Raw genomic sequence first — 57,462 nt, 5'->3', positions numbered from 1 at the left:
CGACCCACGGATTAAGAGTCCGCTGCTCTGCCAGCTGAGCTAAGGAAGGGCAAAATAAAAATGCTGTATTGGTACCGGTTATTCATGAATTGTATTGATCCCGCACGCTAGAAGCAGGTGGGTGACGTGTTTCTGACTTAGTTGCTTCTGGGTGTACCAGCCTGCATACTGCCAAAAGATCTTTGTCTCCCTAGTAATACAAAAATAGTCGGTCAACACATAGGTATGAATTCGTATACCACAGCAGTTCTTATTTATGATTTAATATTACCACATTTTTTAAAAAAATCAAGAGAAAATCGGCAAAAAATGAAAACGTTATCAACTTTTTTTCTTGTTTTGTTTTAGTTGCTTGATTTTTTCTTGGGTCATGCCCAAGGCCCGCTCGTATTTGCCGGTGTCGTTGGCGGTGAAGTAGTCCGCAGCCAGTAACTTATCGGGCAGGTATTGCTGGTCCACCCATTTTTCAGGATAGGCATGGGGATACTGGTAGCCAATGGCATTTCCCAGCTCCTTACTGCCGGCATAGTGACCGTCCCGCAGATGATTTGGAATGGGCAGGTGACCATTTTTCCGTAAATCAGCCAGAGCTGCATCCATAGCCAGATAGGCAGAATTGGACTTGGGAGAAAGGGCCAAATCAACGACCACATTGGCAATCAAAATCCGTGCCTCTGGAAAGCCGATTTTCTGGGCAGCTTCAAGGGCGGTCACCGTATGAATTTGTGCCTCTGGATTGGCCAAGCCGATGTCTTCGTAGGCGATGACTGTCAAGCGACGGGCCAGACTAGGTAGGTCTTCCGCCTCAATCAAACGAGCGGCGTAGTGGAGGCTGGCATTGACATCGCTACCCCGAATAGATTTTTGCAGGGCGGAGAGGATGTCGTAATGGGCATCACCGTTCTTATCCATGCTGATGTAGGATTTCTGTAGGCTATTTTCCACGGCGTCCAGGTCAATGTGGCGGCTACCGTCGTCACTTTCCTTGGTCGAAAGCACAGCCAGTTCTAGCGAATTGTAAGCGGCACGCAGGTCACCGTTGGTAGCATTGGCTAGGAAGTCCAGGGCCTCAGGCTCAATGGTGACGGGGAAGTCAAAACCGCGTTCGCTGTCTGTCAGAGCCAGTTCCAAGGCTTGTCGGATGTGGCTGGTTTGCAAAGGATGCAATTCAAAAATCTGCACCCGACTACGAATGGCAGGCAGAATTGAGAAGAAGGGATTTTCCGTCGTTGCCCCAATCATGATGATATTGCCATTTTCCAAAAGAGGAAGCAGAAAGTCCTGTTTGGTCTTGTTGAGGCGGTGAATCTCATCGAGCATGAGGACCAGGCCACCAGAAAACTTGGCTTCTTCAGCGATTTCCTGCAGGCGTTTTTGGTTGTCGGTCGTGGCATTAAAAGTCCGAAAGGCATACTTGGTCGTGCCAGCAATAGCAGAGGCAATCGAGGTCTTGCCAATTCCTGGCGGACCATAGAGAATCATGGACGACAGCATATTGGCATCAATCATGCGACGGATAATCTTTCCAGGACCGACCAAGTGTTCCTGACCGATGACCTCATCAATGGATTTTGGCCGCATACGAAGGGCGAGATTGGCTGGCATAGGCTTCCTTTCAGTACATTTATGGTATAATCATTATACTACAATTTTAGGATTTGGAGAGAAACGAAGATGGCGGAGTTGACGGTGAGTGTTTTGGAAGAATACTTGCGTGACCACTATGGGACGACAGTTCCCGAGCAAAGTCTCTTTATGAAATTAATGGAAGAAATCGGTGAAGTGGCAGAGCTACTGAATCAACGTGCAGGCCGCAAGATGATGGATAGCGAAGACGACAGCTCTGCTCGTTTGGCAGAAGAATTAGCTGACGTTATTCACTATGCTGTAGCCTTAGCAGCGGTGAATCAACTAGATTTAACCAAGTCCATTTTGGAGAAAGACAAGCAGGCTTCCGTCAAATATGGTCGAGAAATAAATTTATTGGAATTTATCGTCATTTAGTTTTTCTTTTATTACGTCGTTAACTCGCTTTGCCGTACTTCAGTACAGCCTACAGCTCGTTGCCTAGTACTAAAAGTAAACTAAAAGACTATATAGAAAAGAGGAAATAGAATGGCGAAACATGGCTTTTTAGATGTGCTGGAAGCAGCACTGGACAAACATTTTACTTACGATTATGAACTCAACTGGGACAAGAAGAATCACGCTGTTGAGTTGGCTTTTATCTTGGAAGCGCAAAATGCGGCTGGGATTGAAACGGTGGACGACGAAGGCAATGCCTCTGCGGAGGATATTTTCTTGGAGGAGTATGTCCTTTTCTACAATCAGGACAAGTCTCGCTTTGATGAGGAAGACTACCTGGTCGCTCTGCCATTTGACGCCAAGAAGGGCTTTTCAGCAGAGTTTCTGACCTACTTCGCAGGTTTTCTCAAAGATACCGCCGACCAAGGCCTAGATGACCTCATGGACTTTTTGGCGGACCCAGAGGCCCAAGAATTTGCGATTGCTTGGGACGGAGAGGCTTTTGAAAAAGGCAGAGCAGACCTGGTGGAAGGGGAATTTTACCCATATCCGAGGTATTAGGAAGATATGAAATTAGAAACATTTACATTTAAAGATTTAAGAAAAAAAGAAAGTTATAAAGAAGTAGAAATTAGGTCAATAAATACTGTAGATGATTCAAATTATTACACTGTTTTTATTGGTGAAAACGGTGTTGGTAAAACTAGAATCTTTGAAGGAATAATAAAAAACATTCTTGCAGAAGGCTCATTGTTTCGATCTGAGGAATGTATTCAAAATGTTAATTACTCTGGTAAAATTGAGAAAATAATTTTTTCAACCTATACTTTATTTAACCGGGAATTATCAGTTTTTAGTGAAAAATATGATTATTATAGGACGAATTTTAACTCCAAAAGCATTGTAAAACAGGTATCACAGATCTATTTTGAACAAAAATTAAATAATGGTGAAGAACAAAAAATTCTAGAGGTTTTGAAACATGTTGGAAAGATACTTGGTTTAGAATCAGAACCAAGAATAAGTGTTAGAGGGATTACTAGCCTTAAGTATGATATTTTAATAAAAAGAGTAAGGAACTTAAAATTAGATAGACCTTCTGTGTTACGGACCAACATTCAAGAACGAAAGAAAATATTACCACTAGAGAATATTGAAATTTTTGAGAAAAAATTGACTAATTTTAATAAATCGTCTGTATATAATCAGTTTCAAAAATATAAGAATAAGTTTGATTATTTAGACTCTCTTGATAGAAAATATTGCTACTTATCGCTGTTGACAGTTAAGTCTATGCTAATGTACCATCGACAAAAGTACCAGTACTCCATGAAGAATCAAAATATATATAATCTCAGCGAATTAATTGATATTTATGAACAGTACTTTGAGGTGGGTTTCGAAACTGCTAAGGAATTGTTAAGAATCGACTATAATATAGCTAAGGAGTTGGAAATAGGATTTGTTGATGATTTGGCATTTTTTAACGGTAATGATAGTAAATTGATAACACAATTTAGTTCAGGAGAGTTTGCCTTCTTTACAAGATTGTTAGAATTAGCGGTCAATATCACCGATAATTCATTGGTTTTAATAGATGAACCAGAAACATTTTTGAATCCTAAGTGGGTTTTTGAATTTGTAAATTTATTAAAAAATCTTTTTAAAAACAAGAGTTGTCACTTTATAATTGCTTCGCAATCTCCTTTTGTGGTTGGAAGTGTAAAAAGAGAAGATATTATAAAAATAAAGAAATCAAAAGATGACAGAATTTTATTCGAGTATGAAGAAAATCAAACTTTAGGAGCAACAGTGAATTCAATTCTATCTGATGTTTTCGATATAGGGTTAGAAGATAATATTGTTTTCCAAGAATATAAAGATTTGATTGTAAAAAAAAGTCAGAATAATTTCCTAGAATCGCTAAAATTACTCTCAAATCTTGCTGATTCATCTGAAAAGTTGGAACTAATGTTGACACTTTCTACGGAAGCGAATAAAGAAATTGTACGTCAAAAAATAGAAGAGATTGAGAGAGAGCGATTTGGTTCAGAATAAAGAAGATTTATTAATGCAAGAGATCTTGAGTGTCAGCTTAGGAAATGTAAATCTTGCTGATACAGAGTTATTAAAAACAGCTTATGGAAAATCCCGTAAAATAAGAAAAATTGTTAAGGATTTGAATAAGAATGCCTATAGAAAGAAATCACCAGTAAAGTTTGCAAAGGCTCAGTTTGATATAATTTTAAATAATTATCATAGTTTCTTAGTCGAATCTTCACAAATCAACAATTTTATTGTCAATGATTCTAATTTTTTCTATAACTATTATAGAAGAAAAAGTGATTACAATGTTTTGTATGAAAGTATATATGAGTTGTATGATTGCTTTGATACTAAGTGGCTTAAAGAGTATGTAGATTTGCAGCTATTATTACAAGAGATAAATTCAACAAAAGATAAATTTAAATGTCCAATTTGTCAGGCACAATTAGATGGACATTTTGAAAAGGATCATTTTTTACCTCGGTCAATTTTTCCAGTATTATCAATTTCTAGAAAGAACTTTACACCGATTTGCAGAACTTGCAATAGTAAAACGTACAAGGGAGACTCCATTCCAGCTATTCCGATTATTATTCCAAATGAGTGTAGCAATGGTCCACTTGAAGATTATATTGAATTTGAATTTATTTCTAGTGGAGAGAACACATATAAAGAAGTTAAAGAATATCTTGAAGGTATCGGTCTAACGGTAGATCAAGATCAGATTCTATGCAATGTAAGACCACGGGAAGGTTTATCGAGCTTAGATGAAACGAGAGTTAATAATCTGATTAATCTATTTAAATTAAAAAAGAGGTTTAATGAATCAGAGATAATTCTCTTTACAGAAAGTGATATTAGTGATTTTTATAATAAAGTAAACAAAAGTGTCTGTAGTTTGCCCCAAAAAAGAAGAGCGGATATTGAAGGTATTATTCAATGTTCCTTAATAGATAAAGTTAGGGAACTTGAAAAAAAAGACAAACCGGAAGTTTATAGGAAATATAGGCGGTCGAAGCTTCAATATTTAGTTGAAAAAACGAAAGATATTAAAGTTTATGAAATTTTAAATAATCCCCAATAAAATGAAAGGAAATGTTCAGTAAATCCATTTAACTGACCACGGGACTAATTTTCTAGGAAAAAGATAAAACTGCCTAGACGCGAACATCGTCGTTAGTTTTCCTATTTTTCTACGAAAATTTTCGCAAGCGAAACGTCCCTTTGTATCTTATTTATGAACTCATGGCAAGAATTAACGATTCACGTGCATCGTGATGCAGAAGAAGCAGTTTCAAATCTCATGATTGAAACGGGCAGTCAGGGGGTGGCCATTAGCGACTCAGCTGACTATGTGGGGCAGGAGGACCGTTTCGGTGAGCTCTATCCCGAGGTAGAGCAGTCAGATATGATTGCGATTACGGCTTACTATCCTGATACTGTGGATATTGAGGAAGTTAAGGCAGACTTGGCGACTCGCTTGGCGGATTTGACAGGCTTTGGCTTCGAAACAGGTCAGATTAGCCTAGAAAGTCAGGAATTGGCAGAGGAAGACTGGGCGGACAACTGGAAGAAGTACTATGAGCCAGCCCGCATTACCCACGACTTGACCATTGTGCCGTCTTGGACGGACTACGAGGCGACAGCTGGTGAGAAAATTATCCGCTTGGATCCAGGCATGGCTTTCGGTACAGGAACTCACCCGACGACCAAGATGAGCCTCTTTGCTCTTTCTCAGGTCCTTCGTGGTGGCGAGACAGTCATCGACGTCGGCACAGGCTCAGGCGTCCTTTCCATTGCTAGCTCTCTCTTGGGTGCTAAGGAGATTTACGCTTATGACTTGGACGAGGTGGCGGTGCGTGTGGCCCAGGAAAATATCGACCTCAATGCCAATACTAGCAATATTCATGTCGCGGCAGGCGATTTACTTCGTGGCGTTGACATTGAAGCAGAAGTTATCGTTGCCAACATCTTGGCGGATATTCTCATCCATCTGACTGAGGATGCCTACCGTCTGGTTAAGGACGAAGGCTACCTGATTATGAGCGGTATCATCGCGGACAAGTGGGACATGGTGCGAGCATCTGCGGAAGCGGCTGGCTTCTTCCTCGAGACCCACATGATTCAGGGCGAGTGGAATTGCTGCGTCTTCAAGAAAACAGCTGACCGCTCAGGTGTGATTGGAGGCTAGGATGCAGCAGTATTTTGTCAATGGCAGAGCACCGCAAGGCATTTTCCAGATAAGCGATAAGGACACTGCCAAGCATATGTTTTCTGTCATGCGCTTACAGGCAGATAATCAGATTGTCCTGGTCTTTGACGATGGTATCAAACGCTTGGCGCGCGTGGTAGATAGCCAGAACCAATCTGTTGAAATCATCGAAGAACTGACAGATAATGTCGAATTACCTGTCTCCGTTACTATTGCCATGGGCTTTCCTAAGGGAGATAAGCTCGAATTTGTCGCTCAAAAGGCAACGGAGTTAGGTATGACAGCCCTCTGGGCCTTCCCAGCGGATTGGTCTGTGGTCAAATGGGACGGCAAAAAATTAGCCAAAAAAGCAGAAAAGCTAGAAAAAATCGCCCAAGGCGCAGCCGAGCAAAGCAAACGCAATCGCATTCCAGCTGTTCGCTTGTTTGAGAAAAAATCGGATTTCCTAGCTCAGTTGGCAGGCTTTGACCAGATTATTTTAGCCTACGAAGAAGCTGCCAAAGAAGGCGAACAAGCCAATCTGGTGAAAATCTTGTCTGGCTTAGAAGCTGGACAATCAGTTCTGGTCATCGTCGGTCCAGAAGGCGGCGTGTCGCCTGAGGAAGTAGCTGCTTTCGAAGGAGCAGGAGCGGTCAAGACTGGTCTGGGTCCTCGCATCCTCCGAGCAGAAACGGCTCCACTCTACGCCCTTTCTGCTATTAGCTACGCGACGGAATTGTTGAGGTAACACATGTTTGCCTTAGGAACCATTATCAATACGGTGGCCATCGCCCTAGCAGGTGTGCTAGGGTCTTGGTTTGGTCACTTGCTGGAAGAACGCCATCAATCAGGTTTAACGGTGGCGAGCGGGCTAGCTGTCTTATTTCTAGGAATCTCAGGTAGTTTAGAAGGACTGCTGACAGTAGTTGATGGTCAACTCAAAAGTCAAAATAGCATGCTTTTGGTCCTTAGTCTGTCCTTGGGGACCTTGATTGGGGAAGTACTCCATATCGAAGGCTGGTTTGAAAGGCTGGGTGTTTGGCTCCGTGAAAAATCAGGAAACAGTCAAGATGGGCGATTCTTAGATGCTTTCCTGACAGCTTCTTTGACCGTTTGTATCGGTGCTATGGCCATACTAGGAGCCATCCAAGATGGATTGACGGGTGATTATCGCTTGTTGGCCGTTAAGAGTATTTTGGACTTTATTATCATTTTGATTATGACCTCGAGTTTGGGCAAGGGAGCAGGCTTTTCAGCAGTGCCAGTCTTTCTCTTTCAAGGGTTTATTACCCTCTTGGCACGTTTGATTGAGCCGTTGATGACAGCTCAGGCGCTTGCCAACCTTTCCTTTATCGGCTCCGCCCTCATCTTCTGCGTCGGTGTCAATATCATCTGGGACAAAAAGATTCGCGTGGCCAATATGTTGCCTGCTATTCTTATCGCGGTTATTTGGAGCTACTTTGCATAAGAAAAACCAGGATTTCCTGGTTTTTGCTATTTTCGTTCAAATTCTAACAGACTGACTTGCCCCAAGCCCTTCCAGACCTCCTCGATTTGCCCACTCTGTTGAAAACCATTTTTCAGTAGCACCTTCTGAGAGGCTCGGTTTTCTGGCAGGACAAAGGCAATGATTGCTTTTATCTGACATTCTTCTATTAGGAAATGGCAGAGCAGGCTGACTGCCTGACTAGCTAGACCCTGATTCCAGAAGGCATGATGAATCCGATAGCCAATGGTTATCGATGCAGACCGTTTCTTGTAGTCGAAAACTTCCAAAACGCCAATCAATCTCCCTTGATGTTCCAAGCCCAAGAATAAGCATTTCTTCTTATTGAAATCCCTCTGGAAATGCCCGATGCGTTTTCGGAGGGTTTCTTTGTTTTGAGTGGAAGTGTTGGGTGTCATCTGAAAGTGAATGGGATTGGAATAGATTTCCCACAGGTCATCTAGGTCTGTTTCCTCGATTTTCCGAAGTTGGAAGGAGGTAGATTTTAGAGTAGGAAAGGTTTGAAACATGGTTTCCTCTTACATGCTTTTATTATTCTTTTTTCTTGCGGAAAGCACCGACAAGGCCCATCAAACTGATGCCAATCAGGCTAAACATAGAACTTGCCTCACCAGTTGCAGGGAGTGTTTTTTGCCCTGTTTGATTTGTTGAGGAGGAGGTGCTTGACTTAGCTGTAGTAGCAAGTTTGTGTTTTGGTGCGGGTGCTGTTGTTTTTTCAGCTGGAAGGGTAATAACCTGACCAGATGGCAGTGTAATTTGAACACCAGTTTGACCTGTAGCTGAGTTAGTATTGGTATCTGTTTGGTTAGTTGGAGGTGTCACGACTTTTGGCTCAGTGTAGACAAATTTGAATTCGCCAAATCCTTCGCTTGTAGTAGAAGCTTGGAGGTAAACCAGGCCTTCGTGATTAGCCACTAAGTCTTTCGCACGATCGGCAGTCAAGAAGCGGAGGTCTAAACCTTTGATGCTATCAGTGAAGGTCCAGTTATTATCTGCTGTTGGGTTGATAACCTTCTCAGAGATGATATAGTTGATGATAGCTTGGCGGTTTTCTAGGTTGAGCAAGTAGTTGACAGAGGCATCTTTGACACCTGGGAAGGTACCGCTAGCACGATAGTTGTTGGTCACAACGATGAATTCTTGCTCATCTGTGACAGCCTGTCCATTGTACTGAAGGTTGCGGACACGGCTAGCTGTTTCATTGACTACCTTACCGCTACGGTCGTACTTGTTTGGCTGGGTGATGTCGTATTGATAGGTTACGCCGTCAATGACATCGAAGTTATAAGTCCGGTAATCTGTATTGACCAGGTTTTGTGGTTCTGTAGAGCTTGGGTCTACTTGGTTGAACTGACCTGCTGACATTTCCAACCATTCTCTGAGTTGGGCACCGTTGACTTTCAAGATAGCGACAACGTTGTCATAGAGGTAAAGGTCTGCTACGTTCTTGATGGCGATTGGCCCAGCAGGAATGTCTGTATAGGCAGTTGCATCACCACGAGTACCAGCCTTGAAAGGCGCTGCTGCAGAAAGGATTGGTAGGCCAGCTTCAGGCGTTCCTGCTAGTTGCTGTTTGGCATACCAGATTTGGGCATTGTTTACAATCTGTACTGAAGGGTCATCTTGAACAAGGGCAAAGAAGCTATTGATTGGTGCCGTTGTTTCGCCGACTTGCTGACGAACATAGTTGATCGTTTCAGTGTGAGCTTCTTTGGCAAGGTCAATGATGCGACTGTCCGCCACAGGTGACTTGGTGTCAATCTTGCGGATGGCTGCCTTGCTAGAAGTTGTGGTCCATTTACCGTCTGTGTAGGTCAAGTTGAGGTCGATAACGCCGAGGTGGTCACCGTATTTTCCAGCCATGGTCACAGGGGTACCGTTGATTTTACCATTTGTGTCATCCACGCCAGCATATTTAGCGTAAGAGCTTGGTTTTTCGGCTGTTCCTGGGAATTCTGCGTGGGAGTGGCCTGTGATGACCGCATCAACTCCAGCTAGGCTGGCGATTTGGTAACCGACATTTTCCTCACCGACTTCATACTGGTCATCACCGATACCTGAGTGAGAAAGAACTAGAACGATGTCAGCTCCATTTTCACGAATAACAGGAACGATATCGCGAACTGCTTCAACCGCATCGCGAACGATGACCTTACCTTCCAAGTAGGCCTTGTCCCAGTTGAGGATTTGTGGTGGAACAATTCCTGTGATACCGACTTTCAGGCTGACAGCCTTGCCAGTCGTATCTGTAAAAGTCTTGTCAATGATGGTATAAGGTTGGTAGAGGAAGTCTTTGGTTGTAGGATGTAAAACGTTGGCATTAAGAAGAGGCATGCCAGCAGTTGAAATCACCTTGCGGAGATAGTCTAAACCGTAGTTGAATTCATGGTTGCCAAGGGTACCAGCATCGAAGCCTAGCGTGTCCAAGGCAGCGTACATAGGATGTTGCTCACCTTCTTCGATTGGATCGATGATGGATTTGTAGTTTCCAAGCGGTGTTCCTTGGATGGTATCACCATTATCTACAAGTACAATGTTTGAATTCTCAGCTTTTGCCTCTTCGATTAGGACAGCAGTTTTTGCCAAACCGAGGGTTTCTACAGGCTTGTCTTGGTAGTAGTCGTAGTTGACTAAGTTAGTATGGAGGTCCGTTGTTGCTAGGATACGGACATCGACAGACTGGCCTTCAACTGGAGTGGTAGTTTCAGTAGACACTGCGCGTGTTGCTGTAACAAGGCTAGCTGTTGTGTCGTTAACTGGAGTATTGCTGGTTTCTACAATAGGAGCAGTTTCTTCTGTCACTGGTGTAACAGATTGGTCAGTTGTTTCTGTAGTTGGCGTGACAGCCTCACCGGCTGTAGTTTCGGTAGTTGTCGGTGTGGCAACCTCACCAGTCGTTGCTTCGGCTTGGCTGGTTGCTACAGAGCTACTGGTTTCTGTTTCAGTCTTCAAAACAGGAGTATCTGTGCTAGCTTCTTGGGCAGACACAAGGGCGGTGTTGGTACTAGCCAATAAAGCTAGGCTGAGGGCTAAAGTACACTTACTAAAACGAAATTTCATGAGAACCTCCATTTGATATAATCTCAAGAATATTATACCGATTGAAAGCGAAAACAGCAAGGCTTTTTGCGAAAAATAAAAGAAAAATAGAGAAAAAATTTCAGAAAATGCAACGAAAAGCGAACGATGGCTGAGAGGGTGTTTGGCTGATGTTTCTTTGTTTATCGTCATTTGGAATGGTATAGTATGGACGAATTACCGCTTTCCTTTTTCTTTTCCAGTGAAAATGGTAAAATAATAGGAAATAGTTAGGGAGAGAAGTAAATGAAGGAAATCAATTTTACAGGAGAAGAGGTTGTTGGGCTGACAGCTACCTACCTTCCGGCCGAAGATGTTGCTTTTGTTCAGAAGGCCTTGGATTTTGCGACAGAGGCCCATAAGCCCCAATTTCGCAAATCAGGTGAACCCTATATTGTCCACCCTATCCAAGTAGCAGGGATTTTGGCAGGGCTCAAGCTAGATGCGGTAACCGTAGCTTGCGGTTTCTTGCATGACGTAGTAGAAGACACTGAGGTAACTCTGGATGAAATGGAAGCGGAATTTGGACCAGAGGTTCGGCATATTGTCGGCGGTGTGACCAAACTGGGTAAGGTCGAGTACAAGTCACATGAGGAGCAACTAGCTGAAAACCACCGTAATATGCTGATTGCCATGTCCCAAGACATGCGGGTCATTCTGGTTAAACTGGCAGACCGCCTTCACAATATGCGGACCCTTAAACACTTGCGCAAGGACAAGCAGGAACGGATTTCACGTGAAACGATGGAAATCTATGCACCCCTTGCCCACCGTCTGGGTATTTCTTCTATCAAGTGGGAATTGGAAGACATGTCCTTCCGTTATCTCAATGAAGTTGAGTTCTACAAGATTACTCGCATGATGAGTGAGAAGCGTCGTGAACGGGAAGATTTGGTCAATGAAGTCGTCGATAAGTTGAGAGAATACACAGAGGAGCGCAATCTGATTGGACAGATTTATGGTCGTCCCAAGCATATCTATTCTATCTATCGGAAGATGCACGATAAGAAAAAACGCTTCGACCAGCTCTATGATCTGACAGCAATCCGTTGCTTGATGGATACACCAAGTGATGTCTATGCCATGCTTGGCTACATCCATGAACTATGGAAACCTATGCCAGGTCGGTTCAAGGACTACATTGCCAGCCCAAAGGCCAATGGCTACCAGTCCATCCATACGACTGTTTATGGGCCAAAGGGACCGATTGAATTCCAAATTCGGACGGTGGAAATGCATCAGGTTGCAGAATACGGGGTGGCGGCTCACTGGGCCTACAAGCGTGGTGGTAAGGCAACTGCTTCTGAAAAAGAGCTGCGTTGGATCAACAATCTGATTGAACTTCAAGAAGGAGCAGGGGACGCCCAATCCTTCGTTGATTCGGTCAAAGAGGACATCTTCACCGAGCGTATTTACGTTTTCACGCCAGATGGCGCGGTGCGTGAATTGCCTAAGGACTCCGTACCCATTGACTTCGCCTATGAAATTCATACCAAGGTCGGCGAGCGGGCGACAGGTGCCAAGGTCAACGGCCGTATGGTGCCTCTGACGACCAAGCTCAAGACAGGTGACCAGGTGGAAATCATCACCTCTGCCAACTCTTTCGGTCCCAGTCGTGACTGGGTCAACCTGGTTAAAACTCACAAGGCCCGCAACAAAATCAAGCAGTTCTTCAAGAATCAGGACAAGGAATTGTCTGTTTCTAAGGGGCGTGAAATGCTCCAGAACCTGCTCCAAGAGAACGGCTACGTTCCCAACCAATATCTCGACCGCCGCCACATGGACGAGGTCCTACAAAAGACCAGTTATAAAACCGATGAGGCTCTCTATGCAGCGGTTGGTTTTGGGGAAATATCTGCCGTGTCCGTCTTTAACCGTCTGACAGAGAAAGAACGTCGAGAAGCCGAGCGAGCTAAGGCCAAGGCTGTCGCGGATGAATTGGTCAACGGTGGCGAAGTCAAACATGACAACAAAGATAGTTTGAAAATCCGTCACGAAGGTGGCGTGGTCATTGAAGGGGCGTCAGGCTTGCTGATACGGATTGCCAAATGTTGTAATCCAGTCCCTGGCGATGAGATTGTCGGCTACATCACCAAGGGTCGCGGGGTTGCGGTTCACCGTGTGGACTGTATGAATCTCAAGAGCCAGGAAAACTACGATGTTCGCCTGATTGATGTCGGTTGGGAGGATGAAAATTCGACCAAGGAATACATGGCAAATATTGATATTTACGGACTTAACCGCTCAGGACTGCTCAACGATGTCCTCAAGGTCTTGACAAATGCCAGCAAGAACATTTCTTCAGTCAATGCCCAGCCAACCAAGGATATGAAGTTTGCGACTATCCATGTTTCCTTTGGTATTTCCAACCTGGCAACCTTGACCAGTCTGGTGGATAAGATCAAGTCGGTGCCAGAAGTTTACTCAGTGAAAAGGACCAACGGATAAGATGAAAATTGTATTACAACGTGTATCACAGGCCAGTGTGACCATCGAAGGAAGCATCCATGGGCAAATTGATCAGGGACTTTTGCTCCTAGTCGGTGTGGGGCCAGATGACAGTCAGGACGATCTAGATTATGCTGTTCGTAAAATTGTCAATATGCGGATTTTTTCAGATGAGGCAGGCAAAATGAACAAGTCTGTTCAAGATGTGGCGGGCAAGATTTTATCCATTTCCCAATTTACCCTCTTTGCGGATACCAAAAAAGGCAACCGCCCTGCCTTTACAGGAGCGGCAGCTCCTGCCCTAGCCAGCCAACTCTATGATGCCTTTAACCAAGCCCTGTCAGCCTTTGTACCGGTTGAAGTGGGCGTTTTTGGGGCGGACATGGCGGTCAGTCTAGTCAATGATGGTCCGGTGACCATTGTGTTAGATACCAAAAATCGCTAGACTACTATACATTTTTAAGGAAATTTGATATACTAATATCAAGAAAATGTGGAGGTGTCGGATGAAAAAGTTATTAACCAATCATTTCTTTTATTTAATCCTTGCTTTTGTACTAATCTTAGCGATTTATTTCAGTGATTTGGATAAACGTTGGATTATCTTAGCAAGTTTTCTCTATTTCATTCCTTCGCAGATTTTATACCGTCGTCGCCTTAAAGAGCGACTACAAGAAGACCAGTCCAAGTAGGCTGGTTTTTTGATGTGTAAATTGGACTACACTTCTTTATTAAATATGCTATAATAGTTTTTGCAGAAAAGTAAAGACGGTGGCTCTAATTTCTGAAAGGTAGGTGGTGCCTATGGGCAAATCATCAAAATCTAACAGAAAGGAGAAGCTATCTTTGTCAACCTTTGAGGTGCTGACACTCATGTTTGTAGCTGGTAACTTTGTTATCGGTCTCGTGATGTTAGTGCTTGAATTGGTAAAAACGACAAAAAAATAACCGTCTATAACTTTGGTAGGTTAACGGTTATTTAATACGAATAATCTGCCACCGTCTTAAACGGTTCTGCAAGGGGTAGTTGTTTCTGGCAACTACCTTTTTCTATGTTTATTATACATCGGCAGGTCTATCAAGTCAAGTTGGATATTTATCTTTTGTCTAAATATGCTATAATAGTTTTTGCAGAAAAGTAAAGACGGTGGCTCTAATTTCTGAAAGGTAGGTGGGAGCGGTACAGAACTCAACTTGTAGAAAATGAGTTCGTCTTACCGCCCCCGCACAGTTGATTAGGTCAGATTTGGAGTGCGAAGCACGAACAAATCTGCCAATCAACCACTGCGCTGAGATGTTGACGCGAATTAAGAGAAGTGGAATGGAACTTTTTGTTCTACTATGCAAATCATCAAAATCTAACAGAAGGGAGAAGCTATCTTTGTCAACCTTTGAGGTCTTAACACTCATGTTTGTAGCTGGTAACTTTGTTATCGCTCTCGTGATGTTAGTGCTTGAATTGGTAAAAACGACAAAAAAATAACCGTCTATAACTTTGGCGAGTTAACGGTTATTTTTAAAATAATTTGTAAACAGCCACCGTCTTAAACGGTTCTGCAAGGGGTAGTTGTTTCTGGCAACTACCTTTTTCTATGTTTATTATACATCGGCAGGTCTATCAAGTCAAGTTGGACATTTATCTTTTGCCTAAATATGCTATAATAATGATTATTACTTACAAAAAATGTAGGAGATTTCTATGCTTAATATTTTTGTATTAGAAGATGATTTTTTTCAGCAGAGTAGGCTAGAAAATGCTATTAGGCGGTGTGTTGAAGAAACGTCAGTAAGGTATAAATTCCTAGAAGTTTTTGGTAAACCAAATCAGTTATTGGAATCAATTGAGGAAGCAGGCAATCACCAATTTTTCTTTTTAGATATTGAAATTAAAGGCGAAGAAAAGAAAGGAATGGAAATCGCTAAAGAAATCCGTGCTCGAGATCCTTATGCTGTTATTGTCTTTGTAACAACTCACTCAGAATTTATGCCGGTAACGTATCGTTATCGGGTTTCTGCTTTAGATTTTATAGATAAAGGCCTGGAGGATAGTGACTTTCAAAAGGCAGTATCAGATGTGTTAGTGCATGCTTTTGAAAATATTGATCATACTATAGCTGAAAATTCTTTTATATACAAAACTGAAACTGCTCATATTCAAGTCCCTTTTAGTGACATCCTTTATTTTGAAACATCATCAACGATTCATAAAGTCATTTTAAAAACGAAAACAGGTCAGACTGAGTTTTACGGGAAAGTATCCGATATAGCGAAAGCTGACGAACGACTTTACCAGGCACATCGTTCTTGTGTAGTGAATCCATTAAATATAACGAAGTTGGACAGAGTAAACCATATTGCCTATTTTGATAATGGAGATTCTTGTTTTGTTTCTCGTTTGAAGCAGAAGAAACTTGCAGATTTGTTGGAGATTAATTGATGAATATTTTTATATCTCCATTTTACGACACTGTATTCTTTATTGACATGCTGATTCGTTTGATGATTCTTCAACAAATTAGCGGTTTATTTTTAAGTAAGAAGAAAAAATGTTTTATAGCTTCTTGCTTAACAGTCTGTCAAATAATTCTTTATGATATTTACTTATTATTAGAACCATTTTCTTTTCTGATTGTTATACCATTTTTTAAAACAAATTGGAATAGAACTCAAAAAATATTTTATGGATTATTACCATTTGTGATAGGGGATATGTTTCAACGTATCATCAGCCTTTATTTACGTTTTATTTTTGATGTAGATATTGTATATGCAAATGCTAGTGCTATGTTCGAAATCTTATTGTCTATTTTATTAATTCCTTTTTATTATGGATTTTTCAAGGGATTACGAATAGAATCAAAATATCTTCAAGTTGATACTTTGGACAAAAAATTTAGAGGTATATTTTTGGGATTAAATATTCTATTTATTACTTATTTTCTTTTAATAAGAGGTAATTTATTTTTGGAAGTATTGATGGATAAAGGAATAGTGGATATTAAGATAGATACATATTTTATCAGAACTAATATACTACTATTATACTTTATTCTATTTACAGTTAGTATGTTGTATTTAAACTATCAGAAGAAAGAAAAGCAAGAAAAAGAAATCCAGGAGTTGAAGGACAAACAATTAACTGACTTAGGTCGTTATAGCCGTCATGTTGAATCACTTTATAAAGAAATTCGAAGTTTCCGACATGACTACACTAATATTCTTATTAGTCTGAATGAAGCAATTAAGGAAGAGGATATTGTTGCGATTCGAACGATTTATAGTGAGGTTATTGCAGATTCTGATAGAAAATTCTATGATGGAAAGTACGATATAGCTAGATTATCCAATATACAAAATCCTGCCGTGAAGAGTCTGCTGTCATCTAAGATGTTGGAGGCACAAAAAAAGGGGATTACAATTTCTGTGGAAGTAGATGTTGAAATTGAACAACCTGCTTTAGAGTTGATTGAATTTATAACGATTCTGTCTATCTTATTAGATAATGCTATAGATGCGGCAGAGCAGTGTGTAAATGGAAATATTGTATTTGCCTATTTCCAGGAAGATGACAGAAAAATTATCGTTGTAGAAAATACTACGGTTGAAGATAAAGTATCTACAAGTCATATTTTTGAATATGGTCATTCTACAAAAGGAGATAATCGAGGAATTGGCTTGGCCAATGTAAAAGCTATTTTAGATAACTATCCTAAATTTTCTATATCAACGAACAGTAGCAATCATCGATTCGTTCAGGAGTTGGTGTTTTTGGAATAAGATTTATAGATGTAAGTCCAGTCGAAAGGCTGGATTTTTTTTGCATTTTCTCGAAAAAATGGTCGTTCATTACAAAATAACGACAGTTCATGACATGGATGAAAAAATGGTGATGTATTGGTCTATACTAAGAGTGTAAAGAAAACAAAAGGAGATACGAATATGAATACTTAAAAAACAATTGTTAAACACCGGCATTTCCACTCCCTACTTGTAGGACTCGGAGCAGGAGCTATCATTGGTCTATGGGGAGTGTATTATGGAATGATTTACCTACTCAGTTACCTTGTCATTAGAGGGTTGAGTTCTGTGGTTAAAAAATAAGGAGGAAAATAAAATGAAAATGATGAAAACTATTTTAGCCGTACTATTCTATTTTTGTTTAGACTATGTAATGAGAGAGTGGCTTGGCTTTGGTAGCCTTGGTTACTGGGCTCTATCCGTTCCAAACTTTTTGCTTCTAGTGATGTTGCTCAAACGTAACTATCAGGAACACAAGCAAGTACACTGAAGTTGACTGGCTGGCTTGAAAGGAAACTGGTTATGGATAATCTAAAAATAATCAAAATCGGAAATTATGCCAGTATTGCAATTGACCTATTCGTTTTTTTGATGTGGTTGGTTTCAGTTAGAACTGACGGAAAGGATTTATTGCCAATCATGCTGATATTAACATTGCTTCACGCTTTGGTGATAGGGACAAGCTACTATTTTTTAAAGAAACGTGGCATGTCGTACAGGATGCCTGTACATCAAAGATACCTCATTTTAGGGGTAGCTCTTGCATCTGCTATACTATTTATGGAGTCTATGATAATGGGAGAAGTGAGCAGATTATTTCTTTTGCTAATCAATGGATGCCTGGTATTGGTTTGTCCTATTGCGAGATTGGTCAACAATACTACTGTTAATTAGGTTCATAGGATGACACCTCGAATAGTCATTTGGGGTGTTTTCGTTTGCTAGAAGAAATTCAAAATATTGGAGGCTGATGTTGACTAAATCGCATCAAGTCAATGCTTCTAGTCAGTTTGTACGAGATACAAAGGAGGTCATTTTTTGCAAGAAGATATTAGGGACTTATGAATCGAAACCTGAGAGATTTAGAGTGGAATTCTCGGAGATTATTGATTGCAAGCATTGTAAATGCCTTTGTGGATAGCTGATGTTTTATGTTTATGAATAAATAGTTTGAAATTTGTCTAAAATCTGCTATACTAAGTTAGAAAGATGTAGTGCAAAGCACACCAAAGCCCTCAGAAATTGCAGTTTCTGAGGGCTTTTTTACGTTCTCTAGTTTGAGAGATTAACGGGTGTGGTTTGGGCTAGCTGTGGTCGTTGTACTTGCTATCTAGCCACTTGCAAATGCAGTATGCAGCTACATTTGCCATAACAGCAAGTAAGAGCTCTAAGATGTAATGCAAAGCTATTCACCCCCTTTCACGAACTCCTATTGAAGAACGCAATCGGTTTCCGACAGCAATATTATTTTATCATAATTTTTTGTTTTTTTATGTAGAAATCATAATTCAAACTATTTTAGTTGATTTTACAATCTGTCACTTTCAACTCCAGTCAAAAGGCTGGAGTTTATGAATTTTCTCGAAAAAATGGTCGTTCATTACAAAATAACGACCGTTCATGACATGGATGAAAAGATGGTGGTGTGTTGGTCTATACTAAGAGTGAAAAAAATAAGAACAAGGAGAAACGAGATGGCAGTGAAAAAGAAAATTGCTATGACAGAAGAACAATTGCTACATGTCGCTATGATAGTCTATACCTTGTATGTGCTGTACTTACTTGTCACCAAGAATTTTGTACCACGCTTCATAACTCCCTATGGACTGTATCTATTTGTTCTCGTTGAAGAAAAATTAGAGAAATTTTGCAAAAAACTATATCACAACTTAATGAATCGATAAAAAAATGGTCATTCATTACAAAATAACGACCGTTCATGACATGGATGAAAAATTTGGGCTGAGTTAGCTTATACTAAGAGTGTAAAGAAAACAAGAACAGGAGAAACAAAGATGGAACATAAATATTCTAAGGAAGAAAGAAAATTTGATATTAAAACGGTAGCTATTCTCATACTATCTCTAGTAGTATTTGCTTGGCTCGTTCCACCTGTTTATACAGTTTTTAAAGATTTTGAATTTGAAATCAGTGTTTTATTAGAAATTGTTTTATAAAAAACAAGAACAAGGAGAATTGAAGATGAAAAATAAAAAATTTTATGCAGTTTTGATTGCTATTGCACTATGTTTGGTGTTTAAGATTAGTGCGAACTTGTCAGGCGATAGCCTTAAAGATTTTTTCAATGTTTTGGCAGTTAGTATCCCAGGTTCAATCATTACTTTTACTGCTTTAGCGAATAAGGAACAAAACAAGGTAAAGTAGGCATTAATCTCGGCGGAGACATTATTAAAGTTGCCGAAAAAGTATTTGCAGGTGTATGCTCATTTCTTGATGGATGGAATAAGAAAAAATATACTGGTGGATGTTAAAGTGGGGTTGATAGAATGGTTAATATTTTAAAAAAGTGTGGCTATGTTTTGATATCTATTTTGGGGTTTATGTTTTTATCTATATTTACTCAAACCCCGGTTGTATCAACTTTTAGCGATGATCGTATCCATGTTAGTAATAATCTTACAGGAGATACTATTCGAATTATAGTGTGTATTGCTTTTGTATTATTATCGCTTTGGTTTCTATCATCTTTTGCTAAACGACTGGATATTACGTTTAATCTACTACAGTTTAAACAAGGAAAAATAAATAAAAAAAGTCTAGTTATCTACTCATCAGTGACACTTTTTTTGACATTAGTATATGTGACGATTCTATATGTTGGAAATGGCTATAATGTAGGATCAGTTCCGACACAAATACTGGAAATGAAGGAAAGACCGATAGTCTTTATATTGTATCTTTTAACCACAATCGTTACTCAGCCTATTTTGGAAGAAATTTTATATAGAGGAATTCTTCAAGAGAAACTATCACGTTATATAGGTTGGGGTTCTATTGTTGTTACTTCTCTCATATTTTCGTATAGTCATGATTATCAAATTGCATTTAATAGTCAGTTAATAAGTTCTCTAATTTATGGACTAGCTTATTATTCAACTGATGATATTAGAGTATCTAGTATTGCACATTGTTTACACAATTTCGCAGTAGTTATGGTAGTTATTTTGCTGGGATAATCCGACAGAATAACATTATTAATGAAAAGGAGAAATGAAAATGGCAAACAAACATCAAATGATGGCTATCAAAGAAAGAATAAAATTATGCAGTTCTTGCAAGGGCTTGTTGTAGGAATTTTGGTCACTGCCGTTCTTATTCACCTAGTGGCTTGGCTTGTTCTTGGAAAAACAGTAGATGTTTTCTCATCTGACTTCTATCCCACTGTATTTATTGCATTGTATTTTCTAATGAAAGTGAATAAGACTAAAAAGGAGGACTAGCTTATGAAACGTGTTAAAAATATATTAAAATTTATTGGTTTGATTCTTGTCATCGTTGCGATTAACATAACTCCGATGCGATTTATTGCCATACAGGATTCGATGTCAGGTGTCATGCAGTGGGTTTCTGGCATTGGCTATCTGGTCATTGCGACAGCTATTGTGGTGTGGACTTGGAAACGGTATAAGAAAGGTCTACCTGACCAGCAAAAACGGTTCACATTTACTTGGAAAGATTTTGGGTTTGCTCTGCTATTTTTCTTAGCCGGACGAGTTATCGGTATTGGCGGAACGTTATTGACACAGTTGGTTACTGGCAATGCTACCACGGCCAACGATGCAGCACTTTTGGCTACAAATGAGCAATTGGCGAAGATGTTTCCGCTATACTTTGTTGCCTTTCATATTGCAATAGGCGTCTTTGCTCCTTTTATGGAAGAGCTTGTTTTCAGAGGTTTGTTTAGCAGTTATTTCTTCAAAGAAAATCAAAAATGGCTAAAATTGATAATCAGTTCAGCTGTCTTTGCTCTTCTTCATGCGATTCATCCAATTGAGTTGCCACTTTACTTCTTGCTTGGGGCAGTCTTCTATTTGGCTTACGCTCGCCGTGGCAATATTGTGGATGCGATTATTGTTCATATCTTGAACAATAGCTTGATGGTTATCTTCTCAATTATTGGTTATTTATTGGTACTGTTTGGTTAGTGGTGTTAAAGGAGTTCAGTGATGACAATGATGGAAAAATTAGATAAAAAATACCAAGAAGTTGAAACAGCTTATGAGTCTTCCCCGTTTGCAATGAAATTCTTGGTCTGGGTAGGAGTAGCTCTGACCTTGATGACACTTGGATCTGTTCTTGTACCAGTGATTTATTCAGCAGGGCAAGATTTCGGGGAATTTCTATATTCTGTTTTTGGATGAGGGAGTGGGAAAGACGGGCATCAATAATCGGAAATAATAGAGATGGACCCAAGGAATATGGAGGTTGCAGATGGATTTCAATAGTAGTGTGTTCATGCTAGTCACTCTCTATGTTTTATCGTCATTTAGTTTTCCTTTTATTACTTCGTTAACTCGCCTTGCCTAACTCCAGTTATGCCTGCGGCTCGTTGCCTAGTACTAAAAGTAAACTAAAAGACTATACTAGCGATTGCGGCATATTTACTATATGTTAAGACAGGAAAAGCAATGTTTAAGACAGGTATTCGATTAATTATTGTTTTTCTTATATGGTATCTTCTCTCTAGGTGCTTGCTTGGGTAAATATTCAAAGTATAAATAAAAAGCTGAGCAATCAGCTTTTTGTTTACACTCGTTTCGATAGACTTGTTGAAGGTGGGAAAGTATCTCGTTATTTGAGGGTTTGCTTGAATAGATTGTCTAGGTTGTTTAGGTAGTCTGTCCTTGCTCCTCTAATGCGAAGGATATCTACACGAGAGCCACGAATCAAATAGAAGATGAGGTGCTGTTTTCCAGGAATCATCCTTGTTTTTCCTTCTGGGAATAATGCTCGTCCCAGACGAGCGTCGAGGTCAATATATCCCTCTGGAAATATTTCTAAGGTCAAGATAGCTGTGCTCAGAGATGCAAGCACCTTTCGAGCACTTGATTCTGAAAATTCACGGACATAATACTGGTAGATTTCCTCTAAATCTTGTTCGGCTTTAGCAGATAAATGTACTTCATAGACCATATTTGGCGAATACCTCACGAGCAGGTGTCGTGTGTCCTGATAAAACTTCTTGGTAGCCTTCATCAAGCTCTGCAATCAACTCATCTAGAAAAGCCTCTGCACGCACCTCTTCTACCGTTTTTATTGGCAAATCTTGCTCTTCAACCACTCTTTCTACAAATAAATTAAGAGCATCAGAAAGGGTCATATCTTTTTCTGATAAGATTATTTTTGCTTGTTCCAATAATTGTGCATTTACTCTAAAATTATATTGTCTATCCCTAACCAATCCTGCCATTGTCTTCAACTCCAAATTCTAATATGTATAACAATAGTGTAGCTATTTGTTTTACATCTGTCAAGCGATAATCTGGCACTGAATATCTTGGATAAGATTCGGTGACTTTGAAAAAATGGTCATTCATTACAAAATAACGACCGTTCGTGACAGGGATGAGAATAGTGTGTTGATTTGCTATATACTAAGTTCATAAAAAGATTCTATTAGAACGGGAGAGTAGCAATGGTTCGTTGGATAAAAAGTATCGTACAGGTTTTATTGTTAACCTTAGTCATACAAGTCCCCTTCATTGCTGAGATGAGTTGGGGGAATATAGATGAACACCTACTTGGTTATATCCTACATGTGTTTTGTTGGATTCTTCTCACTCTTTTCGTTTTTGGGTTATTGGAAACTCTTCGGAAAAACTATCGTGACGATAGTTTAGAGGCAAAAGGCTATAGCTATGGTAAATTGTTTGGATTGGTTATTTTGGTAATCATTATTAAAATTGTACTATTAAATGTTTCCTTGCGATTATCTGGATCGACGGTTGATAATAGTAGTATGCTGGAGCTATTTCAGTCCAAATATGGCTGGATGGCCTTGCTCAGTACAAATATTCTCTCTCCTATCCGAGAAGAGTATCTCTATAGGGGAATCTTTCAGGAGAGAATAAGGAGTAAGCACTATCCAATCATTAGCGTGTTAATTACAGCCAGTTTATTTGCTTTTGTACATAGTTATGAAATTTCTTTTAGTTTCTGGTCGGCACTTTTTCCAGGATTTTTGTTTTCTTGGATTTACTATAAAACGGACCATCTCAAATATCCGATAGTGGCACATATCTTGTCGAACAGTATTGTGACCATTTTAAATGTTATAAGTGTATAAATGTGTGAACATTGTGAAAAACAATTGTGTAACAGTAATATGCACAGGAGGTGTTACGTATGAAGGAAAATAATTCAAGGAAAAAACAATTGATATTCTTTCGATTTTGGGCTGGTCAACTTCCCTTAATTGTTTTATTTGTTCTCTATATGATGAGAGAGGTCATATCTCTTCAAATCTTATGGTATGTGACAATTGGAATGTGTATGTCTACTTCTTTCGTCGTCAATCATTATTTCATGAAAGAAGTAAGAAAGCAGGGAGAACATACAGTGTGGGAGCCTACTTTGTACTTGCAACAGCTAGGTTTCATAGTCTTATTTTCAATCATAGGACTAGTAAGTTTGTATAGAGGTTTGACTGCAGAATATTTCTACCAGAAAATAATCGGTTTTATCGGATTCATCATAGCAATTACCTTTTTAATCTTGCTATGTTGGGGAATTCGTGCTATGAAAGATTGGAAAAAGAATAAGTAATACTTGCAATAACATCTAGTAAAAACAGTTTAATAACAGTGGTAGGAGGGATAAATGGTTGATTTTTCAGCTTCCATTTTGCAGTGAATTTATGAATAGAAAGCTATTATTTTTTACTTTATTTTTCATGAATATTTCCATAGTTGTCTATTATTACCTTGAAAGTAAGGTGCTTTCTGTAAAAGACTGGATTATTATTGGCACTTGGTTGATTATTTTGAGTCAAATCAATAAAAATGCTAAATAAATGGAGTGTCGTTTGACAATACATTAGAAACAAGAAAAATTAGGATTGAAATATCTGAAGAAAGTGTGGGATAAGAATATGAAAATAATAAAATCCATCGGTTTAGCTGTGGGTACCTTGTTGCTCACTTTGCTCATTCAATTTCCAGTTTATGTGGGAATAACAGCCTTTCAAGATTAAAACTTGCAGTCATGATAGGGCTTGGTCTTGCAATATTGGCACTACTTTCTGTTATCAGACGAGGAATGGGGAAGAATCAAGTCTTTTCAAGAGAGAAGCTGAATATTTTTAAAATAGTCGGTATGACAGCGTTGGTATTTACTGGACAAACTTGCCTGAACCTCCTTTGGCAATATTTAGGGCTTAGCACTAGTGATTCTAACGCCTTAGATATAGTCAATCAGTTAAATTCGGAAAATTTTTGGGTGATGGCTCTCTCAGTTGTCTTGTTTGCACCCGTTTTAGAAGAATTTCTTTACAGAGGGATTTTGTTAGAAAAAACAGCCCAGTATTTTCCTAAGCATCCTCAAATGGTCATCTTATTTTCTGCTATTTTATTTGCTTTTTTTCATACTTGGAGCTTTTCAGTGGCATTTTTAGGTCACTTTATCACAGGGGCTTATCTGGGCTATCTGTATATGTGCAATAGACGAATGACGGATACTATCCTTGCACATAGCTTCTATAATGCCTCCATTTTATTCCTCCAAATTTTATTTGGTATGGTGCAGATTGGTGGATAAACATTAACAGTAGATATTTGGGGGAAATGCCTATATACTAAGAGGAGGTTGGCAATTTTATAATTGCTAACTATCAAGTGCAGAGGTGGGCAGAAATATGAGAAAATTTTTTCAAGACCTCAATCAAGAATATCTGGAAACCAGAAGTTCAGTTGGAGAAGATAGGCTGGAATGGTTGATTCAGAGAAAGATGACCTGGGGCATGCGGTGGGGCTTGGTGCTCGTGTTCATGTTTATCATCCAGCCCTTGACCTATAACCCTTTCTTTCTCTTGGGCTGTTTTTATCTAGGTTCTTTTTTGGGTTTGGTATATATCCTAGGGCAAGTGTTTTTTGCAACCAGATCCATTTTCCGCAATTGGAAGAAAAAATAATCGCTCAGCTTATTAGGCTGGGCGATTGGTTTTGAAAGAGAATAGAGGAGATTTGATACTCAATGAACAGCAAAAATAGCCCTCTATACCTGATTTTAACTGCATGCTTATTCATTAAACTGTTTGTAGTATTTGTCGTTAAATAGTTTTTGAAGGTTGATTTTAGGTTTAGGTTGCGCTTCTAAGATAGGGGGCAGGATTTTATTGAGAAGTTTTTCGGCTTCTAGCTCCTTGGGTTTACTATTATCCTTTTCTTGAAAATTAAGATTTTTGACATGATAGAGAAATGATCCATTTTTGACATCTAATATATAATTTTCAGTACCTTCTGTTGGATATAAATTAAACATATCTGTCCTGTAAGAAAGAATTAATTGATTATCTACAATAATTGCACCATTCCCATCAAGGTCGTAGGATAAGTTATTGGTCGAAGGTCTTTCAATACTGTCCAAATGAGTTAAAATGATGACCAACTCAGGATTGGTCCCCTCTTTCCGGGGCATGTGTTGGACATAGTACCCTGCATAGTGTGAGAGATTATATGCGATATACAGCTTTCCGATCCCCCAAAGCAGGAGGCTTATGAAGGTTAGGATAAGGGCAACAAGTAATTTCTTTTTCATAGATAGCTTATTCATTAAACTGTTTGTAGTATTTGTCGTTAAATAGTTTTTGAAGGTTTATTTTTGGTTTGGGTTGTGCTTTTAAGATAGGGGGCAGGATTTTATTGAGGAGTAATTCCGCCTCTTTTTGATATTGTGAATCATATTTTTTTTGGTCTATATCATCAGTGTAATAATAAGAATAACTACCGAAATTATGGAAAATATATTTTTTATTTTCTGTATAATTCCAAATACGAATGTAGGGACCATTACTTAATATTATAGAATTATTTAGTAAAATTGTACTATTCCCATCAAGGTCATAGGATAATTTATTAGTTGTCGGTCTTTCAATACTGTCCAAATGAGTTAAAATGATGACCAACTCAGGATTGGTCCCCTCTTTCCGAGGCATGTGCTGGACATAGTACCCTGCGTAGTGAGATAGATTATATGCGATATACAGCTTTCCAATCCCCCAAAGCAGGAGGCTTATGAAGGTTAGGATAAGGGCAACAAGTAATTTCTTTTTCATAGATAGCTTATTCATTAAACTGTTTGTAGTATTTGTCGTTAAATAGATTTTGAAGGTTTATTTTTGGTTTGGGTTGCGCTTCTAGGATAGGGGCAAGATTTTATCGAGAAGTAATTCCGCCTCTTTTTGATATTGCGTGTCAGAATTTGTATTGTCGATATCATCAGTGTAATAATACAAAAATTCACCGTTATCATGGTTAAAGAAGTAGTCTCCATCTTCATCTGATATAGTCAGTTGAAATTCATCCGACACATCAAAAAGGTAAAAACTATCATCTTTTATGATACCACCATTTCCCCTTAAGTTATAAGTAAGTCCGTTTACTTCTGGTCTTTCAATACTGTCCAGATGAGTTAAAATGATGACTAATTCTGGATTCATCCCCTCTTTCCGAGGCATGTGCTGGACATAGTACCCTGCGTAGTGAGATAGATTATATGCGATATACAGCTTTCCAATCCCCCAAAGCAGGAGGCTTATGAAGGTTAGGATTAGTGCAACAAGTATTTTCTTTTTCATCTTCTTTTTCCTTTTCCTTTAGATTTTGATTCGGCATTCCTCTCTTTTTTTACTAAACAAAACTAATCGCTCAGCTTATTAGGCTGGGCGATTGGCTTTTTCTACGAATAATTCTTGGGCGATGGTTACAGGTATGGCCAGTTCTTTGTCCTTGTACTGGATGGTGATGGTCTGGGCAAACTGGTCGAAGGCTGTCACAAGTAGTTGATCGCCGACAGTTAACTCATGTTGTTCCAGGTATTGGAGGAGCTGGTAGAAATCATGGATACGAACCAGTTGGTAGTTGCCGGTTTCGGTCAGTTGGGACAGCCGGGTCTGGTAGCGTTCTACAAGCAACTGGTTTTCTTTAGGAATGCTGCCACCGTGTGGGCAGGTTTGGGGATAGCCCAGCAGTTTGTCCAGTTGGTTGATAAAATGGTCTGAAACGGTGTGTTCTAAAATTTCAGCTTCTTCATGGACTTGTTCAGGGGAATAGCCCAGCTGTTCAACTAAAAAGACTTCTATCAGGCGGTGCTTGCGGTAGAGGTTGGCTACCATTTCCAAGGCGACTTGGCTGAGGATGTAACCTGCTGCTTTATCTTTTTCAATCAGCTCTTCCGTGACCATTTTTTTCAGCATTTCGGAAACGGCTGGGGCGGAAAAATTCATCTTTTCAGCAATCTGCTTATTGGTGATTTTCTGTTCTGTCTGCCCTAGTTCGTAAATGACTTTCAGGTAATCTTCTTTGTTTGGTGTCATATTCTCTCACTTTCTAGTAAGAATAGTATACCAAAATTTTATAAAAATCATTGACAGAAAGATTTTTTTAATATATATTAAAACTAAAGTTAAGTATACCTAACAAAATATAAAGGAGAACCTATCATGAAAAAACTAATTCTTAGTTTGGCTCTGCTATTGTCCCTTATCGGACTAGGAGCCTGTCGTTCAACGCAAAGCCCAGAGGCTTCCAGCAAGCCACGAGTGGCAGTCACGACCTCTTTCCTCAGTGATATGGTCTATCAGCTGGCAGGAGATGAGGTGGAGCGGGATCTATTGATTCCAGCGGGGGAAGACCCTCATTTGTACGTAGCCAAATCTAGTGATTTATCAAAATTACAAAAGGCTGACCTTGTTCTCTACCATGGTTTGCATTTTGAAGGCAAGATGGTGGAAGCCTTGGAAAAGACGGGAGTGGCAGTGTCTAAGAACTTTGACCAGTCGGATTTGACTACCATGGATGAAGACGGGGAGCAGATTGTGGACCCTCACTTCTGGTTTTCTATTCCTCTCTATAAATCAGCGGTAGCGGTAGCTTCTGAGGAGTTGCAAAAGCTTCTTCCGGAAAAAGCAGAGCTGATTCAGAAAAATACGGAAAATTACCTAGCTCAGTTGGATGACTTGCATGCTTGGATTGAAAAAGAACTGAGTGTCCTGCCTGCTGAGAGCCGTTACCTAGTCACCCCACATGATGCCTTTAACTACTTCGCAGCCAGCTATGACTTCACTCTCTATGCACCGCAGGGCATTAGTACCGAGTCTGAAGTTGCCAATAGCGATATGATTGAAACGGTCAATATGATTTTAGAACATGGTATCAAGGCCATCTTCACCGAGTCAACAACCAGTCCAGAACGCATGGAAAAATTGCAGGAAGCTGTCAAGGCCAAGGGTGGTCAGGTAGCGATTGTAAGCGGTGAAGGCAAGGAGCTATTCTCAGATTCCCTAGCACCAGAAGGGGAAGAGGGAGCAACATTTATCGATATGTATAAGCACAATGTCCAGTTAATTGTGGAGCATTTGCAGTAAGAAAGGTTGGAAGAATGGAAGAAATACTGAGAGTTGAGGACTTGTCCTTGCACTATGGTGCAGGACAGGTCAAGGCTCTAGATCGGGTCAGTTTTCAGCTGCCCAAGGGTTGTCGTGCAGCCTTGGTCGGACCAAATGGTGCAGGGAAATCTAGCTTGTTTAAGGCGATTTTGGGATTGGAGAAGGGGGTAAGTGGCAAGGTTTCACTACTGGGTCAGTCAGAGAAACTGGACCAAGTTATTCAAAAAAATGTTGCCTATATTCCCCAAGCCAGTCAGGTCAACTGGCAGTTTCCTGCAAGGGTTCTGGATATTGTCCTGATGGGGCGGTTTGCCCATACCAGTGGTTTCTTCCGTCGACCAAGTTCCTTGGATAAGGAAAAGGCAGAGCAGGCTCTGGAAGAGATGAAGATCAGTGAGTTACGTAATCGGCAGATTGATCAGTTATCGGGAGGTCAGCGGCAACGGGTCTTTCTAGCTAGAGCCTTGGCTCAGGAAGCCGAACTCTATATGATGGATGAACCCTTGGCAGGAATTGATCAGGTGACAGAGCAAGTCATCATGGACTGTTTGAAGAAGTTCCAGCAAGAAGGCAAGACCTCTCTGGTTATCCACCATGACCTTTTGACCTTGGAAAAGTATTTTGACTATGTCCTCTGGCTCAATGGTCGCTTGGTGGCAGAGGGGGCTATGGATCAGGTGGATTTGCTGCAAGCCTATCAGGCTGCCTATGGTCAGGAACCTGCCTTGTTTCTAAAGGAGGGTCTCGGTCATGCTTGATCTCTTGCAGGACTATTCTTTTTGGACGGTAGCTCTGGGAACCCTTGTTTTAGCCTTGGCGGCTAGTCAAATCGGGACCATTAGCGTCTTGACTAGGCAGAGTTTAATCGGAGATAGCTTGGGGCATGCGGCCTATCCAGGGATCATCCTGTCCTATATGGTCTTTCAATCACGCCAGCCCCTGCTTCTCTTGATTGGAGCGGTGGCTTCGGGTTACCTGTCCTATGGTCTGGTCAGCTGGCTCTGTCGAGGAGGGCGGACCAGTCGGGTCAATGCCTTGGCACTGGTTTCGGCAGCTTTTTTTGGACTGGGCTTGGTTCTCAAGCAGTATGTTCAGGGCAATGCGGCCTTTCAAGGAGTCGCCCAGGCAGGCTTGGAAAACTATGTCTTTGGTCAGGCTGCCTTTATGCAGCTGGACGATGTGCTATTGATTTGCCTAGTAGCCTTGCTAGCCTTGTTCTTATTTGGCTGGCACTACCAGTCGATCAAGCTCTATCTGTTTGACAGACAATTTGCCAAGCTAGTGGGGATTCCTGTGGAAAAGATTGACCGCCTGACCCTGTTTCTGATGATGAGTTTGATTGCGGTTGGCTTGAAGGTGGTTGGGGCTATCCTGATGAGTAGTTTCTTGATAGCTCCAGCCGTCTTTGGCTTGCTTTTAGGAAAGTCCTATGGCCAGACCTTGGTATTAGCAGCAGGAATTGCTGGATTTTCAGCCCTACTTGGAAGTTATGTGAGTTCGGTGGTGACAGGTTTATCGACTGGGCCGGCTATTATTGTTTGCTTGAGTTTGTCCTCTTTAGTGGCTTTTGCTTATGTGACCTATATCAGAAAGGAGAATGCAGGTGCTTGAGGTCTTATTGATTTTACTGGCTGTTGGTTCTTCTTGTGGCTTGATTGGGTCTGTCCTGGTGGTACGCAATCAGGCCATGCTGGCAGATGCCTTGTCCCACTCGGTCCTCTTGGGCATTGTACTGGGCTTCTTTGTCAGTCACAGCCTAGATTCCCCCTTGCTCTTGTTTGGGGCGGCGGTTTTTGGTCTACTGACAGTTCTAGCGATTGAGGGACTACATACTCGTAAGTTGGCTCAGGATGCAGCGACGGGCTTGCTCTTTACCTTTTTCTTTGCCCTAGCGGTTATTCTCATCTCCCTCTTTGCCCGTAATGTCCATCTGGACTTGGATATGGTCCTGATGGGCGAGGTGCTCTTTGCCCCTCTTAACAGGCTTGATTTTTTAGGGTTATCGCTACCCTTGGCTTTGGTCAAGTCCGTCGGGCTCTTACTGGTCTTGCTGGTCTTCTTTTTCTTGAATTTTCAAGCTCTGACCCTCTATCTCTTGGACAAGGAGCAGGCTAAACTCCAAGGGATTGCCACCAAAAGACTGGAGCTGGGATTGATTTTTCTGGTTTCCTTGACAACGGTCTCGTCCTTTGAAGCGGTCGGCTCTATGGCGGTCATTGTTTTCTTAGTGGCCCCCAGCATGGCGGCCTTACCTTGGTCGAAGCATTTCTGTCAGTTTTTAGTTTTGGGGCAATGCTGCGCCATTCTGATGATTGTTCTAGGCTTTGGGCTTGCCAGTTGGCTTGACCTGACCATGTCTGGCACCTGTTCGGTCATGGGTCTTCTGACAGTCTGCGTCAGCTTTTTCCTAAAAAATGCCCTAAAAATTTAGTTTGACAAATGAAATTGTCAGACTTTTTTGTTATTATAGTAAGTAATCACACAAGCAAAGGAGAAAATAATGACACGTTTACAAGATGATTTTTACGAATACGTCAATGGTGAATGGGCAAAAACAGCCGTCATTCCAGATGATAAGCCGAGAACTGGTGGTTTTTCAGACCTAGCGGACGAGATTGAAAAACTCATGATTGACACGACAAACGCATGGTTGGCTGGTGAAAATGTCCCAGAAGATAGCGTTTTGCAAAACTTTGTAGCCTTCCACAAGCAAGTGGCTGACTATGAAACCCGTGACCGTTTGGGTGCAGAGCCTGCCCAGGCCTTGATTGCAGAGTACAAGGCTCTCAACTCTTTCGAAGAATTTACCAGCAAGCTGGCAGAATATGAGTTGGCAGGCAAGCCCAACCTCATGCCTTTCGGCGTAGCACCTGACTTTATGGATGCGACCACCAATGTTCTCTGGGCAGATTCTCTAGGGATTATCTTGCCAGATACGACCTACTATGAAGAAGGTCATGAAAAAGGAACAGAATTGCTCAAAATCTGGCGTGAAAGCCAAGAAGCGATTTTACCTAAGTTTGGTTTTAGCGATGAGGAAATCAAGGACCTCTTGGACAAGCGTTTGGAACTGGATGCCACGATTGCCAAGTATGTTCTGTCAAATGAAGAAGGTTCTGAGTACGCCAAACTCTACCACCCGTACGAGTGGGCAGATTTTACTGCCTTGGCACCAGAGTTGCCTTTGGATGATTTCTTCACAGCGATTTTAGGTCAAACGCCAGACAAGATTATCGTGCCTGAGGAGCGTTTCTGGCAGGCTGCCAAGGACATTTACAGTGCGGATAATTGGGAGCTTTTGAAGGCGACCTTGATTTTGAAAGCGGCAGGAGCTTATACAGCCTTTCTGTCGGATGAAATTCGTATTCTAGCAGGAGCCTATAGCCGTGCGCTTTCAGGTACACCGCAGGCTCAAAACCAAGAAAAAGCAGCCTACAACTTGGCTCAAGGCTACTTTAACCAAGCCCTCGGTCTTTGGTATGCTGGAGAAAAATTCTCACCAGAAGCAAAAGCTGATGTGGAAGCAAAAGTTGCCAAGATGATTGAGGTCTACAAATCTCGTTTGGAAACGGCAGACTGGTTGGCTCAGGAAACGCGTGACAAGGCCATTGTCAAACTCAATGTTATCAAGCCTTACATAGGCTACCCAGAAGCCTTACCAGAGCGTTATTATAAGAAGATTATTGACCCAAGCAAGTCCTTGGTGGAAAATGCTATCGAACTAAACAAGATTGACATTGCTCATGGTTGGAGCAAGTGGAACAAGCCTGTGGACATTAAGGAATGGGGCATGCCAGCTCACATGGTCAATGCCTACTATAACCCACAGAAAAACTTGATTGTCTTTCCAGCAGCCATTTTGCAGGCACCATTCTACTCTCTGGAGCAGTCTTCATCAGCTAACTACGGTGGTATCGGTGCCGTTATTGCCCACGAGATTTCTCATGCCTTCGACTCAAATGGTGCTTCCTTTGATGAGCATGGTAGCTTGAATAACTGGTGGACAGAAGAAGACTATGCAGCCTTTGAGGCCCGTACCCAGCAGGTCATCGACCAGTTTGAAGGTCAAGATTCTTACGGTGCCAAAATCAATGGTAAATTGACCGTGTCAGAAAACATTGCCGACCTTGGTGGGATTGCAGCAGCCTTAGAAGCAGCCAAGTCAGAAGAAGACTTCTCCGCAGAGGAATTCTTCACCAACTTTGCTCGTATCTGGCGAATGAAGGCCCGTCCTGAGTTCATGCAGATGTTGGCGAGTGTGGATGTCCACGCACCAGGTCACCTACGCACCAACATCCAGCTGCCAAACTTCGATGAATTCCATGAAACCTTTGGCGTTCAAGAAGGCGACGGCATGTGGCGAGCAAAAGAAGACCGCGTGATTATTTGGTAAAACAGATAAAGGTTGGGATTTCCCAGCCTTTTTTCTTGTGGGAATAGCCCTCTCTAGTCAACATTGTTCCAGAATATTAATTATGGTACAATAACAAAAAAACTTTTCGGAGGAGATATGAAAACAGGAAAGAAAGTTTCAACCAGCTGGGCCTTTCGTGGTCGGATTGTCTGGCTCTTTACCAAATACCAACTGCTTAGTAAGGGGCTACTGGCTCTAGTTATTTATCCCTTGTATTCCTTTGCCATTGATACTTTTTTAGCCTTATCAGGGCGGACAGGGATTTCCAGTGGGGACTATGTGTCCTTTCTCTTGAGTTTCCAAGGGATTGGCTTTCTTTTGGCGACCGTGGTCATGATGGTGATTTTGATTGGTCTAGATATCAACACCTTTATCTTGACCAGTGCTCTTATAAAGGAAGAAAAGATTGAAATGACCGCCCGGCACATGCTCTGGCTGGGCTTGACCTCCCTCAAGTCCCTCTTTAGTCCAGCTGGACTCTTGCTCATGGTCTATGTGTCCTTGATTTTCCCGCTTTTGGGCTTGGGTGTCACCATTGGCCCTATGCGCCAGTTCCAGATTCCCAACTTTATCACTTCGGTGATTTATGCCAACCCTCTTTATCTATCGCTTTATATAGGAGTTCTCCTGATATTGACCTATCTGAGCTATCGACTGATATTCACCTTCCACTATGTTCTCATTGGTGGGAAAACGATTGGTTCAGCTATTCGCTCCTCTCTTGACCTGACAAAGAAATACGATCGAGCGCTCATCAAGCGACTTGTCGGGATTTTTGTGAAAAATGGCCTTGTCTACTTTTTACCTCTCTTTGTTGCCTTGATAGCCCTGCTTGTCTTTGTTTTGGTCAGTCAGGCAGAGCAGACAAATCAAAGTCGTTTGTATCTCTTGTTTATCCTCCTTGTAGTCGTGGATATTGTCAGCTTTCTGACCTTCCTCTTTCCGCCGATGATGATTTATCGAGTGACGGATGCCTTTTATGACTACGAAGAGGCTGAGGGACGGACGCCTGCGGTCACACTTTCGACCAAGGCCAGTAAGTGGCGGGAGGACATCTTGCCGACCATTCGCCTGCGTACCAAGTTTTTGGTGACCAGCTTGATTCTGCTCATCTTGGCAGGAAATTTTGGCTTTGCTTACTTGTTGGTGCAGCATTTTGACACGATTTTCCGTGTGAATCGTGAGATTGCCTTAGTCGCTCACCGTGGTGGTGGTGACTTGGGTGCTGAAAATACGATTGCAGGTATTTTAGCGGCAGCGGAGGAAGGGGTGGCTTGGTCTGAGATTGATATTCAACGGACCAAAGACGGTCACTATGTCCTCAACCATGACGGTGATTTCAAGCGTGTTGCTGGTGACAGCCGTAGTTCTAGTGAGATGACTCTGGCTGAAATCCAGGACTTGCAAGTTGCGGATGCTTTTGACAGTAGTCGTCCAGCCCAGCCAGTTCCTACGATTGAGGAAGTGATCGAAGCCAGCAAGGGTAAGATTGGCCTCTTTATCGAACTGAAAGGTAAAACAGCCGACAAGCAAATGGTGGATGACATTGTTGCCATGGTCAAGGCCTATGGTGTTGAAAAGGAAGTGGCTCTGCTGTCTTTGGACTACAAGCTGATTACCTATATCGAAGAAACCTATCCTGAGATGGTGTCTGGCTACCTCTATTATTTCTCAATTGGTCAGACAGAAGACCTGCAGGGCGATTATCTGATTATGGAAGAGGCAGAGGCTAGTCCAGAAAAGGTAGCAGACCTGAAAGCCCAAGGCAAGAAAGTCATCGTTTGGACAGTCAATACAGAAGAATCCATTCAGCGTTTTGTCAACTCAGAAGTTGACGGCATCATCACGGACTATGTTCTTGATGTCAAGGCTGGCATCAAGGCGCGTGATGAACGGACAGATTTTGAAGTTATTGTGGATTCAATTTTGGGGGAATAATACTCAATAAACATGAAAAAGCTATTTTTAGCAGGGTTTACAATCCTGCTTTTTTCTTTCCTGATTTCGTGATATAATAAGAAAATAATCAATTTTATTGGAGAAAAGATATGAGCTTCTACAATCACAAGGAAATCGAGCCCAAATGGCAGGAATTTTGGGCAAAAAATCATACTTTTAAGACGGGAACAGATGCAGAAAAGCCAAACTTTTATGCCCTAGATATGTTCCCTTATCCGTCTGGTGCGGGCTTGCACGTTGGTCACCCTGAGGGCTATACAGCGACGGACATTCTCAGCCGTTACAAGCGTGCCCAAGGCTACAACGTTCTTCACCCAATGGGGTGGGATGCCTTTGGTCTGCCAGCAGAGCAATACGCTATGGATACGGGCAATGACCCAGCTGACTTTACAGCAGAAAACATTGCCAACTTCAAACGTCAGATTAACGCCCTTGGCTTTTCTTACGACTGGGACCGTGAGGTCAATACGACCGACCCGAATTACTACAAGTGGACCCAGTGGATTTTCACCAAGTTGTATGAAAAAGGCCTAGCCTATGAGGCAGAAGTGCCTGTTAACTGGGTAGAGGAATTGGGAACAGCTATCGCCAACGAAGAGGTCCTTCCTGACGGAACGTCTGAACGTGGTGGCTACCCAGTTGTCCGCAAGCCAATGCGTCAATGGATGCTGAAAATCACGGCCTATGCAGAGCGTTTGCTTAATGACCTAGAAGAAGTTGATTGGCCAGAGTCTATCAAAGACATGCAACGCAACTGGATTGGCAAGTCAACCGGTGCCAATGTGACTTTCAAAATCAAGGACACAGACAAGGACTTCACAGTATTTACTACCCGTCCAGATACTCTTTTTGGTGCGACCTACGCAGTCCTTGCTCCTGAGCATGACTTGGTAGATAGCATTACATCGCCTGAGCAAGCGGGAGCTGTGGCAGAATACAAACGCCAAGCCTCTCTCAAATCAGACCTAGCCCGTACAGATCTGGCAAAAGACAAGACAGGTGTTTGGACGGGTGCTTATGCCATCAACCCTGTCAACGGTAAAGAAATTCCAATTTGGATTGCGGACTATGTGTTGGCAAGCTATGGAACAGGTGCTATCATGGCCGTTCCTGCCCACGATGAGCGTGACTGGGAATTTGCCAAACAGTTTGGTTTGGACATCATTCCAGTTCTGGAAGGTGGCAATGTAGAAGAAGCTCCTTACACAGAAGATGGAGCACATATCAACTCAGATTTCCTAGATGGTCTTAACAAGGAAGATGCCATTGCCAAAATGGTGGCTTGGTTGGAAGAAAATGGTGTCGGTCAGGAGAAAATTTCTTACCGCCTCCGCGACTGGCTCTTCAGCCGCCAGCGTTATTGGGGGGAGCCAATTCCAATCATCCACTGGGAAGACGGCACTTCCACAGCAGTCCCAGAAAATGAGTTACCTCTGGTATTGCCAAAAACCTCAGACATCAAGCCTTCAGGTACAGGGGAATCGCCGCTTGCTAACCTGGCAGACTGGTTGGAAGTGGTGCGTGAAGACGGTGTCAAAGGTCGCCGTGAGACCAACACCATGCCACAATGGGCGGGCTCTAGCTGGTACTACCTCCGCTACATCGACCCACACAACGATGAGAAATTGGCAGATGAGGAGCTTCTCAAAGCTTGGTTGCCGGTGGATATCTACATCGGTGGTGCCGAGCACGCAGTCCTTCACCTGCTCTACGCACGCTTCTGGCACAAGTTCCTCTATGACCTTGGCGTTGTGCCGACCAAAGAGCCATTCCAAAAACTCTTTAACCAGGGTATGATTTTGGGGACTAGCTACCGCGACAGCCGTGGTGCCCTTGTAGCGACAGATAAAGTTGAAAAACGTGACGGTTCCTTCTTCCACATCGAAACTGGTGAGGAGTTGGAGCAGGCACCTGCTAAGATGTCTAAGTCTCTTAAAAACGTGGTTAACCCAGATGATGTGGTCGAGCAATTCGGTGCGGACACCCTCCGTGTTTACGAGATGTTCATGGGCCCACTTGATGCATCAATCGCTTGGTCAGAAGAAGGCCTCGAAGGTAGCCGTAAGTTCCTTGACCGCGTTTACCGCCTAATTACAACGAAGGAAATTTCTTCGGAGAATAGCGGAGCGCTTGATAAAGTTTACAATGAAACTGTGAAGACGGTGACTGAGCATATTGAAGACTTGAAATTCAACACGGCTATCGCCCAGCTCATGATTTTTGTCAACGCAGCCAACAAAGAAGATAAGCTTTACGTCGAATACGCCAAAGGCTTTGTTCAATTGATTGCCCCATTTGCGCCACACTTGGCAGAAGAACTTTGGCAGGGTCTGGTAGCAACAGGCCAGTCAATCAGCTATGTCGCATGGCCAGTCTATGATGAAAGCAAGCTAGTAGAAAGCGAAGTGGAAATCGTTGTCCAAATCAAGGGTAAAGTAAAAGCCCGCTTGACCGTAGCCAAAGACCTAGCACCAGCAGAGCTTGAAAAAGTTGCCCTTGCAGACGAAAAAGTCCAAGCTGAAATCGCTGGGCAAACAGTGGTGAAGGTGATTAGTGTTCCGAACAAATTAGTTAATATTGTTGTGAAATAACCAATTTATTTGCTCATTTCCTACCTTCAACAGTCTATTCTCAGACTGTTGAAGCCAACCAAACTTGTCAATATCGTTACCAAATAACGATTGCCTCGTTTGTTTGTCTATTTCCAACCTCCAACAGTTCACTGAACTGTTGGAGCCAACTAAATTGGTTAATATTGTAGTGAAATAAATGTAAATAATAAGAAAACGACTTCCGTCTTGGAGGTCGTTTTTGGCTGTCTATAGATAATCTTTCTCGCTCAACCAAGCGTGAATAACAGATAGGGTTTTGTCTTGGAACTTGCCAGATTCGTACATATGGTCTGCCCCTGTTAGAGAAACCAGAACGGAGTCCTTGTAGTTTTTAGCTGTTTTTCTAGCAATGGCAGAAACGGTCATCTTGTCTTCACTTCCTGTGACGACCAGGATAGGTCCTGTAATCTTGCTGAAATCGACATAACCTGCTCTGCTTTTATCAAAGAAAGGAAAGGCCATCTGGGTATAGACCTTGCCAGACTCAGGTACCAAGGTCTTGAAAATATCTTCTTTGAGGGCAGGGTCTTGAACATTTAAGCAGTAGCGGAAGAACTCATCCTTGTAAGGTGGCATTGGCTTTTTCCAAAATCCCCAGCGTAAGAAATGGCGGATGAAGCAACGAATCATGGTAGGGTAGAAAGCGAAGATATCTGCTGTCGGAGCAGGGCCCATGAGAATCATGCCAGCCACCTGTGTGCGTTCAGCAACCATTTGAGCGAGTAAACAGCCCAGAGAATGTCCCAAGAGTAAAGGTGGCTCTTCCAAACTTTCAACCAAGGTCACCAAGTCATCGGCATAGTCTGTCAGGCTAACCGCACCAACTTTTTCCATGACCTCATCATAGGGCAAGTCGTGGAAGCGTAGGCTAGGAGTGTGAACCCGCAAGCCCATTTTTTCTAATTTGCGAGCGAAATCTCCCCAGACGGAGCCATCACACCAGGTTCCGTGAATTAACACAATATCTTTCATAAACAAACTCCTGACATTTATTTCTATTATAGCATGCTGAAAGTCAAATGTTAACTACCTGCAAAACAGCTGTCATACTTGTTACATTTCTTTAAGTCTTGTGCAAGATAAGTTGGTTAGGATATATACAGAAGTAATTTGAAAGGATTTGAATAGGTATGAATAAACACAAACTTCACAAAACAATGAAAGTTGCCCTTGCTACTGCTATCTTGGGAGGAATGCTAGCTTTGGGACAAGAAGCTGTTAAGGCGGACACAGAATTGACAGATAGTCCTAGTCTATCAGTCCTAACGGTTCAGGTTGAGCAGGAAGAGCAGTTGAAAAAAGAAGCAGAGGCTAAAGCTGCAGCTGAAAAGGCTGCGGCAGAAAAAGCAGCTGCGGAAGCCGCAGCCCAAGCAGCCCTTGCTACGAATATGGTATCAGAGGTTGCTGTAGAATACACAGCCAATACCTATCCTGCTGGTCAATGTACATGGGGTGCCAAAGAAATGGCGCCTTGGGTTGGCAACTATTGGGGAAATGGTGGTGACTGGGCAGCCAGTGCCGCAGCTCTTGGTTATGAAGTAGGAACCACTCCTAAGGTTGGCGCAATCGCTGTCTGGACAGACGGTGGCTATGGTCACGTTGCCTATGTTACCGATGTAGCGGCCGATGGCACTATTCAAGTAATGGAATCAAACTATGGCGGAGCCTACTACCCAAGCAATGTACGTGGCTTCTTTGATCCAACAACCACTAGCGAAGGAACTGTAAGCTATATTTACCCTCCAGCTGGGGTCTAGGGATAGGCCTTATTTCGCTCCGAGGAATGCTTGGACGAATAAGTTGGCAGGACAAACTGAAAAATGCAAAGGTCTAGAAATAGGCCTTTTCTAAGTGCAGAGGCTCCATTTAAAATATTTATACCCCTGATAGAAATTATATATTGGCTCATAAGATTCTTTCGTGATATGATAGTACAATCTGAAAAAGAAAGAGTGTACAATTCATGAAAAAATTAGCTTTATTTGCAACAACAGCCCTAGCAGCTTTTACTTTAGCAGCCTGCAGTTCTTCAACATCAACTAGCTCATCCAGCAGCACAGACCAAACTCTCTTGGCACAAATCAAAGAAGAAGGTGTCATTCAAATCGGTACGGAAGGTGCCTATGCTCCTTACTCTTACCACGATGAGAGTGGAAAATTGGTCGGTTACGATGTAGAAGTGGCTGAAGCAGTTGCTGAGAAATTGGGCGTTAAGGTTGAGTTTGTTGAAACCAAGTGGGATTCCATGATTGCTGGTTTGGACGCAGCACGTTTTGATACTATTGCCAACCAGGTTGGTGTGACAGACGAGCGAAAAGAGAAATACGATTTCTCAACACCATATACCTACATTTATGGAGCTTTAGTAACCCAGAAAGATAATACGGAGATTACAGGTTTTGCTGACTTGGCAGGCAAAAAATCAGCCAACAGCTTAACAAGTAACTGGGCAGATTTGGCTCGTGAAAACGGTGCGGAAGTTGTCGGTGTAGATGGATTTTCACAAGCGGTTGAATTGTTGAATACAAACCGTGTGGATGTGACCATCAATGACAACTTGGTATATTTGGATTACCTCAAGCAACACGCAGATGCACCGATTAAACTGGTGGCTTTGACAGACGATGTTTCTACAACAGCCTTCCCAGTGGTTAAAGGAAATGAAGACCTAGTAAAAGAAATTGATGCGGCCTTGGCTGAATTGGCAAGCGAAGGTAAACTAGCTGAAATTTCAAATAAATACTTTGGCGAAGACGTATCGAAAGCCAAGTAAGCAGGAGAAACTATGACAGATAGAGTATGGCAATTAGTGATTGACTCATTTTCGCAGATACTTGTTCCAGGATTGTTGGTGACCATTCCACTGACAATCCTGTCTTTTGCCTTTGGCTTGCTCTTGGCTATTGGAACGGCCTTGGTACAGGTAGCCAACCTTCCCGTTCTCAAGCAACTGGCTCGTTTTTACATCTGGATTATCCGTGGAACACCTCTCTTGGTTCAGCTCTATGTGATTTTTTATGGCTTACCAAGTTTGGGTCTGGTTATCGATGCCTTTCCATCGGCAGTCTTAGTCTTTTCCATTAACACAGGTGCTTACGCTGCAGAAACCATTCGGGCATCGATTGAGTCAGTGCCTAAAGGGCAGTTGGAGGCTGGTTATTCTGTTGGGATGAGTTTTGCCCAGACCATGCGCCGTATTATTCTTCCCCAAGCTTTTCGAGTTGCCTTCCCACCTTTGTCTAATACTTTGATTGGTTTGGTTAAGGACACGTCCTTAGCAGCCAACATTACGGTTTTAGAGATGTTTATGGCAACTCAGCAGATTGCGGCTAGAACCTACGAGCCTTTTATTCTTTACTGTGAAGTTGCCCTTATCTACCTACTCTTTTCAACTATTTTGACCAAACTGCAAGCCTTTGGTGAGAAGAAGCTGGCAGTGTATTAGGAGGTTCAGATGATTCAAGCAAGTGGAATAGAGCTGGCCTTCCATGGTCAGCAGGTTTTAAAGGGGATTGATGTTCAGGTCAATCCTGGAGAGGTGGTTGTCATCTTGGGTCCATCTGGATCAGGTAAAACGACCCTACTTCGTTCCTTGAACTTTTTGGAAAAAGCTGACGCGGGTCACTTGGTTTTCGGTGAGGACAGCTATGACTTGGCTAAGATTAGCCACAAAGAAATTGCTGCCATTCGCAAACGAACAGCCTTTGTTTTTCAAAACTACAATCTCTTTGCCAACAAGACTGCCCTACAAAATGTGACGGAAGGTCTAATTGTGGCTCGAAAAGTCCCAAAACAAGAGGCTGAAACAATTGGTAAGGCAGCCTTGGACAAGGTTGGTTTGTCGGACAAATATGATTTTTACCCAAGCCAGCTTTCAGGAGGTCAACAGCAACGGGTTGGCATTGCTAGGGCCATTGCGACCAACCCAGAAGTGATTTACTTTGATGAACCAACCTCTGCTCTCGATCCCGAGTTAATCGGTGAGGTTCTGACTGTCATGATGCAACTGGCTAAGGAAGGCATGACCATGGTAGTAGTAACGCATGAAATGGGCTTTGCGCGTGCAGTGGCTGATCGGGTCATTTTTATGGATGGGGGGCAGATTATTGAAGAAGGCCGACCAGAAGATATTTTTGACCATCCAAAAGAAGAACGAACCAAGCAATTCTTGGCTCGCATTCAGAAAGAAGATATATAGAATGAAAACACTGGCTTTGCTGGTGTTTTTAAGTTCCTAAGGAAATATATGTTATAACTATCAAAACGTTTTTGATTTTTTTAGATAAATTCGATATAATAGAACAAGGAAAACGTTTGCACAAAATAAGGAGGGCTTATGGCAACTTTAGCGGATGTGGCTAGGCTAGCCAATGTATCGAAAATGACAGTTTCGCGTGTACTCAACCATCCTGAACAAGTTACGTCGGAGTTACGCACTTTGGTCACAGCTGCGATGGAGGAGCTACATTATAAGCCAAATGTTGTAGCCAAGGCCTTGGCTCAGCAACGAACCTTGATTGTGCAGGTAGTTATCCTTGAAAAAATGGATGTTGTTGAACCATATTATATCGATTTATTAAAGGGCATAGCAGCAGAATTAAATCAACGAAATTATACCTTACAGCTAGTAACAGATTCGAAGATGGTGACGGATCAGTGTGATGGCTACATCGTGACAGGTGCCAGAAAGTCAGATTATTCATGGTTGAAAAGTTTAGGAAAACCGCTTATATTATTCGGAGAGAATAGCGAAGGGTTACCATTTGTTGATTCAGATAACATGGAAGCCACTCAGGTAGCAACGGAATTCGCCCTTTCTAAAGGGTATGAACAGGTTTTCTTTGTGGGCATTGATTTGGAAGAGCCTTTTGAAGAAAGGCGAGAAGAAGGCTATAGAAAGGCTATGGAAGGTCGAGAGAGCCGACTTTATCGATTAGCAAATCATTCTCATGTCGCAGAAGAATTTATCAGAAATTTAAACGATTTACCAGAAAAGACCTGTTTTGTCTGTGCTTCGGATCGCCTAGCACTGGGAATTACAAGAGGGCTGCAAGCTATTGGAAAATCCATTCCACAGGAAGTTGGCGTGATTGGATTTGATGGATTTTTTATTGACAGGATTTCAAATCCGAGGCTGACGACCATGAAGCAACCGATTCAAAAGATGGGGGCGATCAGTGTAAAACGGTTGATGGATATACTTGATGGAAAACCATTAACCCACTTGGCTTATTTTTACCGGGCCGAATTAATTGAACGAGAAACTACACCCTAGTAGTTTCTTTTTTTTGATTATTTTGTTACCGATAACATTTGGGAAAACGTTTGCAAAGACCGTGTGAAATTGTATATACTTATACTATAAAAAATCAATTTATCGTCATTTAGTTTTTCTTTTATTACTTTGTTAACTCGCCTTGCCTAACTCCAGTTATGCCTGAGGCTCGTTGTCTAGTACTAAAAGATTATACATGGAGGTACCTATGAATAAGAAATCTATTCGTGAGATGAAATCAAGTGGCATGTTTGAGAAAAAACAATTTTTTAGCATTCGTAAATTTAATATCGGAGTTGCATCCGTCGGTATTGCGACAGCCTTTTTGATGTCTGGGGCAGGTCAGATAGTTCATGCTGAAGAGGTGGTGGCGACTACTGTTACAAGTGTTTCAGAGCAACCGGTTGAAACAGCCAGGACTGGTGCTACTACACATCCTACTGGAGTATCTGAAACAGTTGAGGCTCCAGCAGTCACTGAGCTTGTTGAATCAACAACAGATACTGTAACAGCGAATCCACTGGTAACTACTAAAATACCCGTGGCAGAAAGAGCGGCAACGACAGCAGAAACGACTACTGCTTCAGAGGAAGCTCCCATCGAAGAAGGCAGTATTCGTCTGCACTTTGAAAATGTAGATGAAACAGCTCCAGAAAGCCAAGGACTTTGGACTTGGGGTGGAGTGGCAGAGCCGTCCGATGGTAATCAATGGCCAACGGATACAGCGAACTTTTCAAGCAGTCAGGTAGATGACTACGGCCATTACGTTGATATTAAAAAATCTGAGACACCAGGAACGATTGGCTATCTAGTTCTCAAGAATGGGGAAAAAATAACAGAATCGGACCAGAAAGTGGAGCTTCTTGTTCCGGAACAAAATGAGGCTTGGATTGCTAGCGATTATACTGTTTCTAGCTATGAGCCACTCAAGGATGACAATGTTCTCCGCATCAACTACACCCGTGAAGACAATAATTATGAAGGTTGGGGCGTTTGGACTTGGGGCGATACGACTGAAGCGAGTGATGGCTGGCCAACAGGTGCCGTTGATTTTAAACTTGGCAAATACGGTGCCTATGTTGACATTCCCCTCTCGAATGGTTTAGATTCTAAGCTTGGATTTCTACTAATCAATCAGAATAATCCGGATTTGGCTGGCAATAAATCGATAGACTTATCCTTTGCCGACCGCAAACGTCATAGCCAAATATTCCTTCGAAACGATGATGACAAAGTTTACACAAATCCATATTTTATCGAAGAGAAAGTAGAATTAGATACAAGTAAAGCTACTCCGGGTACAAAAAATGTGACTGTTGAGGCTAGTAGCAAAGCACCATTCAACTACAATGAAAGCGGCTTGGTATCTGTAACTATCACCAACCCTGAAAATGCTGAAATAGTTAAAATGGAAGTCGATACAAGTGCCATCGGCGGAGGTCTTGTGCCAATCTCTACAGAGCTCAATCGTGTGACCATTAAAGCGACGTCTAGCACAGCGCCAGGTACATATAGTCTTCCTGTAAAAGTCTATGATAAAGACAATGGTTACTACGAAACAAAATTGGATGTGACCATTACGGAGCGCATTAAGGCAGAAGGTGAAAAAGACTGGGACGAGCAAGTCATCTACTTCATGATGACCGACCGTTTCTACAATGGTGACGTTAGCAATGATCAGGTGGTTGACGGAGATGTGACCAATCCTCGCGGTCTTTACCAAGGTGGTGACTTCAAAGGAGTGACAGCCAAGCTGGATTACTTGAAAGAATTGGGTGTGGATTCTATCTGGTTGACACCAATTGTTGAAAATATTCCACAGAATGTTGGTAGCGCTACAGACGGAGATTACTATGCTTACCATGGTTATTGGGCATCCAATTTTGAGAAACTTAATCCGCATTTGGGAAGTTTAGCTGATTTCCACGAATTGATTGATGCCGCAGCCGAAAAAGGCATCAATATCATTGTTGACGTGGTGCTGAATCATGCTGGCTATGGTACAGAAGAAACCTTTGAAGGTATGGTACGGACCAAGGAAGAAGATAAGCAGGGAGATGACCAATTAGGTTCATTATCTGGATTACCAGACTTCAAGACAGAAGAAGCTACCGTTCGCAATCAGTTGGTTGCTTGGCAGGCATCTTGGTTGGAACGCTCAACAACTGCTAAAGGTAATTCAATCTATGGTTTCCGTGTCGATACAGTCAAACACGTTGATGATACCACATGGCAACATTTCAAAAATGAATTGGTGGATAGAGACCCTGACTTCCACTTGATTGGAGAATCTTGGGGAGCTAACTATAAAGATACCAAGGGTGACTTGGGAATCGGTACTATGGACAGCTTGTTGGACTTTGGCTTCAAGGATATCGCCAAGTATTTAGTCAATGGTCAACTGAAAGCAGCTGGAAAAGAGCTAGAAGAGCGTAGCAAGGTTCTTACTAGCGCAGCTTCTCTGGGTCAATTCTTGGGTAGTCATGACGAAGATGGTTTCCTTTACAGTCTCGGTGGCGCAGAAAAAGAAGGAAATCTGGATAAACTGAAATTGGCTGCTAGTCTCTTGATTACTGCTAAAGGTCAGCCAGTCATCTACTACGGTGAAGAATTAGGTCAATCTGGACAAAACAACTGGCCAGTTTATGACAACCGGTACGATTTCGATTGGAGTAAGGTAGAGACAAGTGACATAGAGGACCATTACCAAAAATTGTTGGCTTTCCGTAATGCCAATTCAACATTGCTCTCACGTGGTGATACAAGCACCCTTGCTGGAAATGATAGCCAAGGTTGGCTTATCAGCAAACGCAGTTACCAAGATCAAGCTGCCTATCTTGTCTTCTCAACCAATACCGAGAGCAAGGAAATAGCGCTTGAAGTATCTGGTAAAGATGTGGTTGTAACAGATGCCTACACAGGAAAATCTTATCAAGCTATCGAGAAAGACGGTAAATGGGTTGTTCAAGTCGAACTTCCAACAATCGGTCAAGGTGGCACCATGCTCCTTCAGACTCAAGCAGGTGACATCGTCAATGCAAGTGTACAAGGAGCAACTGAAGAACCAATTGAAGCAGGCTACTTCCGTGTTCACTTTAAAACTCTACCATCTGATAATCTATCTAGCTTAGGTTTATGGACATGGGATGATGTCGAAAAACCATCGTCAGATGTTGGTGCTTGGCCTACAGGTGCAACCAATTTCAGTACCGCTAAACAGGATGACTATGGCTATTATCTGGACATCAAGATGAAAGACGAAACAGCTAGCAAGATTAGTCTTTTGATTAATAACACTTCTGGTGATAACATCACAGGTGACAAGACCATTGAACGGATTAGCACTAAGATGAATGAAGCTTGGTTTGATGAAAACTATCAACTCAGCCTCTATCAACCGCTCAAAGAAGGCTACATCCGTATCAATTACTTCCGTACCGATGGCAATTATGATCAAAAAGGTCTCTGGATTTGGGGTGATGTGACTGACCTTACCTTGGGTGACTGGCCAAATGGTATTGATTTTGAAAACCAAGGCAAGTACGGTGCCTATATTGATGTCAAATTGACAGATTTACCAAGTTCCATTGGCTTCTTGCTATTGGATGAAAGCAAGTCAGGAGACGATGTGAAGATTCAGCAGAAAGATTATAGCTTTACAGATTTGAAAAATCAGACACAAATCTTCCTCAAGGATGATGATGCGACTATTTACACCAACCCTTATTTTGTCAATAATGTCCGTGTGACAGGTGTTTCTCATGTTAGCCTAACAGCCTTAGAAGCAGCCTTTACAACATTGGAAGGTGCTGATAAGGATAGCATCTTGGAGAAATTGTCTGTAACAGATAAGAATGGTCAGACAGTTGCTGTGACGGACCTTGTCTTGGACCTTACCAGCAACAAGGTGCGAGTCCTCGGGGATTTCAACCAAGAAAATGCGGGCTATACCCTCAAATATGGCAATGATAGCTTCACAACAACTATGAGTTGGCAGTTGAAGGATGAGCTCTATGCTTATGATGGAGAGCTTGGTGCGCGTGTGCGTCAGGCTGGTAGTGTCGTTGATATGACTCTCTGGTCTCCAAGTGCAGACAGTGTGGCAGTCGTTCTTTATGATAAGGATGACCAATCTAAGGTGGTCGGTAAATTAGCCATGACCAAGGGCGATAAGGGACAATGGGACCTCGAATTGAACAGTCAATCAGGTCTTGGTATCGCGGACTATCGTGGTTACTACTACCATTATGAAATCACTCGCGGGGGTCAATCTGTTCTTGTTTTAGACCCATATGCTAAATCTTTAGCGGAGTGGAATAGTGATTTGGCTGATACAGATCCATCTTATCGGATTGCCAAAGCTGCGATTGTGGATTCAGCAGAAGTTGGTCCAAGCGATTTGGATTATGCCACAATTCCTAACTTCAATCAGCGTGAAGATGCTATTATCTATGAGGCTCATGTCCGTGACTTTACATCCGATCCTGCTATTTCTGATGAATTGACAGCTCAGTTCGGTACCTTCACAGCCTTTGCAGAGCGTCTCAGCTACCTCAAAGACTTGGGTGTGACCCACATTCAGTTGCTACCAGTTATGAGCTACTATTACGTCAATGAATTGAAAAATGCAGAGCGGATGAGCGAGTACGCATCAAGCAACAGTAACTACAACTGGGGTTATGATCCACAGAGCTACTTTGCCTTTACAGGTATGTATTCTATAGATCCGACAGATCCAATGAAACGCATCGAGGAATTCAAAAACCTGGTCAATGAAATCCACAAACAAGACATGGGTGTGATTTTGGATGTGGTCTATAACCACACTTCTAAGACCTTCTTATTTGAAGACTTAGAGCCAAACTATTATCACTTCATGGAGGCAGATGGTACGGCTAAATCAAGCTTTGGTGGTGGTCGTCTGGGAACAACTCATTATATGAGTCGCCGTGTCCTCGTTGATTCTATCAAGTATCTTGTGGATGAATTTAAGGTAGATGGTTTCCGTTTCGATATGATGGGGGACCATGATGCCGAAGCGATTGAGCTGGCCTTTACCGAGGCACAAAAACTCAATCCAAACATCATTATGCTTGGTGAAGGTTGGAGAACCTTTACAGGCGATGCCAATCAGCCTGTTCAGCCAGCGGACCAAGACTGGATGAGTTCAACAGATACGGTTGCAGTATTCTCAGATGACATTCGCAACACACTTAAATCTGGTTATCCAAACGAAGGCCAGCCAGCCTTTATCACAGGCGGTGCTAAGAGTGTTGAGACTGTCTTCAATAACCTCAAGGCACAACCAGGAAACTTCTTGGCAGATGATCCAGGTGATGTGATCCAGTATATTGCAGCTCACGATAACTTGACCCTCTTTGATATTATCGCTCAGTCCATCAAGAAGGATCCGTCAGTTGCTGAAAACTATACTGAAATTCACCAACGTCAACGCTTGGGTAATTTGCTAGTTTTGACTGCTCAAGGTACACCGTTTATCCATTCTGGTCAGGAGTATGGACGGACCAAACAGTTCCGCCATCCTGATTACAAGGAGCCAGTTTCAGAGGACAAGGTACCGAACAAAGCTCATTTGTTGACAAATGCAGATGGCACGCCATTTGACTATCCATACTACATTCATGATTCGTACGATTCATCGGATGCGGTCAACAAGTTTGACTGGACCAAAGCGACAGATGAGGCGCTCTATCCAGAGAATACCCGTACTCAGGCCTTTACAAAAGGATTGATTGCCTTGCGCAAATCTACAGATGCCTTCCGTTTGGGAACAAAAGAAGAAGTTGAACAGAAGGTTAGCTTGATTTCAATTCCAGGTCAAAATGGCATTGCCAAAAATGATGTGATTATTGCCTATCAAACCATTGCAAGCAATGGGGATCGCTATGCTGTCTTTGTCAATGCTGACAGTAAGGAACGTAGCTTTGTTCTTTCTGATAGTTACAAAGAATTGCTTAAAGGTCAAGTGCTGGTCGATGGTGAACGGGCAGGAATAGAAGCTCTGACTGATTTAGTGGGTGTTGAATTGACTGATAGCGCAGTTGCTCTTGCACCTTTGACAGCAACAGTAATTCGTTTGCCTTACATCACTACGGCAGTTCCAGATACAGCTCCTACTGCTGAAGAAAAAACAAGTCTAGACTTTACTACCAAGGAACGTACAGAGGAAAAAATTTTTCCTATCGTAGAGGAAGTTCGCTATGATGAAACTCTTGCAAAAGGTCAATCTTATGTGCTTCAAGAAGGCAAAACTGGTAAGAAAGTCTTGGCTTATCAAGATGTCTTGGTTGACGGCAAGGTGATTGCTACTAACTTGTTATCAGAAACTCTTGTAGATGGTGAAGCACGGATTGTTGTTGAGGGTAGCTTAGTTACAGAAGTTCCGGCTACAGCACCTACTGCTGAAGAAAAACCAAGTCTAGACTTTACTACCAAGGAACGTACAGAAGAAATAATCCTTCCAATTGCAGAGGAAGTTCGCTATGATACAACTCTTGCAAAAGGTCAATCCTATGTCCTACAAGAAGGTAAGGCAGGCAAGAAAGTCTTGGTTTATCAAGATGTCTTGGTTGATGGCAAGGTAGTAGCAACAAACTTGTTATCAGAAACTCTTGTAGATGGTGAAGCACGTATCCTTGTACAAGGTAGCAAGGTAATTACCAAAGCGGTAGCTAAGGCAGATACAGTTGTTAATCAGGAAGTTGTGAAACCAAGTCTATCTACTCCAACAGCCAAAGAGTCTGAACAAACTACCAGCATATCAACCAAAGAAAGTCTGCCAGCTACTGGAGACCGTCAAAGCGATTTGGCACTTCTAGGTATCGGACTTGCTGGACTTGGTTTGACAGTTGCTGCACAAGGAAGAAATAAAAAATCAGAAGAATAGTATGCTTTCCTCCCAAGAGGTTAGGAACCCTATGGTTCTTGACCTCTTTTTTATTTTGTGGGCAGAAACCAAATCGTCTTTTAAATTTTACGGTTTATAAGTAATTATTAGAAAAATTGACAAATAGTCCAAGAGTGAACACAAGCCTGTGTTTTATTTGGTCTTTTTGTTTGCGCTTTCAAGATTTATAATAAAACCATAAAAATCATTTCAAAAGGAGAATGAAAAATGGATTTTCTTCAAACCCCATTAAACTGGTTCTCGCAAAACATCTTGCAGAATCCAGCCTTCTTCGTAGGTCTTTTGGTATTGGTGGGTTATGCCCTCTTAAAGAAAAAGCCTCATGATGTCTTTGCAGGGTTTATCAAAGCAACTGTCGGCTACATGATTTTAAACGTAGCAGCTGGTGGCTTGGTAACAACCTTCCGTCCAATCTTGGCAGCCTTGAACCACAAGTTCCAAATTGATGCGGCGGTTATTGACCCTTACTTCGGTCTTGCAGCAGCAAACGGAAAAATCGCTGAAGAGTTTCCTGATTTCGTATCAGCAGCAACAACAGCCCTCTTGATCGGTTTCGGTGTCAACATCCTCTTGGTTGCGCTTCGTAAGGTTACAAAAGTTCGTACTCTGTTCATCACTGGACACATCATGGTACAACAAGCGGCAACAATCTCATTGATGGTGCTCTTCCTTATCCCAGGACTCCGTAACCAATTCGGTACAGCAGCTATCGGTATCATCTGTGGTATCTACTGGGCAGTCAGCTCAAACATGACTGTTGAAGCAACGCAACGCTTGACAGGTGGTGGTGGATTTGCCATCGGTCACCAACAACAATTCGCAATCTGGTTTGTAGATAAGATTGCTCCAAAACTTGGTAAAAAAGAAGAAAACTTGGACAACTTGAAGTTGCCTAGCTTCCTCAACATCTTCCACGATACAGTTGTTGCATCTGCAACCTTGATGTTGGTCTTCTTCGGTGTCATCTTGTTCATCTTGGGTCCAGAAATCATGGCAAACCCAGAAGTTATCACTTCTGGCACACCATACAACCCAGCTAAACAAGCATTCTTCATGTACGTTGTACAAACAGCCTTCACTTTCTCAGTATATCTCTTCATCTTGATGCAGGGTGTACGCATGTTCGTAGCAGAATTGACAAATGCCTTCCAAGGTATCTCAAGCAAACTACTTCCAGGTTCATTCCCAGCGGTGGACGTTGCGGCTTCTTATGGCTTCGGTTCATCTAACGCAGTTCTTTCAGGCTTTGCCTTCGGTTTGGTTGGTCAATTAATCACTATCGTTCTCTTGATTGTCTTCAAGAGCCCAATCCTTATCATCACTGGTTTCGTACCTGTATTCTTCGATAACGCAGCTATCGCAGTTTACGCTGACAAACGTGGTGGTTGGAAAGCAGCAGCAATCCTTTCCTTCCTCTCAGGTGTCCTTCAAGTAGCCCTTGGTGCAGTCTGCGTCGGCTTGCTTGAATTGAGCGGTGGTTACCACGGAAACATCGACTTTGAAATCCCATGGTTGCCATTCGGTTATGCCTTCAAATACCTCGGCGTTGCTGGTTATGTTCTTGTCTGCCTCTTCTTGTTGGCTATCCCACAACTTCAATTTGCAAAAGCAAAAGATAAGGAAGCTTACTACCGCGGTGAGGCGCAAGCGGACTAACATCGTCATCCAGTTTATCTTTTATTACTTCGTTAACTCGCTTTGCCGTACTCGGCAGGGGTGACTTGCTCCGCAAGTGTTATTTCCAACCTTATACAGCCATTAGACTGTATAAGCAGCCTGCATCTCGTTGCCTCGTACTAAAAGCAAACTGAAAGACGATAACTCTTCGAAAATCAACAGAACAAAACTTCGTTTATTACTTGGTTCATTAACAAAAACAACAAAATATATTTTATAAAAAACAAGGAGAAAATAAGATGGTTAAAGTATTAACTGCTTGTGGTAATGGCATGGGTTCATCCATGGTTATCAAGATGAAGGTTGAAAATGCCCTTCGTCAACTTGGTGTAACAGATTTCCAATCTGCTTCTTGCTCAGTAGGTGAAGCAAAAGGTTTGGCAGCAGGCTATGACATTGTTGTTGCTTCAAATCACTTAATCGCTGAATTGGAAGGTCGTACAAATGGTCATTTGGTTGGTCTTGACAACCTCATGGACGATAACGAAATCAAGACAAAACTTAGTCAAGTATTGTAATGGAAAAAGGGGGCGGGATTTCTTCCCATCCCCTTTCATATAGAGAGGAGAACATCATGAATTTACAGAAAGCATTTATTGAAAACAATTCTATCCGTTTGGGCTTGACAGCTGAAACTTGGCAGGAAGCTGTTCATTTGGCAGTTGAACCTTTGATTGAAAGCGGTGCTGCAACAGAAGAATACTACGATGCCATCATCGCTTCAACAGAAGAATATGGCCCTTACTATGTGCTCATGCCAGGTATGGCTATGCCTCATGCCCAGGCTGGTGTCGGTGTTTTGAAAGATTCCTTTGCTTTGATTACCCTGACAAAACCAGTAGCCTTCTCAGATGGTAAGGAGGTTTCTGTCCTATTGACCTTGGCTGCGACAGATCCAAAAATCCATACTTCAGTAGCCATTCCGCAAATCATCGCCCTCTTCGAATTGGAAAATTCAATCGAGCGTTTGATTGCCTGCAAAACTCCAGAAGAAGTATTGGCAATGGTTGAAGAGTCTAAAAACAGCCCTTACTTAGAAGGTTTAGACTTGGAAAGCTAATTTGGCGGTTAGAAATTGATATAGACAAAAATGAAAGGAATTGAAGGGGAATAGGAAGCTTTATCGGCCGTCTATTCACTCTTGGTAATAGTATTATGACAAAACATATCCCAAATTTACAGGTTGCATTGGATCACTCAGATTTGCAAGGAGCGATTAAGGCTGCTGTGTCTGTTGGTCATGAAGTTGACGTGATTGAAGCAGGTACGGTTTGCTTGCTCCAAGTTGGTAGCGAATTGGTGGAAGTTCTTCGCAGCCTTTTCCCAGACAAAATCATTGTTGCAGATACCAAGTGTGCAGATGCGGGAGGTACTGTGGCTAAAAACAATGCCGTTCGTGGTGCGGACTGGATGACTTGTATCTGTTCTGCGACCATTCCAACCATGGAAGCTGCTTTGAAGGCTATCAAGGAAGTACGTGGCGACAAGGGTGAAATCCAAATCGAACTTTACGGTGATTGGACGTTTGAACAAGCTCAGCTTTGGTTGGACGCAGGCATTTCCCAAGCGATTTACCACCAATCTCGTGACGCCCTCCTTGCTGGCGAAACTTGGGGCGAAAAAGACCTCAATAAAGTGAAAAAATTGGTTGAAATGGGCTTCCGTGTTTCTGTAACAGGTGGTCTTGATGTGGATACCCTCAAACTCTTCGAGGGTGTAGATGTCTTCACCTTTATCGCAGGTCGCGGTATTACAGAAGCAGCAGATCCAGCAGCTGCGGCGCGTGAATTCAAAGACGAAATCCGTCGTATCTGGGGGTAAGGCCTATGGCACGACCAATCGGAATATATGAAAAGGCAACGCCTAAGCATTTCACATGGAAAGAGCGTTTGGAGTTTGCCAAAGAATTAGGTTTCGACTTTGTGGAAATGTCGGTGGATGAGAGCGATGCTCGTTTGGCACGATTGGAATGGACCAAGGAAGAGCGTTTGGATTTGGTCAAGGCCATCTATGAAACAGGTGTCCGTATTCCGACCATTTGCTTCTCTGGTCACCGTCGTTATCCGCTTGGTTCCAATGATCCTGCTCTTGAAGCTAAGTCTTTAGAAACCATGAAACAGTGTATCGAACTGGCTCAGGACTTGGGTGTCCGTGTCATCCAGTTGGCTGGTTACGATGTTTACTATGAGGAAAAATCACCTGAAACTAGAGAACGTTTCATCAAGAATCTCCGCAAGGCTTGCGACTGGGCAGAACAGGCTCAGGTCATGTTGGCTATTGAGATTATGGATGATCCATTTATCAACTCCATTGAAAAATATCTAGCAGTTGAGAAGGAAATCGACTCACCATATCTCTTTGTTTATCCAGATACTGGAAACGTGTCTGCTTGGCACAATGATATTTATAGCGAATTTTACCTAGGTCATCGCTCTATCGCAGCCCTTCACCTGAAAGATACCTATGCGGTAACTGAAAGCTCCAAGGGTCAATTCCGCGATGTACCATTCGGTCAGGGCTGTGTGGACTGGGACAATATGTTTGCAGTCTTGAAAAAGACCAACTACCAAGGTCCATTCTTGATTGAAATGTGGTCAGAGAACTGCGAAACGGTTGAGGAAACACGAGCAGCTATCAAAGAAGCGCAGGATTTCCTCTATCCATTGATTGAGAAAGCGGGGTTGAACTAATGCCAAAAGATTTACAGGAAATGCGCCAACGGGTCTATGAAGCCAATATCGCCCTACCTGCTCATGGGCTTGTCAAGTTTACCTGGGGCAACGTATCAGAAGTCTGCCGTGAACTTGGTCGCATTGTCATCAAGCCTTCAGGTGTTGATTACGAAAAATTGTCACCAGAAAACATGGTGGTGACTGACTTGGATGGAAATGTGGTAGAAGGTGATCTCAACCCGTCGTCTGATTTGGCGACCCACGTTGCCCTCTACAAGGCTTGGCCAAATGTCCATGCTGTTGTCCATACACATTCGACAGAGGCAGTTGGTTGGGCTCAGGCTGGTCGTGACATTCCATTTTATGGAACAACGCACGCAGACTATTTCTACGGTCCAGTACCGTGTGCCCGTTCTTTGACGGCCGAAGAAGTGAATACTGCCTATGAAAAGGAAACAGGCTCAGTCATTATTGAGGAATTTGAGCGCCGTGGCATCGACCCAGTTGCAGTACCAGGAATTGTTGTCCGTAATCACGGTCCATTCACTTGGGGCAAGGATCCTGCCCAGGCAGTTTACCACAGTGTTGTCCTAGAAGAAGTGGCTCGGATGAACCGCTACACAGAGCAAATCAATCCACGGGTGGAACCAGCACCAAGCTATATCATGGACAAGCACTATCTCCGTAAGCACGGTCCAAATGCCTACTACGGACAAAAAGGTGATGAACACTAAGCTTTGTTTCTAGCCAAAAATGATTAGAAGAATGAGAAAAGAGCTCTCCTCATTCTTCTTTTTTTGAAAGGAGAGGACATGAGAAAGTTTTTACAAGATAGTCTGACAGAGGTTGCCTACTATCTGGAGTTGATTTTATCAGCCATTTTAGGATTAGCCCTACTAGCACTGTCAGGTTTGTTGTTGGCGGATTTAGTTGGTTCACTGACGGGTGGTATTCAAGCGGATAACTTTATCCAGAGTTTTTTAAGCAAGGCTATGACCTTGGCAGTCGGGGTCGAATTCATCAAAATGCTCTGCAAACAATCCCCTAGTACTGTCATCGAGGTGCTCTTGGTTGCTATTGCCCGCCAATTGATTGTGGAACATGGGTCAAGCATGGATTACCTGATTGGTATTGTGTCGGTTGCCATCTTATTTGCTGTGAGAAAATACCTCTTTACCCAGTTTGATGACTCTAATAATATCATCATGCGGGCCAGCCAGAAGGTCAGGGTTGCCAATATCATTGCCAGGGTTAAAATTCCTAGCGAGGGCAGTGAAACACTACGTGAATTTGTGACCCGCAAACTCAATGAAGAGGAGAAAACCATTGCTATTGGTGCCTGTGTCTATCTGAAGAATGTGGCTCTACGGATTGACAATATGCATGGGGATTTGATTACACGGGTGGAGATTATCAAGAGTATCTACTAAGCTATTTAGGTGGGTCGGCAATTTTGAATGAAGATGCACGAATACGTTCAGTTTTTATAATTATTAGAAATTGGTGCATAAATGTGTTAAGATAGAGAAAGAGAGGAGGGAAAAACGGTGTTACTAGATAAAAGCAGTTGTGCCTTATTGCGTCATTTGATTGGTATCCAAGAGCCAGAAACCATTATGGCTATTTCCAAGGAATTGCAACAATCGCGTAGAAAAATCTACTACCATTTGGAAAAAATCAATGCTTCTTTGCCAAAAGGTATTGAAGCTCTGGAAAGTCTGCCTCGGATAGGCATTCGCTTGTCCGAAGAGCAAAAGCAAGCCTGTCGCCAACTCTTAGATTCCATTGATTCCTATAGCTACATTATGAATATGGATGAACGTATTCAATTGATGATGGTCTACATTTGTATCACACCCGAACGGGTAACCATTGAAAAGCTTATGGAACTGACAGAGGTTTCTCGTAACACAGTCTTGAATGACCTCAATGAAATTCGATCGCAACTGACACAGGAGCAATATAAGATGACCCTCTATGTGTCCAAGAGCCAAGGCTATAGCTTAGTTTGCCATCCCCTGAACAAAATCCAGTATGTTCATTCTCTACTTTATAGCATTTTTTCAGATGCCAACAAGGGCTTTCTTCAAGTCCTTGAAGAGAAATTATCGGATTTAGTTGGTTATCAAATTCTCTTCTCAGAAGAAATGGCTCGTTTTTGGCAGAAACAGGTACCTGGTTTAGAGAAGAAATTAGGGAAGAAAATCAACCGTTATGAGATTGAGTTTATGCTTAAGGTTCTCCCCTTTCTCTTACTCAGCTATCGCAATATGGAGTTGGATGAGTTGGAAGAACGAGCCATTCTCAAGGAATTTGAACAGGTTCGAGAACGGATTGAGTATCTGGTGGCGCAAGATTTTAAGGAGGCACTGTGGTCTAGTTTTGATTTGGAGCTAGATGATATTGAGGTTTCCTTGATTGCCATCTTGTTGCTATCCTATCGCAAGGATAGCGATGCTCATGTCACCAGCCAGGATTTTGATGAATTAAAACGGGTGGTTAATCGTTTTATTCACCACTTTGAAGTCCATTCTTCCTTTGAGTTGGAAAATCCAGAGGAGCTAGCTAGACATCTCTTAGCCCACTGTAAGGCCCTACTATTCAGAAAGACCTATGGGATTTTATCCAAAAATCCAATGGTCAAGCAAATCCAGGAGAAGTACAGCACTTTATTTGCCGTTACCCAAGTTTCCAGTAAGATATTAGAGGAGGAATGGGAGATTGAGCTGACAGATGAGGACATTGCCTATCTGACCATTCATCTAGGAGGGGCTATTCGCCGAAGTGGAACCCGAAAGGTACAGAGCCAAAACATCTATCTAATCTGTGATGAGGGAGTTTCTGTTCAACGCCTGCTCTATAGACAATGCCAGCATCATTTGCCTGATAAGAAAATTGGAGCAGTCTTTACTACGGAGCAATTTAAAAGTGTTGAAGATTTGTTGGAAGTAGATTTCTTAATTACAACTAGTGAGGGTTTGGAAACGGATTTCCCACTGGTACGGGTCCATCCAATCTTGGATTTCGATGACGTACTCAATCTCACCCACTTTGCCAAATACCGTAGCCTGTCTGATGAGAAGCAGGGATTTGCAGTAGAGTTAGATAAGCTCTTGGCTGGCTATTTATCAGATGGAAAGACAGCCCAAGAACTCAAAGGTAGACTGCAAAAGCTCATCAGTAATGAACTGCTGTCAAATGTATCTAGT

General features: G+C 42.2%; 57 protein-coding genes, 1 tRNA gene and 1 other RNA gene (2 of these 59 running past the window's edge). 47 read left to right on the top strand and 12 right to left on the bottom strand.

Features of this window, described 5'->3' with window-relative positions:
• The 3 genes from PW252_RS10775 to PW252_RS10765 all read right to left on the bottom strand — a co-directional run.
• A tRNA-Lys gene (locus PW252_RS10775) sits at positions 1 to 49 on the bottom strand (it extends 24 nt beyond the left edge of the window).
• A 7-nt stretch (positions 50 to 56) separates the two neighbouring features.
• Positions 57 to 250, bottom strand: a non-coding RNA gene (gene ssrS, locus PW252_RS10770) — 6S RNA.
• Positions 251 to 321: 71 nt separating this feature from the next.
• Complete coding sequence (locus PW252_RS10765; protein ID WP_248049216.1) at positions 322 to 1,605, bottom strand: replication-associated recombination protein A; 1,284 nt, start codon at positions 1,603 to 1,605, stop codon at positions 322 to 324.
• A 69-nt stretch (positions 1,606 to 1,674) separates the two neighbouring features.
• On the opposite strand from PW252_RS10765, the gene PW252_RS10760 reads away from it, so the two are divergent.
• The 7 genes from PW252_RS10760 (at position 1,675) to PW252_RS10730 (ending at position 7,730) form a co-directional block, all read left to right on the top strand.
• Positions 1,675 to 2,004 (top strand): MazG nucleotide pyrophosphohydrolase domain-containing protein, encoded by a 330-nt coding sequence (locus PW252_RS10760; protein WP_248049217.1) that lies wholly within the window; start codon positions 1,675 to 1,677, stop codon positions 2,002 to 2,004.
• Between the two features lie 111 nt (positions 2,005 to 2,115).
• A complete protein-coding gene (locus PW252_RS10755; protein ID WP_024387820.1) occupies positions 2,116 to 2,586 on the top strand; it encodes a DUF3013 family protein in 471 nt (156 codons plus the stop codon).
• Positions 2,587 to 2,592: 6 nt separating this feature from the next.
• Positions 2,593 to 4,083 carry an AAA family ATPase gene (locus PW252_RS10750; RefSeq protein WP_248049218.1) on the top strand — a complete coding sequence of 497 codons (1,491 nt, stop codon included), beginning with the start codon at positions 2,593 to 2,595 and terminating at the stop codon, positions 4,081 to 4,083.
• Positions 4,070 to 5,155 (top strand): hypothetical protein, encoded by a 1,086-nt coding sequence (locus PW252_RS10745; protein WP_248049219.1) that lies wholly within the window; start codon positions 4,070 to 4,072, stop codon positions 5,153 to 5,155. Before PW252_RS10750 ends, PW252_RS10745 begins: the two co-directional genes overlap by 14 nt.
• A 153-nt stretch (positions 5,156 to 5,308) precedes the next feature.
• Positions 5,309 to 6,262, top strand: coding sequence for a 50S ribosomal protein L11 methyltransferase (gene prmA, locus PW252_RS10740; protein WP_248049220.1), 954 nt, complete (start codon positions 5,309 to 5,311; stop codon positions 6,260 to 6,262).
• Position 6,263: 1 nt separating this feature from the next.
• On the top strand, positions 6,264 to 7,010 hold the full coding sequence (locus tag PW252_RS10735) for a 16S rRNA (uracil(1498)-N(3))-methyltransferase (protein WP_248049221.1): 747 nt from the start codon (positions 6,264 to 6,266) through the stop codon (positions 7,008 to 7,010).
• A 3-nt stretch (positions 7,011 to 7,013) separates the two neighbouring features.
• On the top strand, positions 7,014 to 7,730 hold the full coding sequence (locus tag PW252_RS10730) for a DUF554 domain-containing protein (RefSeq protein ID WP_248049222.1): 717 nt from the start codon (positions 7,014 to 7,016) through the stop codon (positions 7,728 to 7,730).
• 26 nt (positions 7,731 to 7,756) lie between these two features.
• On the opposite strand, the gene PW252_RS10725 is transcribed toward PW252_RS10730, so the two are convergent.
• On the bottom strand, positions 7,757 to 8,278 hold the full coding sequence (locus tag PW252_RS10725) for a GNAT family N-acetyltransferase (protein WP_248049223.1): 522 nt from the start codon (positions 8,276 to 8,278) through the stop codon (positions 7,757 to 7,759).
• 22 nt (positions 8,279 to 8,300) lie between these two features.
• Positions 8,301 to 10,829 (bottom strand): bifunctional 2',3'-cyclic-nucleotide 2'-phosphodiesterase/3'-nucleotidase, encoded by a 2,529-nt coding sequence (locus PW252_RS10720; RefSeq protein WP_248049224.1) that lies wholly within the window; start codon positions 10,827 to 10,829, stop codon positions 8,301 to 8,303.
• A gap of 264 nt (positions 10,830 to 11,093) precedes the next feature.
• On the opposite strand from PW252_RS10720, the gene PW252_RS10715 reads away from it, so the two are divergent.
• From PW252_RS10715 to PW252_RS10645, 15 genes are all read left to right on the top strand, one after another.
• Positions 11,094 to 13,295, top strand: coding sequence for a RelA/SpoT family protein (locus PW252_RS10715; RefSeq protein WP_105125048.1), 2,202 nt, complete (start codon positions 11,094 to 11,096; stop codon positions 13,293 to 13,295).
• A gap of 1 nt (position 13,296) precedes the next feature.
• Positions 13,297 to 13,740: a D-aminoacyl-tRNA deacylase gene (dtd, locus tag PW252_RS10710; RefSeq protein ID WP_105118646.1), complete on the top strand. Its 444-nt coding sequence runs from the start codon at positions 13,297 to 13,299 to the stop codon at positions 13,738 to 13,740.
• Between the two features lie 61 nt (positions 13,741 to 13,801).
• Entirely contained in the window at positions 13,802 to 13,987 is a 186-nt protein-coding gene (locus tag PW252_RS10705; protein WP_248049225.1) for a hypothetical protein, read from the top strand.
• A 112-nt stretch (positions 13,988 to 14,099) separates the two neighbouring features.
• A complete protein-coding gene (locus PW252_RS10700) occupies positions 14,100 to 14,243 on the top strand; it encodes a putative holin-like toxin (RefSeq protein WP_248049226.1) in 144 nt (47 codons plus the stop codon).
• A gap of 433 nt (positions 14,244 to 14,676) precedes the next feature.
• Positions 14,677 to 14,778 (top strand): putative holin-like toxin, encoded by a 102-nt coding sequence (locus PW252_RS10695; protein ID WP_153052760.1) that lies wholly within the window; start codon positions 14,677 to 14,679, stop codon positions 14,776 to 14,778.
• 216 nt (positions 14,779 to 14,994) lie between these two features.
• Complete coding sequence (locus PW252_RS10690; protein ID WP_248049227.1) at positions 14,995 to 15,732, top strand: response regulator transcription factor; 738 nt, start codon at positions 14,995 to 14,997, stop codon at positions 15,730 to 15,732.
• Entirely contained in the window at positions 15,732 to 17,072 is a 1,341-nt protein-coding gene (locus PW252_RS10685; protein ID WP_248049228.1) for a sensor histidine kinase, read from the top strand. Before PW252_RS10690 ends, PW252_RS10685 begins: the two co-directional genes overlap by 1 nt.
• A gap of 337 nt (positions 17,073 to 17,409) precedes the next feature.
• A complete protein-coding gene (locus PW252_RS10680; RefSeq protein WP_153603712.1) occupies positions 17,410 to 17,583 on the top strand; it encodes a hypothetical protein in 174 nt (57 codons plus the stop codon).
• 32 nt (positions 17,584 to 17,615) lie between these two features.
• The gene (locus PW252_RS10675) at positions 17,616 to 17,987 is read left to right on the top strand and encodes a hypothetical protein (RefSeq protein ID WP_248049229.1); all 372 of its coding nucleotides are present in this window, start codon (positions 17,616 to 17,618) and stop codon (positions 17,985 to 17,987) included.
• A 1,121-nt stretch (positions 17,988 to 19,108) separates the two neighbouring features.
• Positions 19,109 to 19,270: a hypothetical protein gene (locus tag PW252_RS10670; protein ID WP_172085984.1), complete on the top strand. Its 162-nt coding sequence runs from the start codon at positions 19,109 to 19,111 to the stop codon at positions 19,268 to 19,270.
• Between the two features lie 25 nt (positions 19,271 to 19,295).
• The gene (locus PW252_RS10665) at positions 19,296 to 19,478 is read left to right on the top strand and encodes a hypothetical protein (protein WP_248049230.1); all 183 of its coding nucleotides are present in this window, start codon (positions 19,296 to 19,298) and stop codon (positions 19,476 to 19,478) included.
• Positions 19,479 to 19,600: 122 nt separating this feature from the next.
• Positions 19,601 to 20,290, top strand: a complete 690-nt coding sequence (locus PW252_RS10660) for a CPBP family intramembrane glutamic endopeptidase (RefSeq protein ID WP_248049231.1) — start codon at positions 19,601 to 19,603, stop codon at positions 20,288 to 20,290.
• Positions 20,291 to 20,311: 21 nt separating this feature from the next.
• Entirely contained in the window at positions 20,312 to 20,554 is a 243-nt protein-coding gene (locus PW252_RS10655) for a hypothetical protein (protein WP_248049232.1), read from the top strand.
• 3 nt (positions 20,555 to 20,557) lie between these two features.
• A complete protein-coding gene (locus PW252_RS10650) occupies positions 20,558 to 21,259 on the top strand; it encodes a CPBP family intramembrane glutamic endopeptidase (RefSeq protein ID WP_248049233.1) in 702 nt (233 codons plus the stop codon).
• Between the two features lie 21 nt (positions 21,260 to 21,280).
• Entirely contained in the window at positions 21,281 to 21,475 is a 195-nt protein-coding gene (locus tag PW252_RS10645) for a hypothetical protein (RefSeq protein WP_172021762.1), read from the top strand.
• A 430-nt stretch (positions 21,476 to 21,905) separates the two neighbouring features.
• Here the strand turns inward: PW252_RS10645 and PW252_RS10640 are convergent, their stop codons facing one another.
• Positions 21,906 to 22,247 (bottom strand): type II toxin-antitoxin system RelE/ParE family toxin, encoded by a 342-nt coding sequence (locus PW252_RS10640; protein ID WP_024398777.1) that lies wholly within the window; start codon positions 22,245 to 22,247, stop codon positions 21,906 to 21,908.
• The gene (gene relB, locus PW252_RS10635; RefSeq protein WP_029185759.1) at positions 22,237 to 22,524 is read right to left on the bottom strand and encodes a type II toxin-antitoxin system RelB/ParD family antitoxin; all 288 of its coding nucleotides are present in this window, start codon (positions 22,522 to 22,524) and stop codon (positions 22,237 to 22,239) included. Before relB ends, PW252_RS10640 begins: the two co-directional genes overlap by 11 nt.
• 225 nt (positions 22,525 to 22,749) lie before the next feature.
• Here relB and PW252_RS10630 point away from each other — a divergent pair, with 225 nt between their 5' ends.
• The 4 genes from PW252_RS10630 (at position 22,750) to PW252_RS10615 (ending at position 25,242) form a co-directional block, all read left to right on the top strand.
• Positions 22,750 to 23,400: a CPBP family intramembrane glutamic endopeptidase gene (locus PW252_RS10630; protein WP_248049235.1), complete on the top strand. Its 651-nt coding sequence runs from the start codon at positions 22,750 to 22,752 to the stop codon at positions 23,398 to 23,400.
• Between the two features lie 59 nt (positions 23,401 to 23,459).
• Entirely contained in the window at positions 23,460 to 23,879 is a 420-nt protein-coding gene (locus PW252_RS10625) for a hypothetical protein (RefSeq protein WP_136647942.1), read from the top strand.
• A 492-nt stretch (positions 23,880 to 24,371) separates the two neighbouring features.
• Entirely contained in the window at positions 24,372 to 24,869 is a 498-nt protein-coding gene (locus PW252_RS10620) for a CPBP family intramembrane glutamic endopeptidase (RefSeq protein ID WP_248049239.1), read from the top strand.
• Between the two features lie 97 nt (positions 24,870 to 24,966).
• The gene (locus tag PW252_RS10615; RefSeq protein WP_248049240.1) at positions 24,967 to 25,242 is read left to right on the top strand and encodes a hypothetical protein; all 276 of its coding nucleotides are present in this window, start codon (positions 24,967 to 24,969) and stop codon (positions 25,240 to 25,242) included.
• A gap of 107 nt (positions 25,243 to 25,349) precedes the next feature.
• Here PW252_RS10615 and PW252_RS10610 read toward each other — a convergent pair whose 3' ends face one another.
• The 4 genes from PW252_RS10610 to PW252_RS10595 form a co-directional block, all read right to left on the bottom strand.
• Complete coding sequence (locus PW252_RS10610; RefSeq protein WP_248032986.1) at positions 25,350 to 25,868, bottom strand: hypothetical protein; 519 nt, start codon at positions 25,866 to 25,868, stop codon at positions 25,350 to 25,352.
• Positions 25,869 to 25,875: 7 nt separating this feature from the next.
• On the bottom strand, positions 25,876 to 26,385 hold the full coding sequence (locus PW252_RS10605) for a hypothetical protein (protein WP_248049242.1): 510 nt from the start codon (positions 26,383 to 26,385) through the stop codon (positions 25,876 to 25,878).
• Between the two features lie 81 nt (positions 26,386 to 26,466).
• Positions 26,467 to 26,907 (bottom strand): hypothetical protein, encoded by a 441-nt coding sequence (locus PW252_RS10600; RefSeq protein WP_248049244.1) that lies wholly within the window; start codon positions 26,905 to 26,907, stop codon positions 26,467 to 26,469.
• Between the two features lie 78 nt (positions 26,908 to 26,985).
• A complete protein-coding gene (locus tag PW252_RS10595; RefSeq protein WP_248049246.1) occupies positions 26,986 to 27,645 on the bottom strand; it encodes a metal-dependent transcriptional regulator in 660 nt (219 codons plus the stop codon).
• 126 nt (positions 27,646 to 27,771) lie between these two features.
• Here PW252_RS10595 and PW252_RS10590 point away from each other — a divergent pair, with 126 nt between their 5' ends.
• The 7 genes from PW252_RS10590 to leuS all read left to right on the top strand — a co-directional run bounded on the left by PW252_RS10590 (position 27,772) and on the right by leuS (position 37,680).
• Positions 27,772 to 28,695 carry a metal ABC transporter solute-binding protein, Zn/Mn family gene (locus PW252_RS10590; RefSeq protein ID WP_248049248.1) on the top strand — a complete coding sequence of 308 codons (924 nt, stop codon included), beginning with the start codon at positions 27,772 to 27,774 and terminating at the stop codon, positions 28,693 to 28,695.
• Between the two features lie 14 nt (positions 28,696 to 28,709).
• Entirely contained in the window at positions 28,710 to 29,474 is a 765-nt protein-coding gene (locus PW252_RS10585; protein WP_248049250.1) for a metal ABC transporter ATP-binding protein, read from the top strand.
• Positions 29,467 to 30,327, top strand: a complete 861-nt coding sequence (locus PW252_RS10580; protein WP_248049252.1) for a metal ABC transporter permease — start codon at positions 29,467 to 29,469, stop codon at positions 30,325 to 30,327. The genes PW252_RS10585 and PW252_RS10580 overlap by 8 nt, the downstream gene beginning before the upstream one ends.
• Positions 30,320 to 31,147: a metal ABC transporter permease gene (locus PW252_RS10575; RefSeq protein ID WP_316716755.1), complete on the top strand. Its 828-nt coding sequence runs from the start codon at positions 30,320 to 30,322 to the stop codon at positions 31,145 to 31,147. The genes PW252_RS10580 and PW252_RS10575 overlap by 8 nt, the downstream gene beginning before the upstream one ends.
• 69 nt (positions 31,148 to 31,216) lie before the next feature.
• Entirely contained in the window at positions 31,217 to 33,109 is a 1,893-nt protein-coding gene (locus tag PW252_RS10570; protein WP_248049256.1) for a M13 family metallopeptidase, read from the top strand.
• A 117-nt stretch (positions 33,110 to 33,226) separates the two neighbouring features.
• A complete protein-coding gene (locus tag PW252_RS10565; RefSeq protein WP_248049257.1) occupies positions 33,227 to 35,068 on the top strand; it encodes a glycerophosphodiester phosphodiesterase family protein in 1,842 nt (613 codons plus the stop codon).
• Positions 35,069 to 35,178: 110 nt separating this feature from the next.
• Positions 35,179 to 37,680, top strand: coding sequence for a leucine--tRNA ligase (leuS, locus tag PW252_RS10560; protein ID WP_248049259.1), 2,502 nt, complete (start codon positions 35,179 to 35,181; stop codon positions 37,678 to 37,680).
• A 228-nt stretch (positions 37,681 to 37,908) separates the two neighbouring features.
• On the opposite strand, the gene PW252_RS10555 is transcribed toward leuS, so the two are convergent.
• On the bottom strand, positions 37,909 to 38,673 hold the full coding sequence (locus tag PW252_RS10555) for an alpha/beta fold hydrolase (RefSeq protein WP_248049260.1): 765 nt from the start codon (positions 38,671 to 38,673) through the stop codon (positions 37,909 to 37,911).
• Positions 38,674 to 38,831: 158 nt separating this feature from the next.
• On the opposite strand from PW252_RS10555, the gene PW252_RS10550 reads away from it, so the two are divergent.
• The 14 genes from PW252_RS10550 to PW252_RS10485 form a co-directional block, all read left to right on the top strand.
• Positions 38,832 to 39,458, top strand: coding sequence for a CHAP domain-containing protein (locus tag PW252_RS10550; protein ID WP_248049262.1), 627 nt, complete (start codon positions 38,832 to 38,834; stop codon positions 39,456 to 39,458).
• Positions 39,459 to 39,664: 206 nt separating this feature from the next.
• Positions 39,665 to 40,474, top strand: coding sequence for an amino acid ABC transporter substrate-binding protein (locus PW252_RS10545; protein WP_248049264.1), 810 nt, complete (start codon positions 39,665 to 39,667; stop codon positions 40,472 to 40,474).
• 12 nt (positions 40,475 to 40,486) lie between these two features.
• Entirely contained in the window at positions 40,487 to 41,146 is a 660-nt protein-coding gene (locus PW252_RS10540) for an amino acid ABC transporter permease (RefSeq protein ID WP_105118624.1), read from the top strand.
• Positions 41,147 to 41,155: 9 nt separating this feature from the next.
• A complete protein-coding gene (locus PW252_RS10535; RefSeq protein ID WP_172022157.1) occupies positions 41,156 to 41,899 on the top strand; it encodes an amino acid ABC transporter ATP-binding protein in 744 nt (247 codons plus the stop codon).
• 138 nt (positions 41,900 to 42,037) lie between these two features.
• Positions 42,038 to 42,976 carry a LacI family DNA-binding transcriptional regulator gene (locus tag PW252_RS10530; RefSeq protein ID WP_248049265.1) on the top strand — a complete coding sequence of 313 codons (939 nt, stop codon included), beginning with the start codon at positions 42,038 to 42,040 and terminating at the stop codon, positions 42,974 to 42,976.
• 208 nt (positions 42,977 to 43,184) lie between these two features.
• The gene (locus PW252_RS10525; protein ID WP_248049266.1) at positions 43,185 to 49,883 is read left to right on the top strand and encodes a pullulanase; all 6,699 of its coding nucleotides are present in this window, start codon (positions 43,185 to 43,187) and stop codon (positions 49,881 to 49,883) included.
• Positions 49,884 to 50,111: 228 nt separating this feature from the next.
• Entirely contained in the window at positions 50,112 to 51,560 is a 1,449-nt protein-coding gene (locus PW252_RS10520; protein ID WP_248044108.1) for a PTS sugar transporter subunit IIC, read from the top strand.
• Between the two features lie 260 nt (positions 51,561 to 51,820).
• Positions 51,821 to 52,099 carry a PTS sugar transporter subunit IIB gene (locus PW252_RS10515; protein WP_029179495.1) on the top strand — a complete coding sequence of 93 codons (279 nt, stop codon included), beginning with the start codon at positions 51,821 to 51,823 and terminating at the stop codon, positions 52,097 to 52,099.
• A gap of 56 nt (positions 52,100 to 52,155) precedes the next feature.
• Positions 52,156 to 52,641 carry a PTS sugar transporter subunit IIA gene (locus tag PW252_RS10510; protein ID WP_044773537.1) on the top strand — a complete coding sequence of 162 codons (486 nt, stop codon included), beginning with the start codon at positions 52,156 to 52,158 and terminating at the stop codon, positions 52,639 to 52,641.
• Between the two features lie 95 nt (positions 52,642 to 52,736).
• Positions 52,737 to 53,402 (top strand): 3-keto-L-gulonate-6-phosphate decarboxylase UlaD, encoded by a 666-nt coding sequence (locus PW252_RS10505; RefSeq protein ID WP_027970962.1) that lies wholly within the window; start codon positions 52,737 to 52,739, stop codon positions 53,400 to 53,402.
• A 5-nt stretch (positions 53,403 to 53,407) separates the two neighbouring features.
• A complete protein-coding gene (locus tag PW252_RS10500) occupies positions 53,408 to 54,271 on the top strand; it encodes an L-ribulose-5-phosphate 3-epimerase (protein WP_024419273.1) in 864 nt (287 codons plus the stop codon).
• Complete coding sequence (locus PW252_RS10495) at positions 54,271 to 54,987, top strand: L-ribulose-5-phosphate 4-epimerase (protein ID WP_024386066.1); 717 nt, start codon at positions 54,271 to 54,273, stop codon at positions 54,985 to 54,987. The genes PW252_RS10500 and PW252_RS10495 overlap by 1 nt, the downstream gene beginning before the upstream one ends.
• Positions 54,988 to 55,065: 78 nt before the next feature.
• Entirely contained in the window at positions 55,066 to 55,683 is a 618-nt protein-coding gene (locus PW252_RS10490) for a hypothetical protein (RefSeq protein WP_248049268.1), read from the top strand.
• 117 nt (positions 55,684 to 55,800) lie between these two features.
• On the top strand, positions 55,801 to 57,462 hold the 5' portion of the coding sequence (locus PW252_RS10485) for a BglG family transcription antiterminator (RefSeq protein WP_248049270.1). It continues 27 nt past the right edge of the window; the window shows 1,662 of its 1,689 coding nt (coding positions 1–1,662); it begins with the start codon at positions 55,801 to 55,803; the stop codon falls past the right edge of the window.

It is taken from the genome of Streptococcus sp. 29887 (assembly GCF_032595075.1).
In the GTDB taxonomy this organism is placed as follows: Bacteria; Bacillota; Bacilli; order Lactobacillales; family Streptococcaceae; genus Streptococcus; species Streptococcus iners.
Note: the sequence above shows the minus strand (reverse complement) of the source record. Positions and strands in the feature narration are given on the sequence as shown.

What these genes read in the sequence shown, in the direction of transcription:
- PW252_RS10765 (WP_248049216.1), bottom strand. Translation starts at nt 1,605, where the DNA reads ATGCCAGCCAATCTCGCCCTTCGTATGCGGCCAAAATCCATTGATGAG.
- PW252_RS10760 (WP_248049217.1), top strand. Translation starts at nt 1,675, where the DNA reads ATGGCGGAGTTGACGGTGAGTGTTTTGGAAGAATACTTGCGTGACCAC.
- PW252_RS10755 (WP_024387820.1), top strand. Translation starts at nt 2,116, where the DNA reads ATGGCGAAACATGGCTTTTTAGATGTGCTGGAAGCAGCACTGGACAAA.
- PW252_RS10750 (WP_248049218.1), top strand. Translation starts at nt 2,593, where the DNA reads ATGAAATTAGAAACATTTACATTTAAAGATTTAAGAAAAAAAGAAAGT.
- prmA (WP_248049220.1), top strand. Translation starts at nt 5,309, where the DNA reads ATGAACTCATGGCAAGAATTAACGATTCACGTGCATCGTGATGCAGAA.
- PW252_RS10735 (WP_248049221.1), top strand. Translation starts at nt 6,264, where the DNA reads ATGCAGCAGTATTTTGTCAATGGCAGAGCACCGCAAGGCATTTTCCAG.
- PW252_RS10730 (WP_248049222.1), top strand. Translation starts at nt 7,014, where the DNA reads ATGTTTGCCTTAGGAACCATTATCAATACGGTGGCCATCGCCCTAGCA.
- PW252_RS10725 (WP_248049223.1), bottom strand. Translation starts at nt 8,278, where the DNA reads ATGTTTCAAACCTTTCCTACTCTAAAATCTACCTCCTTCCAACTTCGG.
- PW252_RS10720 (WP_248049224.1), bottom strand. Translation starts at nt 10,829, where the DNA reads ATGAAATTTCGTTTTAGTAAGTGTACTTTAGCCCTCAGCCTAGCTTTA.
- PW252_RS10715 (WP_105125048.1), top strand. Translation starts at nt 11,094, where the DNA reads ATGAAGGAAATCAATTTTACAGGAGAAGAGGTTGTTGGGCTGACAGCT.
- dtd (WP_105118646.1), top strand. Translation starts at nt 13,297, where the DNA reads ATGAAAATTGTATTACAACGTGTATCACAGGCCAGTGTGACCATCGAA.
- PW252_RS10705 (WP_248049225.1), top strand. Translation starts at nt 13,802, where the DNA reads ATGAAAAAGTTATTAACCAATCATTTCTTTTATTTAATCCTTGCTTTT.
- PW252_RS10700 (WP_248049226.1), top strand. Translation starts at nt 14,100, where the DNA reads ATGGGCAAATCATCAAAATCTAACAGAAAGGAGAAGCTATCTTTGTCA.
- PW252_RS10690 (WP_248049227.1), top strand. Translation starts at nt 14,995, where the DNA reads ATGCTTAATATTTTTGTATTAGAAGATGATTTTTTTCAGCAGAGTAGG.
- PW252_RS10685 (WP_248049228.1), top strand. Translation starts at nt 15,732, where the DNA reads ATGAATATTTTTATATCTCCATTTTACGACACTGTATTCTTTATTGAC.
- PW252_RS10680 (WP_153603712.1), top strand. Translation starts at nt 17,410, where the DNA reads ATGAAAATGATGAAAACTATTTTAGCCGTACTATTCTATTTTTGTTTA.
- PW252_RS10675 (WP_248049229.1), top strand. Translation starts at nt 17,616, where the DNA reads ATGGATAATCTAAAAATAATCAAAATCGGAAATTATGCCAGTATTGCA.
- PW252_RS10670 (WP_172085984.1), top strand. Translation starts at nt 19,109, where the DNA reads ATGGAACATAAATATTCTAAGGAAGAAAGAAAATTTGATATTAAAACG.
- PW252_RS10665 (WP_248049230.1), top strand. Translation starts at nt 19,296, where the DNA reads ATGAAAAATAAAAAATTTTATGCAGTTTTGATTGCTATTGCACTATGT.
- PW252_RS10660 (WP_248049231.1), top strand. Translation starts at nt 19,601, where the DNA reads ATGGTTAATATTTTAAAAAAGTGTGGCTATGTTTTGATATCTATTTTG.
- PW252_RS10655 (WP_248049232.1), top strand. Translation starts at nt 20,312, where the DNA reads ATGAAAAGGAGAAATGAAAATGGCAAACAAACATCAAATGATGGCTAT.
- PW252_RS10650 (WP_248049233.1), top strand. Translation starts at nt 20,558, where the DNA reads ATGAAACGTGTTAAAAATATATTAAAATTTATTGGTTTGATTCTTGTC.
- PW252_RS10645 (WP_172021762.1), top strand. Translation starts at nt 21,281, where the DNA reads ATGACAATGATGGAAAAATTAGATAAAAAATACCAAGAAGTTGAAACA.
- PW252_RS10640 (WP_024398777.1), bottom strand. Translation starts at nt 22,247, where the DNA reads ATGGTCTATGAAGTACATTTATCTGCTAAAGCCGAACAAGATTTAGAG.
- relB (WP_029185759.1), bottom strand. Translation starts at nt 22,524, where the DNA reads ATGGCAGGATTGGTTAGGGATAGACAATATAATTTTAGAGTAAATGCA.
- PW252_RS10630 (WP_248049235.1), top strand. Translation starts at nt 22,750, where the DNA reads ATGGTTCGTTGGATAAAAAGTATCGTACAGGTTTTATTGTTAACCTTA.
- PW252_RS10625 (WP_136647942.1), top strand. Translation starts at nt 23,460, where the DNA reads ATGAAGGAAAATAATTCAAGGAAAAAACAATTGATATTCTTTCGATTT.
- PW252_RS10620 (WP_248049239.1), top strand. Translation starts at nt 24,372, where the DNA reads ATGGGGAAGAATCAAGTCTTTTCAAGAGAGAAGCTGAATATTTTTAAA.
- PW252_RS10615 (WP_248049240.1), top strand. Translation starts at nt 24,967, where the DNA reads ATGAGAAAATTTTTTCAAGACCTCAATCAAGAATATCTGGAAACCAGA.
- PW252_RS10610 (WP_248032986.1), bottom strand. Translation starts at nt 25,868, where the DNA reads ATGAAAAAGAAATTACTTGTTGCCCTTATCCTAACCTTCATAAGCCTC.
- PW252_RS10605 (WP_248049242.1), bottom strand. Translation starts at nt 26,385, where the DNA reads ATGAAAAAGAAATTACTTGTTGCCCTTATCCTAACCTTCATAAGCCTC.
- PW252_RS10600 (WP_248049244.1), bottom strand. Translation starts at nt 26,907, where the DNA reads ATGAAAAAGAAAATACTTGTTGCACTAATCCTAACCTTCATAAGCCTC.
- PW252_RS10595 (WP_248049246.1), bottom strand. Translation starts at nt 27,645, where the DNA reads ATGACACCAAACAAAGAAGATTACCTGAAAGTCATTTACGAACTAGGG.
- PW252_RS10590 (WP_248049248.1), top strand. Translation starts at nt 27,772, where the DNA reads ATGAAAAAACTAATTCTTAGTTTGGCTCTGCTATTGTCCCTTATCGGA.
- PW252_RS10585 (WP_248049250.1), top strand. Translation starts at nt 28,710, where the DNA reads ATGGAAGAAATACTGAGAGTTGAGGACTTGTCCTTGCACTATGGTGCA.
- PW252_RS10580 (WP_248049252.1), top strand. Translation starts at nt 29,467, where the DNA reads ATGCTTGATCTCTTGCAGGACTATTCTTTTTGGACGGTAGCTCTGGGA.
- PW252_RS10570 (WP_248049256.1), top strand. Translation starts at nt 31,217, where the DNA reads ATGACACGTTTACAAGATGATTTTTACGAATACGTCAATGGTGAATGG.
- PW252_RS10565 (WP_248049257.1), top strand. Translation starts at nt 33,227, where the DNA reads ATGAAAACAGGAAAGAAAGTTTCAACCAGCTGGGCCTTTCGTGGTCGG.
- leuS (WP_248049259.1), top strand. Translation starts at nt 35,179, where the DNA reads ATGAGCTTCTACAATCACAAGGAAATCGAGCCCAAATGGCAGGAATTT.
- PW252_RS10555 (WP_248049260.1), bottom strand. Translation starts at nt 38,673, where the DNA reads ATGAAAGATATTGTGTTAATTCACGGAACCTGGTGTGATGGCTCCGTC.
- PW252_RS10550 (WP_248049262.1), top strand. Translation starts at nt 38,832, where the DNA reads ATGAATAAACACAAACTTCACAAAACAATGAAAGTTGCCCTTGCTACT.
- PW252_RS10545 (WP_248049264.1), top strand. Translation starts at nt 39,665, where the DNA reads ATGAAAAAATTAGCTTTATTTGCAACAACAGCCCTAGCAGCTTTTACT.
- PW252_RS10540 (WP_105118624.1), top strand. Translation starts at nt 40,487, where the DNA reads ATGACAGATAGAGTATGGCAATTAGTGATTGACTCATTTTCGCAGATA.
- PW252_RS10535 (WP_172022157.1), top strand. Translation starts at nt 41,156, where the DNA reads ATGATTCAAGCAAGTGGAATAGAGCTGGCCTTCCATGGTCAGCAGGTT.
- PW252_RS10530 (WP_248049265.1), top strand. Translation starts at nt 42,038, where the DNA reads ATGGCAACTTTAGCGGATGTGGCTAGGCTAGCCAATGTATCGAAAATG.
- PW252_RS10525 (WP_248049266.1), top strand. Translation starts at nt 43,185, where the DNA reads ATGAATAAGAAATCTATTCGTGAGATGAAATCAAGTGGCATGTTTGAG.
- PW252_RS10520 (WP_248044108.1), top strand. Translation starts at nt 50,112, where the DNA reads ATGGATTTTCTTCAAACCCCATTAAACTGGTTCTCGCAAAACATCTTG.
- PW252_RS10515 (WP_029179495.1), top strand. Translation starts at nt 51,821, where the DNA reads ATGGTTAAAGTATTAACTGCTTGTGGTAATGGCATGGGTTCATCCATG.
- PW252_RS10510 (WP_044773537.1), top strand. Translation starts at nt 52,156, where the DNA reads ATGAATTTACAGAAAGCATTTATTGAAAACAATTCTATCCGTTTGGGC.
- PW252_RS10505 (WP_027970962.1), top strand. Translation starts at nt 52,737, where the DNA reads ATGACAAAACATATCCCAAATTTACAGGTTGCATTGGATCACTCAGAT.
- PW252_RS10500 (WP_024419273.1), top strand. Translation starts at nt 53,408, where the DNA reads ATGGCACGACCAATCGGAATATATGAAAAGGCAACGCCTAAGCATTTC.
- PW252_RS10495 (WP_024386066.1), top strand. Translation starts at nt 54,271, where the DNA reads ATGCCAAAAGATTTACAGGAAATGCGCCAACGGGTCTATGAAGCCAAT.
- PW252_RS10490 (WP_248049268.1), top strand. Translation starts at nt 55,066, where the DNA reads ATGAGAAAGTTTTTACAAGATAGTCTGACAGAGGTTGCCTACTATCTG.